The organism is Streptomyces sp. NPDC006368, from assembly GCF_040612535.1.
Taxonomy (GTDB): domain Bacteria; phylum Actinomycetota; class Actinomycetes; order Streptomycetales; family Streptomycetaceae; genus Streptomyces.
The window spans coordinates 54697-111332 of the sequence record NZ_JBEXQK010000016.1; the positions used below are offsets into that span (position 1 = coordinate 54697).

General features: G+C 73.2%; 47 protein-coding genes and 4 pseudogenes (2 of these 51 only partly in view). 17 read left to right on the plus strand and 34 right to left on the minus strand.

Going from position 1 to position 56636, the window contains the following annotated elements; translation table 11 throughout:
- The 3 genes from ABZZ38_RS14965 to ABZZ38_RS14975 all read right to left on the minus strand — a co-directional run.
- On the minus strand, positions 1–424 hold the start of the coding sequence (locus tag ABZZ38_RS14965) for an ABC transporter substrate-binding protein (RefSeq protein ID WP_356739529.1). 899 nt of this gene lie to the left of the window's left edge; only the first 424 of its 1323 coding nucleotides appear in the window; it begins with the start codon at positions 422–424; its stop codon lies off the left edge, out of view.
- Positions 421–2082 carry a glycoside hydrolase family 13 protein gene (locus ABZZ38_RS14970; protein WP_356739531.1) on the minus strand — a complete coding sequence of 554 codons (1662 nt, stop codon included), beginning with the start codon at positions 2080–2082 and terminating at the stop codon, positions 421–423. The genes ABZZ38_RS14965 and ABZZ38_RS14970 overlap by 4 nt, the downstream gene beginning before the upstream one ends.
- 219 nt (positions 2083–2301) lie before the next feature.
- Positions 2302–3573, minus strand: a complete 1272-nt coding sequence (locus ABZZ38_RS14975; RefSeq protein WP_356739533.1) for an ABC transporter substrate-binding protein — start codon at positions 3571–3573, stop codon at positions 2302–2304.
- Between the two features lie 122 nt (positions 3574–3695).
- On the opposite strand from ABZZ38_RS14975, the gene ABZZ38_RS14980 reads away from it, so the two are divergent.
- Genes ABZZ38_RS14980 through ABZZ38_RS14995 form a run of 4 tightly spaced genes read left to right on the plus strand, consistent with a single transcriptional unit; the run spans position 3696 to position 7842 of the window.
- Positions 3696–4211 carry a PadR family transcriptional regulator gene (locus tag ABZZ38_RS14980; protein ID WP_355365215.1) on the plus strand — a complete coding sequence of 172 codons (516 nt, stop codon included), beginning with the start codon at positions 3696–3698 and terminating at the stop codon, positions 4209–4211.
- A complete protein-coding gene (locus ABZZ38_RS14985) occupies positions 4208–4972 on the plus strand; it encodes an ABC transporter ATP-binding protein (RefSeq protein ID WP_356739535.1) in 765 nt (254 codons plus the stop codon). The genes ABZZ38_RS14980 and ABZZ38_RS14985 overlap by 4 nt, the downstream gene beginning before the upstream one ends.
- A 6-nt stretch (positions 4973–4978) precedes the next feature.
- Positions 4979–7264: an FtsX-like permease family protein gene (locus ABZZ38_RS14990; protein ID WP_356739537.1), complete on the plus strand. Its 2286-nt coding sequence runs from the start codon at positions 4979–4981 to the stop codon at positions 7262–7264.
- 59 nt (positions 7265–7323) lie between these two features.
- Positions 7324–7842 carry a thermonuclease family protein gene (locus ABZZ38_RS14995; RefSeq protein ID WP_356739539.1) on the plus strand — a complete coding sequence of 173 codons (519 nt, stop codon included), beginning with the start codon at positions 7324–7326 and terminating at the stop codon, positions 7840–7842.
- Positions 7843–7848: 6 nt separating this feature from the next.
- Here the strand turns inward: ABZZ38_RS14995 and ABZZ38_RS15000 are convergent, their stop codons facing one another.
- From ABZZ38_RS15000 to ABZZ38_RS15015, 4 genes are all read right to left on the minus strand, one after another.
- The gene (locus ABZZ38_RS15000) at positions 7849–8337 is read right to left on the minus strand and encodes a glutathione peroxidase (protein WP_356739651.1); all 489 of its coding nucleotides are present in this window, start codon (positions 8335–8337) and stop codon (positions 7849–7851) included.
- Between the two features lie 134 nt (positions 8338–8471).
- Positions 8472–8996 carry a DUF6328 family protein gene (locus ABZZ38_RS15005; RefSeq protein WP_356739541.1) on the minus strand — a complete coding sequence of 175 codons (525 nt, stop codon included), beginning with the start codon at positions 8994–8996 and terminating at the stop codon, positions 8472–8474.
- Positions 8997–9120: 124 nt separating this feature from the next.
- The gene (locus ABZZ38_RS15010; RefSeq protein WP_356739543.1) at positions 9121–9987 is read right to left on the minus strand and encodes an acyl-CoA thioesterase II; all 867 of its coding nucleotides are present in this window, start codon (positions 9985–9987) and stop codon (positions 9121–9123) included.
- Between the two features lie 12 nt (positions 9988–9999).
- Positions 10000–12573: a DUF3516 domain-containing protein gene (locus ABZZ38_RS15015; RefSeq protein WP_356739545.1), complete on the minus strand. Its 2574-nt coding sequence runs from the start codon at positions 12571–12573 to the stop codon at positions 10000–10002.
- Positions 12574–12634: 61 nt separating this feature from the next.
- On the opposite strand from ABZZ38_RS15015, the gene ABZZ38_RS15020 reads away from it, so the two are divergent.
- Together ABZZ38_RS15020 and ABZZ38_RS15025 are read left to right on the plus strand one after the other, a co-directional pair.
- A complete protein-coding gene (locus tag ABZZ38_RS15020; protein ID WP_356739547.1) occupies positions 12635–13426 on the plus strand; it encodes a metal-dependent hydrolase in 792 nt (263 codons plus the stop codon).
- Positions 13427–13940: 514 nt separating this feature from the next.
- Positions 13941–14341, plus strand: a pseudogene (locus tag ABZZ38_RS15025) (cytidine deaminase).
- Positions 14342–14359: 18 nt separating this feature from the next.
- Here the strand turns inward: ABZZ38_RS15025 and ABZZ38_RS15030 are convergent.
- The 5 genes and pseudogenes from ABZZ38_RS15030 to ABZZ38_RS15050 form a co-directional block, all read right to left on the minus strand.
- On the minus strand, positions 14360–16141 hold the full coding sequence (locus tag ABZZ38_RS15030) for an ABC transporter ATP-binding protein (RefSeq protein WP_356739549.1): 1782 nt from the start codon (positions 16139–16141) through the stop codon (positions 14360–14362).
- Complete coding sequence (locus tag ABZZ38_RS15035; RefSeq protein ID WP_356739551.1) at positions 16138–17940, minus strand: ABC transporter ATP-binding protein; 1803 nt, start codon at positions 17938–17940, stop codon at positions 16138–16140. Before ABZZ38_RS15035 ends, ABZZ38_RS15030 begins: the two co-directional genes overlap by 4 nt.
- 273 nt (positions 17941–18213) lie before the next feature.
- A complete protein-coding gene (locus tag ABZZ38_RS15040; protein ID WP_356739553.1) occupies positions 18214–19638 on the minus strand; it encodes a Gfo/Idh/MocA family oxidoreductase in 1425 nt (474 codons plus the stop codon).
- A 668-nt stretch (positions 19639–20306) separates the two neighbouring features.
- Positions 20307–20638, minus strand: a pseudogene (locus ABZZ38_RS15045) (FAD-binding protein); the annotation flags it as partial.
- Between the two features lie 59 nt (positions 20639–20697).
- Positions 20698–21135, minus strand: a complete 438-nt coding sequence (locus tag ABZZ38_RS15050) for a MarR family transcriptional regulator (RefSeq protein WP_356739555.1) — start codon at positions 21133–21135, stop codon at positions 20698–20700.
- Between the two features lie 144 nt (positions 21136–21279).
- Here ABZZ38_RS15050 and ABZZ38_RS15055 point away from each other — a divergent pair, with 144 nt between their 5' ends.
- The gene (locus ABZZ38_RS15055; protein WP_356739557.1) at positions 21280–23088 is read left to right on the plus strand and encodes an ABC transporter ATP-binding protein; all 1809 of its coding nucleotides are present in this window, start codon (positions 21280–21282) and stop codon (positions 23086–23088) included.
- 370 nt (positions 23089–23458) lie between these two features.
- Complete coding sequence (gene mltG / locus ABZZ38_RS15060) at positions 23459–24313, plus strand: endolytic transglycosylase MltG (RefSeq protein WP_356739559.1); 855 nt, start codon at positions 23459–23461, stop codon at positions 24311–24313.
- Positions 24314–24355: 42 nt separating this feature from the next.
- Here mltG and ABZZ38_RS15065 read toward each other — a convergent pair whose 3' ends face one another.
- From ABZZ38_RS15065 to ABZZ38_RS15075, 3 genes are read right to left on the minus strand one after another with little or no spacing between them, the layout of a single operon-like run.
- Entirely contained in the window at positions 24356–25468 is a 1113-nt protein-coding gene (locus ABZZ38_RS15065; protein WP_356739561.1) for an NAD(P)-binding domain-containing protein, read from the minus strand.
- 42 nt (positions 25469–25510) lie between these two features.
- The gene (locus ABZZ38_RS15070) at positions 25511–27061 is read right to left on the minus strand and encodes an aldehyde dehydrogenase family protein (RefSeq protein WP_356739563.1); all 1551 of its coding nucleotides are present in this window, start codon (positions 27059–27061) and stop codon (positions 25511–25513) included.
- A gap of 9 nt (positions 27062–27070) precedes the next feature.
- On the minus strand, positions 27071–28258 hold the full coding sequence (locus ABZZ38_RS15075) for an FAD-binding oxidoreductase (RefSeq protein WP_356739565.1): 1188 nt from the start codon (positions 28256–28258) through the stop codon (positions 27071–27073).
- Positions 28259–28356: 98 nt separating this feature from the next.
- On the opposite strand from ABZZ38_RS15075, the gene ABZZ38_RS15080 reads away from it, so the two are divergent.
- Entirely contained in the window at positions 28357–28779 is a 423-nt protein-coding gene (locus ABZZ38_RS15080; protein WP_356739567.1) for a YjbQ family protein, read from the plus strand.
- Positions 28780–28898: 119 nt separating this feature from the next.
- Here the strand turns inward: ABZZ38_RS15080 and ABZZ38_RS15085 are convergent.
- Positions 28899–29717 (minus strand): annotated as a pseudogene (locus tag ABZZ38_RS15085) (isocitrate lyase/PEP mutase family protein); the annotation flags it as partial.
- Between the two features lie 209 nt (positions 29718–29926).
- Between ABZZ38_RS15085 and ABZZ38_RS15090 the strand changes: the two are divergent.
- Entirely contained in the window at positions 29927–30793 is an 867-nt protein-coding gene (locus ABZZ38_RS15090; protein WP_356739569.1) for a PhzF family phenazine biosynthesis isomerase, read from the plus strand.
- A 56-nt stretch (positions 30794–30849) separates the two neighbouring features.
- Here ABZZ38_RS15090 and ABZZ38_RS15095 read toward each other — a convergent pair.
- Positions 30850–31169 (minus strand): annotated as a pseudogene (locus ABZZ38_RS15095) (NAD(P)-dependent oxidoreductase); the annotation flags it as partial.
- Positions 31170–31342: 173 nt separating this feature from the next.
- On the opposite strand from ABZZ38_RS15095, the gene ABZZ38_RS15100 reads away from it, so the two are divergent.
- Entirely contained in the window at positions 31343–32629 is a 1287-nt protein-coding gene (locus ABZZ38_RS15100) for a bifunctional GNAT family N-acetyltransferase/ATP-binding protein (RefSeq protein ID WP_356739571.1), read from the plus strand.
- A 61-nt stretch (positions 32630–32690) separates the two neighbouring features.
- Here the strand turns inward: ABZZ38_RS15100 and ABZZ38_RS15105 are convergent, their stop codons facing one another.
- The 3 genes from ABZZ38_RS15105 to ABZZ38_RS15115 all read right to left on the minus strand — a co-directional run bounded on the left by ABZZ38_RS15105 (position 32691) and on the right by ABZZ38_RS15115 (position 34627).
- Complete coding sequence (locus ABZZ38_RS15105; RefSeq protein WP_356739573.1) at positions 32691–33383, minus strand: HAD family phosphatase; 693 nt, start codon at positions 33381–33383, stop codon at positions 32691–32693.
- A gap of 37 nt (positions 33384–33420) precedes the next feature.
- A complete protein-coding gene (locus ABZZ38_RS15110) occupies positions 33421–33903 on the minus strand; it encodes an Lrp/AsnC family transcriptional regulator (protein ID WP_356739575.1) in 483 nt (160 codons plus the stop codon).
- A gap of 313 nt (positions 33904–34216) precedes the next feature.
- The gene (locus ABZZ38_RS15115; protein ID WP_356739577.1) at positions 34217–34627 is read right to left on the minus strand and encodes a four-helix bundle copper-binding protein; all 411 of its coding nucleotides are present in this window, start codon (positions 34625–34627) and stop codon (positions 34217–34219) included.
- 248 nt (positions 34628–34875) lie between these two features.
- Here ABZZ38_RS15115 and ABZZ38_RS15120 point away from each other — a divergent pair, with 248 nt between their 5' ends.
- Entirely contained in the window at positions 34876–36288 is a 1413-nt protein-coding gene (locus ABZZ38_RS15120) for an RtcB family protein (RefSeq protein ID WP_356739579.1), read from the plus strand.
- Positions 36289–36707: 419 nt separating this feature from the next.
- On the opposite strand, the gene ABZZ38_RS15125 is transcribed toward ABZZ38_RS15120, so the two are convergent.
- Complete coding sequence (locus tag ABZZ38_RS15125; protein WP_356739581.1) at positions 36708–37163, minus strand: archease; 456 nt, start codon at positions 37161–37163, stop codon at positions 36708–36710.
- 375 nt (positions 37164–37538) lie between these two features.
- Between ABZZ38_RS15125 and ABZZ38_RS15130 the strand changes: the two genes are divergently transcribed.
- Together ABZZ38_RS15130 and ABZZ38_RS15135 are read left to right on the plus strand one after the other, a co-directional pair.
- Positions 37539–39059, plus strand: coding sequence for an FUSC family protein (locus ABZZ38_RS15130; protein ID WP_356739583.1), 1521 nt, complete (start codon positions 37539–37541; stop codon positions 39057–39059).
- 110 nt (positions 39060–39169) lie between these two features.
- Positions 39170–40225, plus strand: coding sequence for a lactonase family protein (locus ABZZ38_RS15135; RefSeq protein WP_356739585.1), 1056 nt, complete (start codon positions 39170–39172; stop codon positions 40223–40225).
- A 533-nt stretch (positions 40226–40758) separates the two neighbouring features.
- On the opposite strand, the gene ABZZ38_RS15140 is transcribed toward ABZZ38_RS15135, so the two are convergent.
- The 5 genes from ABZZ38_RS15140 to ABZZ38_RS15160 all read right to left on the minus strand — a co-directional run bounded on the left by ABZZ38_RS15140 (position 40759) and on the right by ABZZ38_RS15160 (position 45852).
- Positions 40759–41679 carry a hypothetical protein gene (locus ABZZ38_RS15140; protein ID WP_356739587.1) on the minus strand — a complete coding sequence of 307 codons (921 nt, stop codon included), beginning with the start codon at positions 41677–41679 and terminating at the stop codon, positions 40759–40761.
- 88 nt (positions 41680–41767) lie between these two features.
- The gene (locus tag ABZZ38_RS15145) at positions 41768–42835 is read right to left on the minus strand and encodes a BadF/BadG/BcrA/BcrD ATPase family protein (RefSeq protein WP_356739589.1); all 1068 of its coding nucleotides are present in this window, start codon (positions 42833–42835) and stop codon (positions 41768–41770) included.
- The gene (locus ABZZ38_RS15150; RefSeq protein ID WP_356739591.1) at positions 42832–43509 is read right to left on the minus strand and encodes a uracil-DNA glycosylase; all 678 of its coding nucleotides are present in this window, start codon (positions 43507–43509) and stop codon (positions 42832–42834) included. Before ABZZ38_RS15150 ends, ABZZ38_RS15145 begins: the two co-directional genes overlap by 4 nt.
- A 73-nt stretch (positions 43510–43582) precedes the next feature.
- Positions 43583–44668 (minus strand): exo-alpha-sialidase, encoded by a 1086-nt coding sequence (locus ABZZ38_RS15155; protein WP_356739593.1) that lies wholly within the window; start codon positions 44666–44668, stop codon positions 43583–43585.
- A gap of 101 nt (positions 44669–44769) precedes the next feature.
- Positions 44770–45852: an NADH:flavin oxidoreductase/NADH oxidase gene (locus ABZZ38_RS15160; RefSeq protein WP_356739595.1), complete on the minus strand. Its 1083-nt coding sequence runs from the start codon at positions 45850–45852 to the stop codon at positions 44770–44772.
- A 136-nt stretch (positions 45853–45988) separates the two neighbouring features.
- On the opposite strand from ABZZ38_RS15160, the gene ABZZ38_RS15165 reads away from it, so the two are divergent.
- Positions 45989–46336 (plus strand): helix-turn-helix transcriptional regulator, encoded by a 348-nt coding sequence (locus tag ABZZ38_RS15165; protein ID WP_356739597.1) that lies wholly within the window; start codon positions 45989–45991, stop codon positions 46334–46336.
- Between the two features lie 214 nt (positions 46337–46550).
- Here the strand turns inward: ABZZ38_RS15165 and ABZZ38_RS15170 are convergent, their stop codons facing one another.
- Positions 46551–47939, minus strand: coding sequence for an FAD-dependent oxidoreductase (locus ABZZ38_RS15170; RefSeq protein WP_356739599.1), 1389 nt, complete (start codon positions 47937–47939; stop codon positions 46551–46553).
- A gap of 70 nt (positions 47940–48009) precedes the next feature.
- Positions 48010–48675 carry a DUF305 domain-containing protein gene (locus tag ABZZ38_RS15175; protein ID WP_356739601.1) on the minus strand — a complete coding sequence of 222 codons (666 nt, stop codon included), beginning with the start codon at positions 48673–48675 and terminating at the stop codon, positions 48010–48012.
- Positions 48676–48862: 187 nt separating this feature from the next.
- Here ABZZ38_RS15175 and ABZZ38_RS15180 point away from each other — a divergent pair, with 187 nt between their 5' ends.
- Positions 48863–50377, plus strand: coding sequence for a hypothetical protein (locus tag ABZZ38_RS15180; protein ID WP_356739603.1), 1515 nt, complete (start codon positions 48863–48865; stop codon positions 50375–50377).
- Here the strand turns inward: ABZZ38_RS15180 and ABZZ38_RS15185 are convergent.
- The 5 genes from ABZZ38_RS15185 to ABZZ38_RS15205 form a co-directional block, all read right to left on the minus strand.
- Entirely contained in the window at positions 50353–51006 is a 654-nt protein-coding gene (locus tag ABZZ38_RS15185; protein WP_356739605.1) for a helix-turn-helix domain-containing protein, read from the minus strand. The genes ABZZ38_RS15180 and ABZZ38_RS15185 overlap by 25 nt on opposite strands.
- A 198-nt stretch (positions 51007–51204) precedes the next feature.
- A complete protein-coding gene (locus tag ABZZ38_RS15190; protein ID WP_356739607.1) occupies positions 51205–51396 on the minus strand; it encodes a hypothetical protein in 192 nt (63 codons plus the stop codon).
- Positions 51397–51414: 18 nt separating this feature from the next.
- Complete coding sequence (locus ABZZ38_RS15195) at positions 51415–52098, minus strand: phosphatase PAP2 family protein (RefSeq protein WP_356739609.1); 684 nt, start codon at positions 52096–52098, stop codon at positions 51415–51417.
- A 205-nt stretch (positions 52099–52303) separates the two neighbouring features.
- Positions 52304–53239: a M56 family metallopeptidase gene (locus tag ABZZ38_RS15200; RefSeq protein WP_356739611.1), complete on the minus strand. Its 936-nt coding sequence runs from the start codon at positions 53237–53239 to the stop codon at positions 52304–52306.
- 70 nt (positions 53240–53309) lie between these two features.
- Complete coding sequence (locus ABZZ38_RS15205; protein ID WP_356739613.1) at positions 53310–53915, minus strand: DUF5134 domain-containing protein; 606 nt, start codon at positions 53913–53915, stop codon at positions 53310–53312.
- A 151-nt stretch (positions 53916–54066) separates the two neighbouring features.
- On the opposite strand from ABZZ38_RS15205, the gene ABZZ38_RS15210 reads away from it, so the two are divergent.
- The gene (locus ABZZ38_RS15210; protein WP_356739615.1) at positions 54067–54636 is read left to right on the plus strand and encodes a GNAT family N-acetyltransferase; all 570 of its coding nucleotides are present in this window, start codon (positions 54067–54069) and stop codon (positions 54634–54636) included.
- Positions 54637–54698: 62 nt separating this feature from the next.
- Here ABZZ38_RS15210 and ABZZ38_RS15215 read toward each other — a convergent pair whose 3' ends face one another.
- Positions 54699–56636 carry the 3' portion of an ATP-dependent Clp protease ATP-binding subunit gene (locus ABZZ38_RS15215; RefSeq protein ID WP_356739617.1) on the minus strand. 657 nt of this gene lie beyond the right edge of the window, so 1938 of the gene's 2595 nt are visible here — the last part of the coding sequence; the start codon falls outside the window, past its right edge; the stop codon is at positions 54699–54701.

Genomic DNA, 56636 nt, shown 5'->3' on the forward strand with positions numbered 1-56636 from the left:
TGCCGTCGACGGAGCCGTAGTCCTTCCATACCGGCGCGTAGTTGGTGTCGACGGACTTCTCCGCCGACTTGGACAAGGGCTTGAGCCAGTTCTGCTTGGCGAACTGCTGCAGGACGCCGACCTGGGGGACCATCACCACGTCCGGGGCGTTGCCGCCCTCGATCTTGCTTCCGACGACGGTGGAGACGTTGTCGCCGGTCGACACGAACTCGGTTCTGGCGCCGGTCTTCTCGGTGAAGGCGTCCAGCACCTTCTGGAAGTTCTTCTGCTCGGCGCCCGACCAGACCCCGGCCACGCTGAGGGTCTGCCCGCTGAGCTCCTTGCTCCCGCCGCCCGCGCTCACCGGGTCACCGCCGCAGGCGGTGGCGGTGAGCGCGAGGGTGAGCACCGAGCAGCAGGCCAGAGCAGTGCGTCGTCGCATCATCTTTCCGATCCCTTCGGGGTGGTGTGGTCGTCACTGATCCACCAGGCGGCGGTGGACCCGGGCAGGACGCCCGTCGGGCAGGGCCCGCTGGACAGGAGGGGGGCGCCGGAGACGGGGGCGGCCACCGGAGCGGTGCCGAAGTTGACGGCGCAGACGAGTCCGTCGCCGCGTGTGAACGCCAGGACGCCCGGGGACGCCTCCAGCCAGCGCAGGGTGCCCTCGCCCAGCTGCGGCAGCTCGCGCCGCAGCTGCAGACCGTCGCGGTACAGGTGCCAGAACGAGCGCGTGTCGGCGAGCGCCCGTTCGGTGGCGTGCTCGGCGAACCAGCCCGGCTGCGGCAGCCACGGCTTGGCGCTCTCCGCGCCGGTGGAGAACCCGAACGGCGAGGCGTGGCCCGACCAGGGCAGCGGCACCCGGCAGCCGTCGCGGATCCGGGCACGGCTGCCGGTGCGCCGGAAGATCGGGTCGGTGAGCACCTCGTCCGGCAGGTCGACGACCTCCGGCAGGCCGAGCTCCTCGCCCTGGTAGATGTACGCGGCGCCCGGCAGCGCCAGCATCAGCAGCGCGGCGGCCCGCGCCCGGGCGGCGCCCAGGCCGCTGCCCTCGGTGCCGGAGTCCCCGTACCGGGTGACGCTGCGCACCTGGTCGTGGTTGTTGAGCACCCAGGTGACGGTGGAGCCGGTGCCGGCGATGTCGCGTATCGCCTCGTCGATGACCTTGCGGAACGCGTCGGCGTCCCACGGCGCGCTCAGCAGGTCGAAGAAGAACGCCTGGTGCAGTTCGTCGGCGCGCACGTACTTGGCGTGCTCGCGGGCGGAGGGGACGGACACCTCGCCGACCAGCAGCCGTTCGCGGCCGTCACGGGCGGTGTACTCCTCGCACACCGCGCGCCAGTGGCGCCACACGTCGTGCACCTCGGGCTGGTTCCAGGCGAGCGGGTTGACCGAGTCGCGGGTGCGGGCGTCCGCCTCGGGGTCGGGGGAGTCCGGCAGCCGGGGGTGTTTGAAGAGCCCGGCGGCCACGTCGATGCGGAAGCCGTCGACGCCCCGGTCCAGCCAGAACCGCAGGACGTGCTCGAAGTGGGCGCCGACTTCGGGGTTGCGCCAGTTCAGGTCCGGCTGCTCGGGCGTGAACATGTGCAGGTACCACTGGCCGGGTGTGCCGTCCGCCTCCACGACCCGGCTCCAGGCCGGCCCGCCGAACATGGCGTGCCAGTTGTTGGGCGGCACGTCGCCGTCCGGGCCGCGGCCCTCGGCGAAGTGGAAGCGGGCGCGGGCCTCGCTGCCGGGGCCGGAGGCGAGCGCCTGGCGGAACCAGTCGTGCTCGCTGGAGCAGTGGTTGGGGACGATGTCGAGGAGCACCTTGATGCCGAGCCGGTGCGCGGCGGTGACCAGCCGTTCGAACTCGTCGAGGTCGCCGAAGACCGGGTCGACGTCGCAATAGTCGGCGACGTCGTATCCGTGGTCGTGCTGCGGTGACGGGTAGAAGGGGCTCAGCCAGATGCCGTCGACGCCGAGTTTCCTGAGGTACGGCAGGCCGGCGCGGACCCCGGCGAGGTCGCCGATCCCGTCACCGGTGCTGTCCAGGAAGCTGCGGACGTACACCTGGTAGATCACCGCGTCGCGCCACCAGTGGCGGCTGCTGAGGGCTGTGAGCATCACCCGTTGACCTGTTTCTGCGTGAAGGGTGCGCGCCACCCAGAGCGGGTAGCCGTTATGCATGCATGTTAGGTAGGTGTTCCAAGAGGGTGTCAATGAAGATGCGGAAAACAGAGGGAAGTTGGGGGTTATGTCCCCTTTTGCTCGACCTGATGGATCAGCTCGGTCCGGATGCTGATACCTAACGGGTAGGTTCGCCCTGGAGGCGGGCGTGGGCGATCAGCGCCGGCGGGTGATCTCCGCCAGCTCACCGGCCAGCCGCCGCACCGCGGCCTCGGGCGTCTGGTGCCCCGCCATCGCGTCGTGCGCCACGGCCTGCACGGCCAGGCTGACCTGCTCGTAGTGCCGGCTCTTGGGGCGCGGAGCCGCCGCCAGCACGCTCGCGCGCAGCGCCGGGAGGTACGGGAACGCCCGCACCAGGGCCGGATCCCCGTACAGCGCGGCCCGTACGGGCGGCAGCGCGCCCTCCGTCAGGACCCGGCGCTGCACCGCGTCACTCGTGAGGTACGCGATCAGGTCCCGCGCCGACTCCGGGTGCCGCGCATGGGCGCTCACCGCCAGATTGGAGCCGCCCAGCACGCTCGTACCCGGCCCGTCCGGACCCGGCAGCGGCACCGCTGCGAACTTCCCCGCGACCTTGGAGTCCGCGCCGGAGGCGCCGGCGTACGCGTACGGCCAGTTGCGCAGGAAGAGCAGCCCGCCCTCCTGGAACGCCTGCCGGGACTCCTCCTCCTTGTACGACAGGGCCTCCCGGGGGATCCACCCGTCACGCACGCCCCGGGCCAGGAACCCGAGCCCGGAGCGGGCCGCCTCCGAGTCGACCGTGACCCGCTCGCCCTCGTCCCCCAGGATCGTGCCGCCCGCCGAGTACACGGCCTCGGCGGCGTTGACGGTGAGCCCTTCGTACGGCAGGAACTGGCCCGCGTACCCGCCGAGCCCGTACTGCGGCGCGATCGTGCGCGCCTGCCGCTCCAGCTCCGCCCAGGTCCGCGGCGGGCGTTCGCCCTCCCGGTCGAGGACGTCCTTGCGGTAGAAGAGCATCCCGGCGTTCGTGACATACGGGACGGCGTACAGCTTTCCGTCGTACGTCGCCGTGTCCACCACGGGCGGCAGGAAGCTGCGCAGCGGGAAAGCGCCGCGCTCCAGCGGAGCGATCCAGCGGGCCGCCGCGAACTCCGAGGTCCAGGCGACGTCGATGTTCAGGACGTCGAACCGGCCCGCACCCGACCGGAGATCGGTGATCATCTGCGCCCGGGTCTCGTCGGCGGAGTCCGGCAGCTCGACGAGCGTGACCCTCTCCGCCGGACGCGCCCGGTTCCAGCCCTCCAGTACGGGGCCGAGATAGCCGGTCAGATCACCGGCCGTGGCCAGCGTCATCGGACCGCGCCCGCCGCCACGGTCCCCGTCCCCGGGGGCGCCGGAAGCCACGTACCCGGTCAGCACGACCGCGAGCGCCAGGAGACCCCTACCGGCGGCGCGCATCCACCGCATAGGTTCCTCCCTGAGCACGGCGCCGTACACCTTCGTCCGGCGTCAGGGCATGTATACCCGTTAGGCATGGGCGATACTAGAGCCCACATCACATTGGGAGCACGCGGAGGAGGACAGCACGGGTGCGCCTTCCCCTCCTCGCGCTGCTGGCCAGGGGCCCCGCCCACGGCTACGAGCTCAAGCAGGACCTTGAGCAACTGCTGGGCGCCGCGTACCCTCCCACCAACGTCGGCCAGATCTACGTGACGCTCGGCCGGCTGGAGAAGTCCGGCCTCATCGAGGGCGAGGAGATCGCCCAGGAGAGCCGCCCCAACAAAAAGATCTACCGCCTCACCGACGCCGGGCAGGAGGCGCTGCGCGCCTGGTTCGAGGAGACGGCGGACGAGCCCAGGGTGCGGGACGAGTTCTTCATGAAGCTCGCCCTCGCGCCGCGCACCGGCCTCGCCGACCAGATCGCCCTCATCAACAAGCAGCGACGTGAGTACCTCAACACCATGCGCAACCTGTCCAAGCTGGCCGCGACCGAAGACCGGGACAACCGCATAGCCCACCTGCTGATCGAGGGCGCCATGCTGCACCTGCAGGCCGACCTCGACTGGCTGGAGCGCTGCCAGGAGGAGCTGGAGGAGCTGCGATGACGGACGCCTCCATACCCGTGCCGCTGCTGCGCGCCGAAGGCCTGGTCAAGACCCACCACGGCGAGGGCGCGCCCGCCCACGCCGTACGCGGCGTCGACCTGACCGTACGGCGAGGCGAGTTCGTCGCCGTCACCGGACCGTCCGGCGCGGGCAAGTCCACGCTGCTGCACCTGCTCGGCGGGCTCCAGCGCCCCGACAGCGGCTCGCTGTGGCTCGACGGCGAGTGCACCGACGGCTACAGCGAGGCCCGCTGGGCCGTGGAACGGCGGCGCCGCATCGGCATCGTCTTCCAGTTCTTCAACCTCGTCTCCAACCTGACCGTCGCCGACAACGTCGAACTCCCCGCCCTGCTCGCCGGCCGAACCGCCCGCCAGGCCCGCGCCGAACGCGAGGAACTCCTCGCCGAACTCGGCCTGGAAGGCAAGGCGCGCTCCATGCCCGGCGAGCTGTCCGGCGGGGAACAGCAGCGCGTCGCCCTCGCCCGGGCCCTGGTCAACCAGCCCCGCCTGCTGCTGGCGGACGAACCGGCCGGCAGCCTCGACAGCAAGGGCACCCGCGAGGTGACGCGGCTGCTGACCCGCTTCCACCGGCGCGGGCAGAGCATCGTGCTCGTCACCCACGACGCGCGGCTCGCCAGCGCCGCGGACCGGGTGATCAGCTTCTTCGACGGCCGCGTCGCCGACGACGCCGAGCTCGGCGGTACACCGCCGCGCTCCACCGGCATCGCCGGCGTCCTCGAACTGAACGAACTGAAGGACTGACCGGCGGTGCGGGCCATGCTGCGCTGGGCACACGCCGACCTGCGCACCCACCGGGGCGAGGCGCTGTTCATGGTCGCCGCGACCGCGGGCATCGTCGCCTCCCTGCTCCTCGCGACGGCGCTCTTCGGCTACGCCACCAACCCCTGGCAGCGGGTCTTCGCCCAGTCCCGCGGCGCGCACGTCTGGATCCACACCGGCCCCGCCGCCGACACCGCCCGGCTCGCCGCGCTCGACGGCGTCCAGGAGGTCGCCGGCCCCTACCGCACCGCGTCCTCCACCCTCGCCTCGCACGGCGCCCGGGCCGGCGTCGAACTGCGCGCCGCCGGAGCCCGGCCCCCCACGACCGGCCGCCCCCTGCTGGCATCCGGCCGCTGGCTCGACCCCGACGTCCCCGACGGCGTCGTCCTGGAATCCGGCCTCGCCCGCGCCCTGTGGGCCGAACCCGGCGACCGGCTCACCCTGACCGACGGGGCCACCCTCACCGTCCTCGGCGTGGCCGACACCGCCGAACCCCGCTACCAACCCGGCGAACACCCCGGAACCGTCTGGGCCCTCCCGCACGCCGTCCCCGCCGACCGCCCCGGCCAGGTCGTCGGGCTCCGCCTCGCCGACGCCGACGACACCGACTACACGGTCCAGCGCGCCGTCACGGCGCTCGGCGCCGGCGCCGTCACGGACGTCTCCACCTGGCAGCAGGCCCGCACCGAGGCGCAGGGCGACACCCGGCTCCTCGGCCAGGTCCTCGGACTGTTCGGCCTCGCCGCCCTGATCGCCGCCGCCCTCGCGGTGTTCGGCGCCATCAGCACCCGCGTACGCGGCCACCTGCGGGACATCTCCGTCCTCAAGGCCATCGGCTTCACCCCCGCGCAGGTCGTACGCGTCTTCCTCGTCCAGCACCTCGCCTTCGCGGCGCTCGGCGCGACCCTCGCCACCCTGCTCATCCGCACCCTCGGCGACCGCCTGCCGGGCCGGCTCGGTGACGCCCTCACGGTCTCGCGGGGGCTGCCCGGCCACGCGGCGGCGCTGCTCGCCGTGCCCGTGGCGGCGGTGCTGTTCATCGGCGCGGCGACGTGCCTGGCCGCGTGGCGGGCCGGGCGCGTGGAACCCGTACCGGTCCTGCCCCCGGCCGCGGCCCCCGGCGGCGGACTGTCCCGCGCCGCCCGCACCGCACTCGGACTGCGCGTCCCACCCGCCCTGGTCCTCGGCTGGCACAGCGCCTTCGGGCGCGGCCGGCGCGCCCCGGCCACCATCGTCCGCCTCGCCCTGCCCCTCCTGCTGATCACCGTGGCGCTCGGCGCCTGGACGACCATCGAACGCTTCGACAGCCGCCCCGAGCAGCTCGGCCTCGCCGCCGCGCTCACCGCCCGCCCCGACGGCACCCTGACCGACCGCGAAACCCGCGCCCTCCTCGCGGCCCAACGCCACATCACGGCCGCCCACCCCGGCCTGGAGGTCGCGGCGCTCGTCCCCGGGCAGACCGGCACGATCGCCCTGCGCGGCCTCGGTACCCGCGCCCAGCCCTACCCGTACTCCATCGCCGAGGGCCGCCCGGCCCGCGGCCCCGACGAGGCCGTCGCCGGCCAGGGCCTGCTCGACCTCCTCGGCGCACGCGTCGGCGACTGGGTCCGCGTCACGGTCGGCGGCCACCCGCAGGTCCTGCACCTCGTGGGGCGGAGCATCGAACCGGAGAACGGCGGCCGGGCCATCTCCACCTCGCTCGACACGCTCCGCGAGAACGACCCCACCCTGCGCCCCACGCTCTACCGGCTCCAGCTCGCGCACGGCGCCGACCCGCGCACGGTCCGCGCCGAGCTCGCCGACGCCTCCGGGGGGAGACTCGACGTCCATGAGGTCACCACGCCCGCCGACCGGCTCTCCGCCCTGCGCGGCGTCGTCGCCGGCCTGATCGCCGTCCTCGCCCTCATCGGCCTGACCGAACTGTCCACCGCCATCGGCGGCAGCCTCCGCGCCGGCGAACGCGATCAGCTCGCCCTGAAGGCCATCGGCCTGTCCCCGCGCGAGATCACCTCGGTCACCGTGACGGCCATCGGCTGCACCGCCCTGGCCGCCGCCCTCGTCGGCACGGGCCTCGGCGTTCCGCTCGCCCACTGGCTGATCGACCACGAGGCCCACGCGACCGGCATCGGCGCGGGCATCGCGCACACCCCGCCCCTGCCCCACCTCGCCGCCCTGGTCGCGGTCGCCGTGCTCGGCGCGCTCGCCCTCACGGCCCTCCCGGCCGCCCGCGCGGCCCGCCACCGCCTCGCGGACACCCTGAGCGCGGTCGCCTGACCATTACCCGCGGTGCTGTACTGGAAGCGACGGAAAACCCCGCCGAGAGGGGGCGCGACATGCACCCTTCCCCCCGCGGCCGGAGCACCGCCGTCCTGGCCTCGGCCGCCGTCGTCCTGAGCCTCACCACCATGGCCCCCACCCCCGAGCCGCCGGACAGGGGACCGCGCGGTCCGGTCGTCCTGCGCGTCATCGACGGTGACACCGTCGAGGTACGGGGCGACGGCAGGGTCATCCCCGACGGCACCGTCGCCCGCGTACGCCTGCTGGAGATCGACACACCCGAGAGGGGCGAGTGCTTCAGCCGTGAGGCCACCGCCCGGACGGCCGAACTGCTGCCCACCGGCAGCAGACTGCGCACCGAGCGCGACGTCGAGCTCAAGGACCGCTTCGACCGGTACCTGCTCTACGTGTGGAACGAGCGGGACGTCTTCGTCAACGAGTCCCTGGTCCGCAGCGGACACGCCACCAAGGTGCTCTTCGAACCCAACGACAAGTACTGGCCCACGATGAACAGGGCCGAGGCAGCCGCCCGGCGGACCGGCGCCGGCCTGTGGTCGGCGTGCCCCGCCCCGTGACGCGCGTCAGGCCGTCGGAAGCGCCGCCTCGATGGCCGCGACGAGCTCCGGCGCCTCCGGCTCCGTACGCGGACGGAAGCGGGTGACCTCACCACCGGGCGCGATCAGGAACTTCTCGAAGTTCCACTGCACGTCCCCGGCCTCGCCGTCCGCGTCCGCCACCCGCGTCAGCTCCGCGTAGAGCGGGTGCCGGCCGGCGCCGTTCACGTCCGCCTTCTCCAGCAGCGGGAACGTCACGCCGTACGTCGCCGAGCAGAACGTCGCGATCTCCTCCGCGCTGCCCGGCTCCTGTCCCGCGAACTGGTTGCACGGCACGCCGAGGACCGTGAAGCCACGGTCGGCGAACTGCTTGTGCAGCCGCTCCAGCCCCTCGTACTGCGGGGTCAGACCGCACTTGGAGGCGACGTTGACGACCAGCACCGCCTTGTCCCGGTGGCCGGCCAGGCTCGTCGGCTCACCGGACAGGGTGCGCAGCGGGATGTCGTACAGGGACATGCGGAACTCCTCATCGAAGGGGGACAACGCCACCAGGCTAGGGGGTGCCTCCTCGGACCGGGCGCGGGTCCCGATGAGGATCACGGCGAGATGGGGTCCGCCCGGGTACGGATCGCCGCGCCGTGCCGCTGCTCTCAGCCGCCGGGGGAGTAGTGGCGCCTGGCCCAGGCGGGCAGGAGGAACCACAGCGTGACGAGCCAGGTGGCGATGGCCGCGGTGAGACACAGCGCGAAGGTGTCGTCGAGGGCTATCCGCAACAGGAGCAACAGGGTCAGGGTCACGGTGGCGGCCAGCATGATGATGCCGGCCTTGGCCATGCGGGAGGCCAGGGCCACGGTCTGGGGTTTGATGTGCCGGCCGGTGACCATGCGGTGCAGGGAAACCGGGCCGATCAGCGCTCCGACCGTGGCGGCGCCGAGGGTGACCGCGGCGATGTAGAGGGCCCGGTCGGCGTCGCCGAGCGAGGTGAAGACGGGCTGGAAGACGGCGATGAGGAGCACGCCGAAGAGGATCTGCACGCCGGTCTGGGCCACCCGCAGCTCCTGGAGCAGGTCCGCCCACATCCTGTCCGCGCGTTCGTCGAGGCTCTCCTCGCGCCCGCGCCGCTGCGAGGGCAGTGCGCCGGGGACGCGGTCACGGTTCTCAGCTTGTTCTGCCATGGCCCTGGACTCCCTCGATCCGCCGGAGCCCCTCTCCCAGCATCACACGTCCGCTGGGCGGGCACGGGCCGGCGGGCCGCGCCCGCCGGGAGCCCGGCCGACCGCACCCGCCCGTTCCGTACGTCTAGTGGCGGCGGAACAGCCCTTCCTGCACCACCGACACCAGAAGCCGGCCCTCACGGTCGTAGATCCGGCCGCGTGCCAGGCCACGGCCGCCCGTGGCGATCGGGGACTCCTGGTCGTACAGGAACCACTCGTCCGTGCGGAAGGGGCGGTGGAACCACATCGCGTGGTCCAGCGACGCCATGTCGAAGCCGCGCGGCCCCCAGAGCGGTTCGACCGGAATACGGACCGCGTCCAGCAAGGTCATGTCGGACGCGTACGTCAGCGCGCACGTGTGGACCAGCGGGTCGTCGCCCAGCGGGCCCACCGCGCGCATCCACACCGCGCTGCGCGGGTCCGCATCCCTGACCTCCTCCCGGGTCCAGCGCAGCCGGTCGACGTACCGGATGTCGAACGGCTGGCGCCGCGCCATCCTCTCCAGCGCCTCCGGCAGCGCCCCCAGGTGCTCGCGGATCTCGTCCGTGACGGAGGGCAGGTCCTCCGGCGGCGGGAAGTCCAGGCGCGGCGGCAGCTGGTGCTCGAAGCCCGCCTCCTCCGGCTGGTGGAACGACGCCGTCAGATTGAAGATCGTCTTGCCCCGCTGAACCGCGGTGACCCGGCGCGTGGTGAACGACCGGCCGTCCCGCACCCGTTCGACCTGGTAGACGATCGGCAGCCCCGGGATGCCCGGCCGCAGGAAGTACGCGTGCAGCGAGTGCACCGGGCGGTCACCCTCCGTGGTGCGGCCGGCCGCGACCAGCGCCTGGCCGGCGACCTGGCCGCCGAAGACCCGCTGCAGGGACTCCTGCGGGCTCGCGCCACGGAAGATGTTGACCTCGATCCGCTCCAGGTCGAGGAGGTCGACGAGTCTCTCGGCGGGGTTGGTCATCCATCAGTCCTTTCAGAGCTGGCCGACGTCGGTGACGCGGACGATCGCGCGGCCCTCCTCGTCCGAGGCCGCCAGATCCACCTCCGCGCTGATGCCCCAGTCATGGTCGCCGTTCGGGTCGGCGAAGGTCTGCCGGACCCGCCACAGCCCGTGCCGCTCGTCCTCCTCGATGGAGAGCAGCTTCGGGCCCCGCGCGTCCGGCCCGGTACCGAGGTCCTCGTACTCCTCCCAGTACGCGTCCATCGCCTCCGCCCACGCGTCCGCGTCCCACCCGGACTCGCCGTCCAGCTCGCCCAGCTCGTGGAAGCGGTCGAGCGCGGCGAGCTCCACGCGGCGGAACATCGCGTTGCGCACGAGCACCCGGAAGGCGCGGGCGTTGGCCGTGACCGGCTTGACCTGGTCGGCCTTCTCCTGGGCCTCCTCGGCCGTCTCGACCTCCGGATTGGCCAGTTGCTCCCACTCGTCGAGCAGCGAGGAGTCCACCTGCCGCACCATCTCGCCGAGCCAGGCGATCAGGTCTTCCAGATCCTCGGTCTTCAGGTCGTCCGGGATGGTGTGGTCCAGCGCCTTGTACGCGCCCGCCAGGTAGCGCAGCACGATGCCCTCGGTGCGCGCCAGCTCGTAGAAGGACGTGAACTCCGTGAAGGACAGCGCCCGCTCGTACATGTCACGGATGACGGACTTCGGCGAGACGGGGTGGTCACCGACCCACGGGTGCGACTTCTTGTAGACGTTGTACGCGTGCCAGAGCAGCTCCTCCAGCGGCTTGGGGTACGAGATGTCCTGGAGCCGCTCCATCCGCTCCTCGTACTCGACGCCGTCGGCCTTCATCGCGCCGACCGCCTCGCCGCGCGCCTTGTTCTGCTGGGCGGCGAGGATCTGACGCGGGTCGTCCAGCGTCGACTCGACGACCGACACCATGTCGAGCGCGTACGGCGGGGACTCCGGATCCAGCAGCTCGAACGCGGCCAGAGCGAACGTCGACAGCGGCTGGTTGAGCGCGAAGTCCTGCTGGAGGTCGACGGTGAGCCGGATCGTGCGGCCCTCGGCGTCGGGCTCGTCCAGCCGCTCGACGACCCCGCCGTCCAGCAGCGAACGGTGGATCGCGATGGCGCGGCGGATGTGCCGCAGCTGGTTCCTGCGCGGCTCGTGGTTGTCCTCCAGCAGCCGGCGCATCGCCCGGAAGGCGTCGCCGGGCCGGGCGATCACCGACAGCAGCATGGTGTGCGTGACGCGGAAGCGGGAGGTCAGCGGCTCCGGCTCGGAGGCGATCAGCTTCTCGAAGGTGTTCTCGGTCCAGCCGACGAAGCCTTCCGGCGCCTTCTTGCGGACGACCTTGCGCCGCTTCTTCGGGTCGTCGCCGGCCTTCGCGAGGGCCTTCTCGTTCTCGATGACGTGCTCGGGCGCCTGTGCGACCACGAGCCCGGCGGTGTCGAAGCCCGCCCGGCCCGCCCGCCCCGCGATCTGGTGGAACTCGCGGGCCCGCAGCGTGCGCACCCGGGTGCCGTCGTACTTGGTGAGCGCCGTGAACAGCACCGTGCGGATGGGGACGTTGACCCCGACACCGAGGGTGTCCGTACCGCAGATGACCTTCAGCAGCCCCGCCTGCGCAAGCTTCTCCACCAGCCGCCGGTACTTGGGCAGCATGCCGGCGTGATGCACACCGATGCCGTGGCGCACGTACCTTGAGAGGTTCTTGCCGAACGTGGTGGTGAAGCGGAAGTTTCCGATCAGCTCGGCGATCCGGTCCTTCTCCTCACGCGAACACATGTTGATGCTCATCAGCGACTGCGCCCGCTCGACCGCCTGCGCCTGAGTGAAGTGCACGATGTAGACCGGCGCCTGCTTGGTCTCCAGCAGCTCGGTCAGCGTCTCGGTGATCGGCGTCAGCCGGTACTCGTACGACAGCGGCACCGGCCGCGTCGCCGACCGGACCACGGAGGTGGGACGGCCGGTGCGGCGCGTCAGGTCCTTCTCGAACATCGACACGTCGCCGAGCGTCGCCGACATCAGGACGAACTGCGCCTGGGGGAGCTCCAGCAGCGGGATCTGCCAGGCCCAGCCGCGGTCCGGCTCGGCGTAGAAGTGGAACTCGTCCATCACGACCTGGCCGATGTCGGCGTCCTTGCCGTCCCGCAGCGCGATCGACGCCAGTACCTCCGCCGTACAGCAGATGACGGGCGCGTCGGCGTTCACGGAGGCGTCACCGGTGAGCATGCCGACGTTCTCGGTGCCGAAGAGCTTGCACAGGTCGAAGAACTTCTCCGACACCAGCGCCTTGATCGGCGCGGTGTAGAAGGTCACCTGGTCGTTCGCGAGCGCCGTGAAGTGGGCGGCCGCCGCGACCAGCGACTTCCCGGAACCGGTGGGGGTGGAGAGGATCACGTTCGCCCCCGACACCACCTCGATCAGCGCCTCCTCCTGGGCCGGGTACAGGGTGATGCCCCGGCTCTCGGCCCATGACGAGAAGGCCTCGAAGAGGGCATCGGGGTCGGCATCCGGCGGCAGCTGATCGATAAGGGTCACGCCCCCATCTTGCCTGGCTTCCGGCCCCGAGCGGGAACCGGCCACCGGTTCGAAGATCACGGGGCGATACGCTGTCCCGTCAACTCGACGGCGACACAGCACAATGGGGCGGGGCACGTACATGATGGGACCGGCGCACTCTCTCTCCGGGGCGGCCGCCTGGCTGGGGGTGGGAGCGGCGACCGCCGCGGCGGGCCGTCCCATGCCGTGGCCGGTGCTCGTCGTCGGCGCGCTGATCTGCGCGGGCGCGGCGCTCGCCCCCGACCTCGACCACAAGTCGGCGACCATCTCCCGCGCCTTCGGCCCCATGTCGAAGGGCGTGTGCGAGGTCGTCGACAAGCTGTCGTACGCCGTATACCAGGCCACCAAGAAGCCGGCCGACCCCCGCAGGAGCGGCGGCCACCGCACCCTCACGCACACCTGGCTGTGGGCCGTCCTCACCGGCGCGGGCGCGTCGGTGCTGGCCATCACCGGCGGCCGGTGGGCGGTCCTCGCCCTGCTCTTCGTCCACCTGGTGCTCGCCGTCGAGGGGTTGCTGTGGCGGGCCGCCCGCGTGTCCAGCGACGTCCTGGTGTGGTTGCTGGGCGCCACCAGCGCGTGGATCCTCGCGGGCGTCCTGGACCAGCCCGGCAACGGCGCGAACTGGCTGTTCGAAGCCCCCGGCCAGGAGTACCTGTGGCTCGGTCTGCCGATCGTGCTCGGCGCGCTCGTCCACGACATCGGCGACGCCCTGACCGTGTCGGGCTGCCCGATCCTGTGGCCGATACCGGTCGGTCGCAAGCGGTGGTACCCGGTGGGACCGCCGGCCTTCATGCGGTTCCGGGCGGGCAGCTGGGTGGAGCTCAAGGTCCTGATGCCGATGTTCATGCTGCTGGGCGGGGTGGGCGGCGCGGCGGCGCTGAACGTGATCTAGGCCGGGTCCGCAAAGCCCCGTCTGCCCGTCGCCGCCAGGCCCGCCCTTCGGGCGGACGACGCCACTTCGAGGGCACTCTCCAGCCGAACGCCGGCCGGCCCGGGGCAGGCCGAACACGTCGGTGACGGTACCCCTACGCGGCGTAACGTGTGATCATGGTCATGTCGACGCCGTCCCAACAGGCCCGGCCCGTACGGGCCCGCGTCTCAGCCGAACCCGTACGGTCAGCAGTTCAGCAGTACCCGCACCTCCCGCCGCAGCCGTATCCGCCCCAGCAGCCCTATCCGCCGCCAGCAGCCCTACCCGCCACAGGCCCATCCCGGCGGGCCCCACCCGGGCCGGGCCCCATGAGGACAACCGCCGATGGGGCCGCCGCCTATGGGACCGCCCCCGCGCAAGAGCCGGACCGGGGTGACCCTCGCCCTCGTGGCGGGCTCCAGCACGCTCGTCGGCTGAGCCCCCGGAGCCCTGGAGGTCAACAGAGCCCCGCCCGGTACGCGAAGGAGTACGGAAGGTGACCGCACCACCCCCGGACGTCGATCACGACCTCGTGGCCGCCGCGGCCCGGCTCGCCCGGACCCGCTGCCACGGTGACAACCACACGATGGCCGCCGCGGCCCGCGCCCGGGACGGCCGCGTCTTCACCGCGCTGAACGTTTACCACTTCACGGCGGCCCCTGCGCCGAGCTGGTCGTCATCGGCGCGGCAGCCGCCCAGGGCGCGTACGACCTGGCGACCGTCGTCGCCGTGGGCGACGGCGAGCGCGGTGTCGTCCCCCCGTGCGGTCGCTGCCGTCAGGTCCTGTACGACTACTTCCCGGCGCTCGACGTGATCGTCGGTGACGGGGACCGCCTGCGCACGGTCCCCCTCACCGACCTGCTGCCCGAGAGCTACGTCTGGGCCGACCACCGGTGACCTCGCCGGGGACAGGCCCTATCCGTGCCACGAGCGCCACAGCGCCGCGTACGCGCCGTCCGCCGCCACCAGTGCGTCGTGGCTGCCCAGCTCGCTGATCCGGCCGTCCTCCACGACCGCGATCACATCGGCGTCGTGCGCGGTGTGCAGGCGGTGCGCGATGGCGACCACCGTGCGCCCGTCCAGCACCCGCGCCAGTGACCGCTCCAGATGGCGGGCCGCCCGCGGGTCCAGCAGCGACGTGGCCTCGTCCAGGACCAGGGTGTGCGGGTCGGCCAGCACCAGCCGGGCCAGCGCGACCTGCTGGGCCTGCGCCGGGGTGAGCGCCGCCCCGCCGGAGCCGACCTCCGTGTCCAGGCCGTCGTCCAGGGCCCGCGCCCACGTGTCCGCGTCGACCGCGCCCAGCGCCGCCCACAGCTCCCCGTCCCCGGCACCCGGCCGCGCGAGGAGCAGGTTGTCGCGCAGCGTGCCGACGAAGACGTGGTGCTCCTGGTTGACCAGCGCCACGTGCTCACGCACCCGTTCGGCGGGCATGTCGGACAGCTCGGCCCCGCCCAGCGTGATCCGCCCCACGCGCGGGGCGTAGATCCCCGCGAGCAGCCGTCCCAGCGTCGACTTGCCCGCGCCCGACGGGCCGACCAGCGCGAGCCGTGTGCCCGGCGCGATGTCCAGCGACACCCGGTGCAGTACGTCGACGCCCTCGCGGTATCCGAAACGCACCTCCTCCGCCCGCACCTCGCGCCCACCGGGCCGCACCGTCGGGTCACCGGCGTCCGGCTCGATCTCACGCACCCCGACGAGCCGCGCCAGCGACACCTGCGCGATCTGGAGCTCGTCGTACCAGCGCAGGATGATCCCGACCGGCTCCACCAGCATCTGCGCCAGCAGCGCGCCCGTCGTCAGCTGACCCACGTCCAGCCAGCCGCGCAGCACGAAGAAGCCACCGATCAGCAGCACCGCGGTGAGGACCGTGACGTGGGTGAGGCTGATGACCGGGAAGAGCACCGAGCGCAGGAAGAGCGTGTACCGCTCCCACGCCGTCCACTCCTTGATCCGCCGGTCGGACAGCGCGATCCGCCGCGCGCCCAGCCGGTGCGCCTCGATCGTGCGGCCCGCGTCGACCGTCTCGGCGAGCACCCCGGCGACCGCCCCGTACCCGGCCGACTCCGAGCGGTACGCCGACGGGGCCCGCCTGAAGTACCAGCGGCAGCCGACGATCAGCAGCGGCGCCGCGACCAGGATCGCGAGCGCCAGCGGCGGCGCGGTCACCGTCAGCCCGCCGATCAGCAGGGCCGCCCACACCACGCCGACGGCGAGCTGCGGCACCGCCTCGCGCATGGCGTTCGCCAGCCGGTCGACGTCGGTGGTGATACGGGACAGCAGGTCGCCGGTCCCCGCGCGCTCCAGCACGCCGGGCGGCAGCCGCACGGACCGTACGAGGAAGTCCTCGCGCAGGTCGGCCAGCATCTCCTCGCCGAGCATCGCGCCGCGCAGCCGCACCAGCCGTACGAACGCCGTCTGCACGGCCAGCGCGACCACGAACACACCGACGGTGAACGGCAGATGGAGGTCTCGCCCCCCGCCCGCCAGCCGGTCGACCAGCGAACCGAGCAGATACGGGCCGGCCATCGACGCGATCACCGCGACCGAGTTGACGGTGACGAGCACCGCGAGCGCCGTGCGGTGGCGGCGCAGCAGCTCGGCCACGTACGCGCGTACCGTCGCGGCGCTGCCCACGGGCAGCGTCGTCGCCGTCCGCGGGGCCGCCGGGTCGTACTCCGGTGGCGCCATGCCGATCATGCCGACTCCTCGATGTCCACGAGTTCCTCCAGCTCGTCCGCCCGTGCCGGTACGGCGAGTTCGTCCTCCGTCTCGCGGGTGACCACCGCCCGGTACCGCGGCTCGGTGCGCAGCAGCTCGCGGTGCGTGCCCACGGCGACCGCCGCGCCCCCGTGCACCAGCACCACCCGGTCCGCCCGGTCCAGCAGCAGCGGCGACGAGGCGAACACGACGGTCGTCCGCCCCGCGCGCAGCCGCGCGACGCCCGCCGCGACCCGCGCCTCGGTGTGCGAGTCCACCGCCGACGTCGGCTCGTCCAGCACCAGCACGTCCGGGTCGGCGACCAGGGAACGGGCCAGGGCGAGCCGCTGGCGCTGCCCGCCCGAGAGCGACCGGCCGCGCTCGGTGATCCGGGTGCGCATCGGGTCGCGGTCGGCGTCCACCGACGCCTGGGCGAGCGCGTCCAGCACGTCGCCGCACCGCGCCGCCTCCAGGGCGTCCCCGGCCCGCACGGCACCGGACGACGGAACGTCCAGCAGCTCCCGCAGGGTGCCGGACAGCAGCACCGGGTCCTTGTCCTGTACGAGGACGGCACGCCGCGCCTCGTCGAGCGGCAGCTCGTCCAGGGGCACGCCGCCGAGCAGCACGGACGCGTGCCCGTCACCCTCGTCGGCCGGGTGCCCGCCGAGGCGTTCGGCCAGCCGCCCGGCGGCGTCCGGGTCGCCGCACACTACGGCGGTGAACTGCCCGGCCGGGGCGCGCAGCCCGGTCACCGGGTCGTACAGATCGCCGTCGGGCCGCTCGTGCGCCACGGTGGTCGTCGTCGTACGGGTCAGCGACAGCACGCGCGCCGCGCGCTTGGCGGAGGGCCGCGAGAAGGAGAAGGCCATGGCCACCTCCTCGAACGTGCGCAGAGGGTAGTGCGTGAGGGTCACCGCGCTGTAGACGGTGACCAGTTCGCCGACCGTGATCCGCCCGTCGAGGGCCAGTTTCGCCCCGTACAGCACCACACCGATCAGCAGCAGCCCCGGCAGCAGCACCTGGATCGCCGCGATCAGCGCCCACATGCGGGCGCTGCGCACGGCGGCCTCGCGCACCCGCTGGGAGGCCTCGCGGTAACGGCCGAGGAACAGCTCCTCGCCGCCGATACCGCGCAGCACCCGCAGCCCGGCGACCGTGTCGGAGGCCAACTCGGTGGCGCGGCCCGCCCTCTCGCGCTGGATGTCGGCGCGCCGGGTGGCGCGGGGCAGCAGCGGCAGGACGGCCAGCGCCAGCACCGGGACGCCGACGGCGACGACCACACCGAGCGCCGGCTGGTAGAGCACCAGGCCGACGCAGACCGCGACCAGCGTGAGGGCCGAGGCGCCGAACCGCGACAGCACCTCGACGAACCAGCCGATCCGCTCCACGTCACCGGTGGAGACGGCGACGACCTCGCCCGCGGCGACCCGCCGGGTCAGCAGCGAGCCGAGCTCGGCGGTCCTGCGGGCAAGCAACTGCTGCACGCGCGCCGCTGCGGTGATCCAGTTGGTGACGGCGGTGCGGTGCAGCATGGTGTCGCCCACCGTGATCGCCGCCCCGAGCAGCGCCATCAGCGCGCCGGCCCACGCCAGGCGCGAGGCGGAGCCGTCCACGACGGCCTGCACCGCGAAGCCCACGCCCAGGGGGAGTCCGGCGATGCCGAGCTGGTGCACCAGCCCCCAGCCGAGGGACTTGAACTGGCCGCCCAGCTGGTTGCGGCCCAGCCAGATCAGGAAACGCGTGCCCGACCTCACGTCGGGATCACCTGGATCGGCGTACGGAAGATGGTGAATCTGCATGACGTCCCAGGGATTTCATCGACGGGAGGAAAGGAAAACCGTGCAAGGTTCACCTTCCGGGCCTGCCGTCGGCAATCGATTTTTCGGCAGGGCGGACAGAACAGGCCAAGGTTCACGGGCCGCTCTGGCGCCGGGCGGGGCCGCGGGTTTCACTCACGTCGCATGAGACAACGGAAAGTCATGAGCATGCTCAGCGGTGCGGTGCTGAGGCCCTGACTCCCGGCCGCCGGGGTGCGGGGCCCGGTGCGTCATCGGCACCGGGCCCCGCCTCGCTCACCGCGGCCTGACGGAATCCACCCCCGACCGGGGCTTCCTCCACTCGCCGCGCGTGAAGTCCGGGATCGGCTGCGGCGCGCCCTTCGCCTTGATCGACGCGTGGCTCAGCGGCACCGGCGCCGTCCACGTCGCCGCGTCGTACACATCGAAGTCCGGGACCAGACCGAGCCTCATGCACTGCGTCAGCCGGAACACCATGAGGTAGTCCATGCCGCCGTGCCCACCGGGCGGATTGGCGTGCTCCTTCCACAGCCAGTGGTCGAACTCCGCCGCGTACGCGGAGAAGTCGCCCCACTGGTGACCCTTGTGGTCCGGCTCGACGTAGATCCGGGCCGGGTAGTCCTCGAAGACCCCTTTCGTACCGCCCAGGCTGTTGATCCGGCTGTACGGATGCGGCGTCGACACGTCGTGCTCCAGCCGGATCACCCGGCCCTTCGCCGTCCGGATCATGCTGATCGCGCGGTCGCTCCCGATGTACGTCTCCTTCCAGCTCGGGTCGCCGGGCGGCACGTGCGCCTCCCGGTACTCGGCCAGACCGAGCGCCGGCGTACCGAAGCTGCTGATGGAGACGGCCCGGTCACCCCGGTTCACGTCCATGTAGTTGGCCACCGGGCCGAACCCGTGGTTCGGGTACAGATCGCCGCGCAACCGGGTGTGCCACAGCCGCCGCCAGGGCCCCTCGTAATACGTCGGCGAGAACATCAGCTCCCGCAGGTCATGGTTGTAGGCGCCCGCGCCGTGCAGCAACTCACCGAACTTCCCGGCGTGCGCCATACGCAGCACCCGCATCTCGTTCCTGCCGTAACAGCAGTTCTCCAGCTGCATGCAGTGGCGGCGGGTCCGCTCCGAGAGGTCGACCAGCGCCCACAGCTCGTCCAGGCGCATCGCGATCGGGCACTCCACGCCGACGTGCTTGCCGTTCAGCATCGCCGTCCTCGCCATCTCGAAGTGGGAGTCCCACGGAGTCGCCACATAGACGAAGTCGACGTCACCGCGCTCACAGAGCTTGGCGTAATCCTCCTCGCCGTTGGTGTAGACGGCCGGGGACGGCTGCCCCGCCCTCACCACCTTGGCGGCGGCCGACTCCGCCTTCGCCCGGACCGGATCGCAGACGGCCATCACGCGGACGCCCGGCAGGGCGAGGAACAGGTCGATCATGCTGCCGCCGCGGTTGCCGAGACCGACGATCCCGACGCGTACGGTGGAGCGCCGCTCGAAGGGCACCCCCGCCATGGTGGCGCCCTGTCGCACGGGCGCCGCCGTTTGTGCCGGCTCCGCCTGGACGCCCGCGCCGTCGGTCGCGGCGACGGCGGCGGCCGGCGCGCCGAGCCCCAGACCGGCGGCGCCCGCCACACCGGCCGTCGTCCGCAGGACCGAGCGGCGGCTCGGTGCGTCCTGGTTCCCGGGTACTGCGTCGTTCATCGAACCTCCCGTGCGTCACGTGCGTGGCTGGTTCATGAATCCCGGGAAGGACCCTGGCCGTTGGGGTGACGGCACGCAAGAGCGCCGTTTGGACTCTTGTGGCGAACACATGGACAAAGTTCCGCACCCCCGGCGGGCGCCACGGCCCGGACGACGCCCGCCGCGGACCGGTCGCCCTGCACACCCCGCCTCCGGACCGGTCGACCGGGATGCCCTCACGTACTGGCGGGACTGACGGCCCGACACGATGGGCGCGGCGAACGGCCTGACCGCGGCGGACCCGCGGCGCCACGTCTCCACGCGGGGCCACGTCCTGACCGCCGGTGACCTGATGACGACCCTCGCCGTCGAGGCCACCATCCACCACCTCGACCTCATCGCGGGGCCGCCGGACGCGCGCCCGGCCCGTCGGCGGCCGGGCTCTCCTCCGTGCGTGCCACGCTCGACCGTCTGCCGGGCCGGAGCGTGCCGGTGGCGTGGGGCCACGAGCACTACGCCCGGGCCGCCACCGGCCGCGTACCCCGACGGAGTCCGAACAGCGCCTGCTGGGGGGCGACGCCGCCCGCTTCCCCCTGTTCGGCCAGCCGGCCCGGCGCCCTCTCACGGCCGGGTGGCGCGCTCCGGTTCCAGCAGCGCCGAGTGGTAGCGGCGCCCCGTCGCACGGTCACGCCCTGCGCCTGCCCGTTGAGGCTCGTCCCGGCCGCCCGGAAGACGACCTCGCGGCCCTTCCCGCGCGCGTACGACAGGATGGCCGAGACGTCGTCGATGTCCTCGGGGACCACGACCACCTGCGGGACGAAGCGGTACGGGCTCGCGTCCGACGCGTACCTGATCAGGTCGGACACCCGCCACAGCACCTTGCGGGGCCCAGGAGCGCGCCCAGCTCGTCGCGCAGCCGCCCCGGGGATCCCTCCGCCAGCAGGTCGGGCGCCCGGTCGAGGGACGGCCGGCGCCGCGCGCCGGGGCGCAGTCCGTCCGGGGTCGGCTCCAGCAGCGGCATGGTGGTCCCTTGGGCGTCGGGCCCTCGCCCGGCGGCCGCGCTCCGGTACGGGACTCGGTTCAGCTCACGTCGTCGACCAGCGCGGACAGCAGGCCGCCGAGCACCTCGCGCTGTTCGGCGGTCAATGGGGCCAGGATGTCCTCCGCGGCGGCCCGGCGCGCGTCGCGCAGCCGCCGCAGCGTGTCGCGGCCGGTGTCGGTCAGCTCGATCCGTATCACCCGGCGGTTGTCCGGGTCGGGGACGCGGCGGACCCGGTGGCTCGCCTCCAGGCCGTCGACGAGGCTCGTCACGGCCCGGGGGACGACTTCCAGCCGCGCGGCGAGATCGGCCATCCGGGGCGGCCGGTCGTAATGCGCGACGATCCGCAGCAGCCGGGACTGGGCGGGCGTGATGGCGACGCCGGCCGACGCGAGCTGCCGCTGCTGACTGCGGTGGAGCCGGCGGGTCAGGCGCAGCAGCTGCTCGGCGAGCAGACCGTCGGCGTCGGGGGAGTTCATGGCGGAGAGGATATCAGGACCACGCTCACTGTGAGCACAGGTAACAATGAGCTATCCTCTCAAAGGCCTTATCGTTGACTTCCGAGCCCCACCGTCCGAGCCTTCACGACTCCCCGCGCCCACCGCGCGCGCCTGAAGGAGCCCATGCGCATCCACGCCGAGTCCTCATGGACGCCACCGCCACCCGATCCGGAGCAGCCGCCGGCCGAGATCCGGCGCATCCTCCGGCTCTTCCGCCCCTACCGCGGCCGGCTCGCCGTCGTCGGGCTGCTCGTCGCCGCCTCGTCGCTGGTCTCGGTCGCCTCGCCGTTCCTGCTGCGTGAGGTCCTCGACACCGCGATCCCGCAGGGCCGCACGGGGCTGCTCACACTGCTCGCCCTCGGCATGATCCTCACCGCCGTGGTGAACAGCGTCTTCAACGTGCTCCAGACCCTGATCTCCACGACGGTCGGCCAGCGCGTCATGCACGACCTGCGGACCGCCGTCTACGCCCAGCTGCAGCGCATGCCGCTCGCCTTCTTCACGCGCACGCGCACCGGCGAGGTGCAGTCCCGGATCGCCAACGACATCGGCGGCATGCAGGCCACCGTGACGTCCACCGCCACCTCCCTCGTCTCCAACCTCACCGCCGTGATCGCCACGGTCGTCGCGATGCTCGCGCTGGACTGGCGGCTGACCTGCGTCTCCCTGCTCCTGCTTCCGCTGTTCGTGTGGATCAGCCGCCGCGTCGGCCGCGAGCGCAAGACGATCACCACCCAGCGTCAGAAGCAGATGGCCGCGATGGCCGCCACCGTGACCGAGTCGCTCTCGGTCAGCGGCATCCTGCTCGGCCGCACCATGGGCCGGGCGGACTCGCTCACCAAGGCCTTCGCCGCCGAGTCCGAGCGGCTCGTCGACCTCGAAGTGCGCTCCTCGATGGCCGGACGGTGGCGGATGTCCACCATCGGCATCGTCATGGCCGCCATGCCCGCGCTGATCTACTGGGCCGCCGGGCTCGCCCTCCAGGCCGGCGGGGCGACCATCTCGATCGGCACGCTCGTCGCCTTCGTCTCGCTCCAGCAGGGCCTGTTCCGGCCGACCGTCAGCCTGCTGTCCACCGGGGTGGAGATCCAGACCTCACTCGCGCTCTTCCAGCGGATCTTCGAGTACCTGGACCTGCCCGTGGACATCACCGAGCCCGAGAAGCCGGTGCGCCTGGACGGGATCCGCGGCGAGGTGCGCTTCGAGGACGTCCGCTTCCAGTACGACGAGAAGAGCGGCGAGACCCTCAGCGGGATCGACATCACCGTCCCGGCGGGCGGCAAGCTGGCCGTCGTGGGCTCCACCGGCTCCGGCAAGTCCACCCTCAGCTACCTGGTGCCCAGGCTGTACGACGTCACGGGCGGCCGGGTGACCCTCGACGGCGTCGACGTGCGCGACCTGGACTTCGACAGCCTCACCCGGGCCGTCGGAGTGGTCTCCCAGGAGACGTACCTCTTCCACGCCTCCGTCGCCGACAACCTGCGGTTCGCCCGCCCCGAGGCCACGGATGAGGAGATCGAGGGAGCCGCGCGAGCGGCCCAGATCCACGACCACATCGCCTCCCTGCCCGACGGGTACGACACCCTCGTCGGCGAGCGCGGGTACCGCTTCTCCGGTGGGGAGAAGCAACGCCTGGCCCTCGCCCGCACCATCCTGCGCGACCCGCCCGTCCTCATCCTCGACGAGGCGACCAGCGCCCTCGACACGCGCACGGAACACGCGGTGCAGCAGGCCATCGACGCGCTCTCCGCCGGCCGCACCACGATCACGATCGCGCACCGGCTCTCCACGATCCGGGACGCCGACGAGATCGTCGTCCTGGACGCGGGTCGCATCGCGGAGCGCGGCACCCACGAGCAGCTGCTGGAACGGGACGGCCGCTACGCCGCCCTCGTCCACGGCGACGCGGAACTCACCCCCTCCGCGTCCTGAGCCACCAAAGGCGAGCGCCGCCGCTTCCGTGGGACGGGGAAGCGACGGCGCCCGAGTGGAACCGGTGTCAGACGAGCCAGCCGACGAAGTGGAAGAAGCCGGCGAGCAGGTCGGTGATCAGGTTCATGGGGATGGTTCTCCTTGTGCTTCGTGCATGTGTGGGACGACGCAACCGAGGTCTGCAGCCCGTCGCTTGCGCACCGTAAGCATCATGCGACGCACGGGAGTTGGGCGGGGAAACCCGATGCGATCACACGTTCCGGCGAACATCCGATCCCCTGTTCGTGTGTTCTGGGCCGATGTGGTGGTCGACGTGTCGACGGGCCGTCAGGTACCCGATGCGGCAGGCCGCGCGGGTTAGCGTGCGCCCATGGTGAACGAGTCCCCGCAGGGCACCCCCCGGCGCCGGCCCCGGATGACCCGCCGCGGCAAGCTGTCCCTGGCCGCAGGCCTGGTCGTCGTCGTGGCCGCCGCCGTACTCGTGCCGCTCCTGCTGCTCAGGGAGACGCCCGCCCCGCCGCCCCCGGAGAAGCCGACGATGCTGCTCATCCCGGAAGGCTGGCGGGCCACCCAGGTCTACGAGGCGGCCGACAAGGCGCTCAAGGTGCCGTCGGGCACCACCCGGCAGATCGCCGAGGGCGGAAAGCTGAAGCTGCCGCCCGACGCCCAGGGCAACCCCGAAGGGTTCCTGTTCCCCGCCACCTACCCGGTCTACAAGAAGACCACCCCCCGCGGCCTGCTCGACTACATGGTGAGGACCGCCCACGAGCGGTTCGGCGCGGACCGGATCAGCGCGGGCGCGCAGCGCAACGGCGTGAACCTCTACCAGACCGTGACCATCGCCAGTATCGTGCAGGCCGAGGCCGACACCGTGGCGGACATGGGCAAGGTGGCCCGCGTGATCTACAACCGGCTGGCTCAGGGCATGGCACTCCAGATGGACTCGACCCTCAACTACGCCCTCGGCCGCTCCACGCTCGACACCTCGCACGCCGACACCAGGACGGAGAGCCCGTACAACACCTACAACCGCCAGGGCCTGCCGCCCAGCCCGATCGACAACCCCGGCGAGCAGGCCATGGCCGCCGCCGTCGAGCCGCCGCCGGGGGACTGGCTGTACTTCGTCACCGTCCGCCCCGGTGACACCCGCTTCACCGCCAGCTACGCGGAGCACCAGCAGAACGTGCGGGAGTTCAACGAGACCCGCAGCAGCGCGGTGAGCTGACGGCCCGGCGCGGGAGCGCGGCGAGCCGCCCACCCGCGCCCCTCACCCGGCGGACGCGTCCACGGGGACGCGCTCCAGCAGCCGCCGGATGTCCCGCACCGCGGCCCGGCCGGCCCGGTTGGCGCCGATGGTCGAGGCGGACGGCCCGTACCCGACCAGATGGACCCGCTCGTCCCGGACCGCTCGGGTGCCCTCCACCCGGATCCCGCCGCCCGGCTCGCGCAGCCGCAGCGGCGCGAGGTGGTCGATGGCGGCCCGGAAGCCGGTCGCCCACAGGATCACGTCCGCCTCGACCGTCCGCCCGGTGTCCCAGGCCACCCCGGTCGGGGTGATCCGGTCGAACATCGGCAACCGGTCCAGGACGCCGAGCTCCCGGGCCCGCCGGATCGTGTCGTTCAGCGGAAGCCCGGTCACGCTGACCACGCTCTGCGGCGGCAGCCCCCGCCGTACGCGGTCCTCCACCAGGGCGACCGCCGCCCGGCCCTCCGCCTCACCGAACGGCCCCTCGCGCCAGACGGGCTCCCTGCGCGTCACCCACGTGGTCTCCGCCGCCACCTCCGCGATCTCCATCAGGTGCTGGGTGCCGGATGCCCCACCACCGACCACGATCACCCGCTGCCCGGCGAACTCCTCCGGACCCGGATAGTCCACGGTGTGCAGCTGCCGGCCCCGGAAGGTCTCCTGGCCCGGGTATCGCGGCCAGAACGGCCGGTCCCAGGTGCCGGTCGCGTTGATCAGGGCACGCGTCGCGTACGCCGTCCCCTGCCCGGTCTCCACCAGCAGCCGGCCCTCCTCGCCGTCCCGTACGGCCGTCACATCGACCGGCCGGCGCACCCGCAGGCCGAACGTCTCCTCGTACCGCGCGAAGTAGCCGGCGATCACCTCCGACGACGGACGGCTCTCGTCGGCCCCGGTCAGCTCCATGCCGGGCAGCGCGTGCATCCCGTGGACCTTGCCGTACGTGAGCGAGGGCCACCGGAACTGCCACGCGCCGCCCGGCCGCGGCGCGTGGTCGAGGACGACGAAATCCCGGTCCGGCTCCAGTCCGCCGCGCCGCAGGTGGTACGCGGCCGACAGCCCCGCCTGCCCGGCCCCGACGACCACCACGTCCACATCCCGTACCAGGACGTCGTCTCGTACCCGGAAATCGTTCACGTTTCTACCAACCGGGGCGGGTGCGCGGATCTTCCCGGCCGCCTACAGGAAGTGCACACCCTGGGCGAGCGGCAGGTCGTCCCCGTGGTTCACCGTGTTCGTCGCCCGCCGCATGTACGCGCGCCACGCGTCCGAGCCCGACTCCCGGCCGCCCCCGGTCTCCTTCTCACCGCCGAACGCCCCGCCGATCTCGGCGCCCGACGTGCCGATGTTGACGTTCGCGATCCCGCAGTCGGAGCCGTCGACGGCCAGGAACCGCTCCGCCTCCCGCTGGTCCCGCGTGAAAATGCTGGACGACAGTCCCTGGGGGACCCCGTTGTGCAGCGCGATGGCCTCGTCCAGGGTGCGGTAGGTGAGCACGTACAGGATCGGCGCGAAGGTCTCCCGCCGTACGACACCGGTCTGCGCGGGCATCCGCACGACCGCCGGCCGCACATAGGCCGCGTCCGCCGCCACGTCGGCCGCCACCCGCTCCCCGCCCGTCAGCACCTTGCCGCCGTCCGCCCGCGCCTCCTCCAGCGCCTCGCCCATCGCCCGCAGCGCCCGCCCGTCGATCAGCGGCCCGACCAGCGTGGCCGCGTCGAACGGATCACCCACCGGCAGCTGCCCGTACGCGTGGACGACCTTCTCCACGAGCCGGTCCGCGACATCCTGGTGCGCGATCAGCCGGCGCAGCGTCGTACACCGCTGCCCCGCCGTGCCCGCCGCCGAGAAGACGATGCCCCGCACCGCCAGGTCGAGGTCGGCGGACGGGGTGACCACGGCCGCGTTGTTGCCACCCAGCTCCAGCAGACAGCGCCCGAACCGGGCGGCCACCCGGGGCGCGACCTCCCGTCCCATCCGCACCGACCCGGTCGCGCTGACCAGCGCCACCCGCGGATCGTCCACGAGCCGCTCCCCGGTCTCACGCCCGCCGACGACCAGCCGGTGCACGCCGGCCGGAGCACCCGCCCCGGCGGCGGCCCGCGCCAGCAGCGCGTCGCACGCCAGCGCGGTGAGCGGGGTCAGCTCGGACGGCTTCCACACCACCGTGTCCCCGCACACCAGCGCGACGGCGGTGTTCCACGCCCAGACCGCCACGGGGAAGTTGAACGCCGAGATCACCCCGACCACGCCCAGCGGGTGCCACGTCTCGGCAAGCCGGTGACCGGGCCGTTCGGACGCCATCGTGCGTCCGTACAACTGACGCGAGAGGCCGACCGCGAAGTCGCAGATGTCGATCATCTCCTGTACCTCACCGAGGGCCTCCGAGCGGATCTTGCCCACCTCGATGGTGACCAGCTCCGCGAGGTCCTCCTTGTGCACCGTCAGCAGCTCGCCCAGCCGCTTGACCAGCGCGCCCCGCACGGGCGCCGGGACCGCACGCCACGTCCGGAACGCCTCGGCGGCGGCCCCGACCGCCGCGTCGACGCCCTCCACCGACGCGGCGGGCAGCGAGCACAGCACACCGCCGGTCACCGGCGTGCGCGCGACGACGCCACCCCCGTCACCGGGCGGCTCGGCGCCGCAGCGCCGCAGCGCGGCCTCGGCGCGGGCACGCAGCTCGTCGGTGGTGGGGGGCGCGGAGAAGGCGGGGAGCGCGGAGAAGGTCATACGGTCTCCTCAGATGATGTGCGCCTCCGGGCGGACGCCGGAAGCGGTGCCGTCGAACCGGTCGGCGGCGAGCGGGCCGACGTCGATGGACGGCGCCCTGCCCAGGTACAGGTCCCGCACCACCTCGCCGACGGCCGGAGCCTGCAGGAAGCCGTGCCCGGAGAAGCCCGTCGCGTACAGGAACCGGCTCACGGCGGGCGCCTCACCGATCAGCGCGTTGCCGTCGGGGGTCATCTCGTACAGGCCCGCCCAGCCGCCGCGCACCGGAAGCCCCGCCAGGGCGGGGGCGCGCCGGCCCGCCGCCTCGCGGAACAGGTCGAGCCACTCCTCGCTGAACTCCCGCCCGAAGCCCGGCTCCTGGCGGGGATCGGACAGACCGAGGACGAGCCCGTCGGCGCCGTCGTTGTGGAAGTACAGGGTGGAGCCGTAGTCGAGGGTGAACGGCACGCGCGCCGGAGGCGGGTCCAGCGGGCCGGTCAGGGCGATCTGCCGGCGCAGCGGGGTGACGGGCAGAGCGACCCCCGCCATCGCCCCCACCGCCGCCGACCACGCGCCGGCCGCGCAGATCACCGCCCCCGTGCGTACCGTCCCCGCCGCCGTGCGCACCGCGCGGACCTCCCCGCCCGACGTCTCGATCGCCGAGACGGCACACCGGCTCCGTACGGTCACGCCGAGCGCGGTGGCGGCCCGCAGGTAACCGCTCACGGCGGCGCCGGGCAACGCGTGCCCGTCGGCGGGGGAGTGGGCGGCGGCCACGAACGACGACGGATCGACGTACGGGCAGAGCGCCTGCGCCTCGCGCGGGGTCAGCAGTCGGCTCGGCACCCCGAACGCGTGCTGCACCGCCATCCCCTGACGGAACGTCTCCACCTCCTCGTCATCGCCGAGGAGGAACAGGTACCCGACGCGCTCCAGCCCCACATCCGCGCCCGGCCGCTCCCCGAACGCCCGCCACGCCTCCAGACTGCGCTGCCCCAGCCGTACGTTCACCGGATCCGAGAACTGCGCGCGCACCCCGCCGATCGGTTTCCCGGACGACCCGGACGCGGGCGTGTCCCGCTCCAGCAGCACGACCCGCCCGGCATCCGCCTCCGCGAGATGGAACGCGATGCTCGCCCCGATGACCCCGCCGCCGATGACCACGACATCGGCCGACCCGGGCAGGGGTTCCCCGCCTGACGCAGTGTCGATCGCCATTCCCCCATCGTGCGTCCGACGACTCGCCACGTCCACGGCGCCGCCCCTGACACGCCGACTCCCGCGGCGGAACCCGACACGGTGCCACCATGGGGGGCATGAGCGACGCATTCACCACCCGTACGCTGCGGATCACCACCGGGAACAGGGAGGTGGTCCACGATCTGACCGGCGCGTGCGCCTCGTTCCTGCGCGAGGCGGCGGCGGGACGGGACGGCCTGCTGAACGTCTTCACGCCCCACGCGACGACCGGCGTGGCCATCCTGGAGACCGGCTCCGGCAGCGACGACGACCTGCTGGCCGCCCTGCACACCCTGCTCCCGGCCGACGACCGCTGGCAGCACCGCCACGGCAGCCCCGGCCACGGCCGTGACCACGTCCTGCCCGCACTGGTGCCACCGCACGCGACGATCCCCGTCGTGGGCGGTGAGATGGCGCTGGGCACCTGGCAGTCGGTGTGCGTGGTCGACACGAACAAGGACAACCCCGAGCGCCAGGTCCGGCTGAGCTTCCTGGGCTGACCCGGGCCGCTCCCCGGAGCGCCGTACCGCCCGTGCGTGGTGGCCGACGCGGTCGGCTCACCCGTCCGCGACCGGGCTGGCCCCGGTGGGGGCGGCCGGCGTGGCGGGCCGCCCCGTGGGGCCAGGTTGAGCTCCAGCAGGTGCGTGGACTCCCGTACGCCCGCCGTCCCCGACGCGGGCAGCCGGCCGTCCGCCGCCCGCAGGTCGGTGAGCGCCTTGTCGATCGCCTCGTGCGCCGCGAACAGGCACGGTGTGCTGTAGATCGCCACATCGACGCCGAGCTCGGTGAGTTCGGCCAGGGAGAGCGCGGGGGACTTGCCCCCCGCGATCTGGTTGAACAGCAGGGGGGTCGTCCCGACCGCGTCGCGGATCCGCCGGATCGCCGCCGTGTCCCGCACACCGTCCACCAGCACGACGTCCGCGCCGCTCGCCGCGAGCGCGCTCGCCCGCCGCAACATCCCGGCGTCCTCCACGGCGTCCGTGCGCGCCACCACGACCATGTCACGCCTGCTGTCCAGCACCCGGTGCAGCTTGTCCAGGTACGTGTCCAGCGGCAGGATCTCCTTGCCGTCCGCGTGCCCGCAGCGACGCGGCCGTTTCTGGTCCTCCAGGACGACCCCGGACGCCCCCGCGGCCTCCAGGCGCCGCACCACATGGCAGGCCACCTCCGGATCGGCGTAGCCGTCGTCGATGTCCACCAGCAGATGGTGACCGGGAAACGCGGGCCGCAGCCGTTCGACGAACGCGACCATGTCCGGCCAGGCGATGAACCCGATGTCCGGCAGGCCGTAGTAGGAGGCGGCGAAGCCGAATCCGGAGACGAACATCCCGTCGTAGTGGCGCGCCGTGAGCGACGCCGAGTACATGTCGTAGATCCCGATCAACGGTGTCGTCCCCGGCTTCGCGACGGCCTCGCGCAGCCTCCGCCCGTACTCCATCGCCCCTCCGTGGGAACGCGACGGCAGCGGATGGTCCGCTGCTCCCTGTGGTCCGGCGGCAAGGGTCGCAGCAGGCCCGGCACGCGACAAAACACCGCTCACCCATTGGGGTCAGCGCCTGGCGGCCGTCCCCCGCCCCCCGGGTCCGAACAGACCGCGCGGCCCGGAACGACCGGGAACAAGGACGGGCCCGCGCGAGTTCCGAGACCATGACGACGAAGCCCGACATCCTGCGCTACACCGCCTTCTCCGACGACCCGGCGGGCGGTAACCCCGCCGGGGTGGTCCTCGACGCCTCCGGGGTCGGCGACGCCGACATGCTCGCCATCGCCGCCGGCCTCGGATACAGCGAGACGGCGTTTCTGACCCCGCCGCCCGCCGGGCTGGGCGGGGAGCCGGGAAGGGCGTTCACCATCCGCTACTTCAGCCCCAAGGCCGAGGTGCCCTTCTGCGGGCACGCCACCGTGGCCACGGCCGTCGCGCTGGGCGAACGCCTGGGCCCCGGGGACCTGGTCTTCGCCACGCCCGTCGGGGCGGTGCCGGTGACCGTGACCGAGGAGGGCGGATCGTCGCGGGCCACGCTCACCACCGTCGAGCCGCACACCGAGGACATCGCCGACGCGGACCTCACCGAGGCGCTGGCCGCACTGAACTGGCCCGCCACGGACCTGGACCCGGCCCTGCCGCCCCGGATCGCCTACGCGGGCGCCCGCCACCTGGTGCTCGGCGCCGCGACCCGTGAACGGCTGGCGGACCTGGCGTACGACTTCCCCCGACTCGAAGCCCTCATGCGCCGGCTGGACCTGACCACCGTGCAACTGGTGTGGCGAGCCTCGGAGTTCGTCTTCCACGTGCGTGACCCGTTCCCGGTGGGCGGCGTGGTCGAGGACCCGGCGACCGGCGCGGCGGCGGGTGCCTTCGGCGCGTACGCCCGTGAACAGGGCCTGGTCGGTGAGGACGCGACCCTCACCCTCCACCAGGGCGAGGACATGGGCCGGCCGGGGGTGCTGACCGTCGGACTCCGCGCGGGCGACCGCCGGATCCGGGTGACGGGCACGGCGACCCGGATCGTCTGACATCCGCGCGGGGGCCAGGGCCCGGCCCCGGCGTCGTCGCCCCTGACCCCGTCCGGTCACGACACGACGTCGTGCGACGGCTTTCCGGCCAGGTGGTCGGCGAAGTCCCGGACGGCAGCGAGGGCGATGCGCGCCGGCGTCTCGCGGGTACGCCCGCGACGCGCGGGGACAGGACGACGTTCGGTGCCCTCAGCAGCCACAGGGCGGCCGTCGGCGGTTCGGGGTCGAACACGTCGCCCCCGGCTCCCGCGAGGGCACCCGACGTGAGGGCGTCCACGAGCGTCCGCGAGGGCGGTCCCGGTCGATGAGCGCCCCCGCGTGCCGCGAGCGCCCCGCGCGCCGCGTTGACGACGAAGTCCGTTGGGATCCTGGCGACCGTGACCGGTCCCGTCCACTGTGCCGCGCACCTCGCCCGCGGGGGCGGACCGGTCACTTCGCCAACCGACGGAACGTCGTAGTCGGCGTCCCGGCCTTGTGCACTGCGGCACAGGCCCGGCCACGCGGCCGCCCCTAGCCTCACCGCAACATCACCAACGAGGGGCGGAACCGGTGAACTGGCTCATCCACGACTACCGTGAGAGCGATCTCGCGGCGGTCGTCCACCTGATCGACACCACGGCCGAGCTCGGACAGGAGTCCGTCTTCTCGCTCGCCGAGTGCATCGGCGCGCTGACCTCCCGCCAGCCGGCCGTCGTCGCCGTTCACCAGGGCGTACCCATCGGCGCAGCCCTCGCGTGCGTGGCCGGGGAACGCGCCTGGGTGATGCGCATCGCCATCGCGTCGGCCTGGCGCGGACGAGGTCTGGCCAGCGCCCTGCTCGTCGAGCTGGAGCGGCGACTCCTCGCCGCCAGGGTCGGCCGGATCGCGTACGTCCTGCCGGAGGAGGACCTGTTCGGCGAGGGCCTGATCAACGCCGGATACACCCGACGGCCCGCCGTGGCGTACTTCGAGAAGGTGGAGCCGCTGCACGGCCCGGCGGCCAACCTGCTGGAGGACCTGGGCGGGCGGTTCCTGCCGGCCGACCTGTGGGCCAAGGTCGCGGGCATGGAGGCGGAGAAGGACCTGATCGAGCGGCGTGTCGTGCTGCCGCTCGCCGAGCCGGAGCGGGCCGCGCGCCACGGCGTGCGACCGCCGCGGGCCATCACCCTGTTCGGGCCGCCGGGAACCGGGAAGACGACGTTCGCGCGGGGCATCGCCTCCCGGCTGGGCTGGCCGTTCGTGGAGCTGCTGCCGTCCCGGCTGGCCGACGAGGGCAATCTGGCGGCGGCGCTGCGCAGCGCGTTCGCGAGGATCTCCGAGCTGGAGCGGGTGCTGGTCTTCATCGACGAGGTGGAGGAGATCGCTCCCGTACGCACCGAACCGGCGCAGCCCGGCGGGATGCACGGCGTGACCAACGAACTGCTCAAGCTGATACCCCGCTTCCGGGAGGGCGACGAACGGCTGCTCGTGTGCGCGACCAACTCCATCCGGTCGCTGGACCCGGCGTTCCTGCGGCCGGGCCGGTTCGACTACCTGATCCCCATCGGTACGCCGGACAAGGAGGCGCGGGCGGCGATCTGGTCCCGGTACACGCAGGGCCGGTCGGACGTCGACGTGTCCATCCTGGTGGCGGCCAGCGAGCTGTTCACCCCCGCGGACATCGAGCACGCGGCGCGCATCGCCGCCCAGGCCGCCTTCGAGCGGGACCTGGCCGCCGTGGGCGGCGGAGCCGAGCCACGGGCGCCGGGCGCGAGCACCGACGACTACCTCGACGCCATCGCCCAGTGCCGTCCGACCGTGACACCACCGATGATCGACCAGTTCAGCGCGGACATCACGGCCCACGCCCGGCTCTGACCGGCTGCCCGGGGTACGCGGGGGACGCGGAGTGCGCGGCCGGGCGCGGACGTCCGTGCGGCTAGTGCGACGGCGACGTCACGAAGTCGTACGCGGCGCGCGCCGTGAACTCCACCTGTCCGCCGCGCAGCAGCAGGCCCGCCGTCAGGAACGCCGGGTCGTCGGCCGTCGACGGCACGTACGGTACGGCGACGCACCGCATCCCCGCCGCGTACGCCGCCGCCGCGCCGGGCGGCGCGTCCTCCAGGACCACGCAGTGCGCCGGCTCCACCCCGAGCCGGCGCGCCGCCTCCAGGAAGACGTCCGGCGCGGGCTTGCCCCGCTCCACCTCCTCGGCGGAGACGAGCGTCGTGAGGTAGGCGTCCAGGCCCGTCCCGTGGAGGACCGCCTCGATGGCGGCCCGGGACGAGCCCGACGCCACGGCCATCGGCACGCCCTCCCGGTGCAGCAGCTCGACGAACATCCGCATCTGCGGGAAAACCTCGGTCGCGGCCCGCGCCAGCTGCAGATAGTGCCGGTTCTTGGCGGCCAGCAGGTCGTCGACCGGCGCGGCCAGCGCGTACTCCTCCTTGAGGATCTCCAGCGTCTCGCGCGTCCCGATGCCGATGAAGTCGGTGTGGTGCTCCCAGCTGAAGTCCGTGACGCCGTGGCTCTCCAGCAGCCGGCGCCCGGCCTCGTAGTAGTTCGGCTCGCTGTCCACCAGCGTGCCGTCGAGATCGAATATGACGGCGGTGAGTGTCGTACTGCTGCTCATGAGCCCCAGCATGCCAAGCCGTCGCCCGTCCGGCCCGTCACCGCTGGGTGCGCGAGGCACGGCCCACCGACTCCACCAGCGGCAGGAGCCGGTGCGGTACCCGTTCGCGCAGCGCCATCTCCGTCCGCGTACGGACCACACCCGGGATCTGGATCAGCCGCTGGATGACGTCCTCCAGATGCCCGTTGTCCCGCGCCACGACCCGGGTCAGCAGGTCGCCCCCGCCGGTGATGGAGAACGCCTCGACGATCTCCGGCACGGCGGCGAGCGCGTCGCCCACCTCGTCCAGGTGCCCCTGCGTCACCTCGATGTGCACGAAGGCGAGCACGGGGTGTCCCAGCGCGGCGGGGGAGAGGAACGGGCCGGTGCCGGTGATCACCCCGTCCCGCTCCATCCGGTCCAGACGCGCCTGCAACGTGCCGCGCGCGATCCCGAGCATGCGCGCGTACTCGCGCACGCTGGTGCGCGGCTGCTCGATCAGCAGCCGCAGGATGCGGGTGTCGAGCTCATCCACTGCCATGTCGATCCCATTCCGGCCCGGTGATGCGGTCCGTGACAGTACCAATGGCCCGAGGGGGGTGGGGCGCGGCGGACCCGCCGGCGGCGGTGGCCGCTGACGCCCCCGGCGTGGGCATCACTCGTTCGAGGGACGGCCCATGGGCGTCCGACGGGACGGGACCTGATCCCTCTCCCGGGGGCCCGACCCCGTTCCGGATCCCGGACGCCGCCGTTCCCGGTCCGGACGCCGCCGTTCCGGGATCGGGATCCTGATCCGGCGCACCGGCGCACCGGCGCACCTGTGCACCGGCCCGTGGCTTCGGCGCGACGCGGGATCAGCCGAGCCCGGCGAGCAGGTCGTCGCACGCCTGCTCACAGCGGCGGCACGCCTCCGCGCACAGCCGGCAGTGCTCGTGCATGTCCGCATGGGACGAGCACTCGTCCGCGCAGGCCTTGCACACGGTGGCGCACGCCCGCACGATCGCTCGTGTGATGTTGGCGTCGTAGCCGGTGTGGCGTGAGAGGACCGACGCCGTGGCGGTGCAGATGTCGGCGCAGTCCATGTCGGTGCGGATGCACTTCGTGAGATCGCCGACCATGCCCTCGGACAGGCAGGCGTCCGCACAGGCGGTACACGCCTGGGCGCAGGCGATGCACTCCTCGATGCACCGGGTGATGGCCTCCCGGTCCACGCCGCCCAGGTCGGCCGGGTAGGTGTCGAGCATCTCCTTGACGGATGCGTTCACCGTTCCTCGCCTCCTCATGGTCCGCCCGTGGCCCGGCGGCCCTCGGCGGCCGCCCGGAGAGCCACTGGCGGCACGTTGACGGGTAGCACCGGCGGGGCGCGGCAAACGGCCGGAGCGGCGCATTCCGACATGGCGTCCCCCGGCCACGGGTACGCGAGGGGCGCACGGCGCTGCGGGAAGAAACGGCAGGAAGACGGGGAGAGCGGGGAGACCGGGGGGAGCGAGGAGAGATCGCGAAGGAGATCGCGATGGACATCACCGAGGAGCGCCCCTACCGCTTCCGCATCGAGCCACGGCGCGACATGCGGGTCCCGGGAGTGGTGTTCGCGACCCGGCGACTGCTGCGGGACGCCGAACAGTCGCTGGAACAGGTCGTCAATGTGGCGACCCTGCCCGGCATCGTCACCGCCTCGTACGCGATGCCGGACATTCACTGGGGTTACGGCTTCCCCATCGGCGGCGTGGCCGCGACCGACATCGACGACGGTGGCGTGGTCTCACCCGGCGGGGTCGGCTTCGACATCTCGTGCGGGGTACGGCTCCTGGCCGCCGACTGCGACCGCCGGGCGCTCCGGCCGGTGCTGCCCGCGCTGATGGACGGGCTGGGCCGGGTGGTGCCGCACGGCCCCGGCCGTGGAGCGGTCTGGCGGCTGAGCGGCACCGCGCAGCTGAAGCGGGTGCTGGAGGGCGGATCCCGGTACGCCGTCGAGGAGGGGCACGGCGAACCGCGCGACCTGCTGTGCTGCGAGGACCGCGGGGCGGTGCCCGACGCCGATGTGACACAGGTGAGCGAGCGCGCCCTGCAGCGCGGGCTCGAACAGGTCGGCAGCCTGGGCGGCGGCAATCACTTCCTGGAGGTGCAGGAGGTCGACGAGGTGTACGACGAGCCCGTCGCCACCGCATTCGGGCTGGCCCGCGGCCAGGTCTGCGTGATGATCCACTGCGGCTCCAGAGGGCTGGGGCACCAGGTGTGCAGCGACCATGTGCGGGCGATGGACAAGGCCATGCCGCGGTACGGCATCACCGTTCCCGACCGGCAGCTGGCCTGCGTCCCGGTCGAATCGCCGGAGGGCGCGGCGTACCTCGGGGCGATGGCGGCGGCGGCCAACTACGGGCGGGCCAACCGTCAGCTGCTGGGGGAGGCGGCCCGCCGGATCTTCCGCCGCGCGGCCGGCGCCCGGCTGACCCTGGTGTACGACGTGTCCCACAACCTGGCGAAGGTCGAGAGGCACCGCGTGGACGGCGCGACCCGCACGCTGTGCGTGCACCGCAAGGGCGCCACACTCGCACTGCCGCCCGGCCACCCCGGCCTGCCGCAGGACCTGCGGGAGGCGGGTCAGCCGGTGCTCATCCCCGGCACGATGGGTACGGCGTCGTACGTCCTGACCGGCGTGCCCGGCGGCGACGCGTTCCACTCCACCTGCCATGGGGCCGGCCGGGTGCTGAGCCGGCATGCGGCCCTGCGGGTGGTACGGGGTGAGGAACTGCGCTCCCGGCTGGAGGCGCGGGGGATCGCGGTGCGCGGCGCGTCCGGGCGCGGCCTGGCCGAGGAGGCGCCGGAGGCGTACAAGGACGTGTCGGAGGTGGTCGAGGCCAGTGAGGGCGCGGGACTGTGCCGCAAGGTGGTGCGCCTGGTCCCGCTGGGCGTGGTCAAGGGGTAGCCCGTTGTGCGAGGGCGAGGGCGAGGGCGAGGGCGAGGGCGAGGGCGGGGGCGGGGGCGGGGTCGGCGGCTGCGCCGCTCCTGTGCGGGGCACCCGGCCGTCGACCGGCGCTGCCGCGGGACCCGGTGCGACGCTTGCCGTGAGGCCGGCCGGCCCGGGGGCTTGCTGCGAGGCCCGGGCTCGGGGCCGCAGTGGGGACGGTCGGGGTTGCGGGCCCAGGCGCGGCCTCGGGCTTGCCGGTGGAGCCCGGCTTGGCGCCGGCCGCGAGGCACGCCCCGTGCTTGCCGAGAGTCCCCGGCGCTGGTCATGGAACCTCGCTCGGTGCCTGACGTGAGGCCGCTCCCGCGCCTGCCGTACCGCCCGGCTCCGGCGCTTGGCCGTGGCGCCGCACCCCGCGTCCCCCGGCGGCGGCGCCCGCCTCACACGTCGACCGTCACCCCGCACGACCAGCCGTACGGGCCCGGGGCCAGATGGAGATCGCTCCACGAGACGGCCTTCGGCGCCGCGCCGATGATGGGGACCGTCGCAAGATCGACCACCGCCAGCCGCACCTCCAGCCCCTCGTCGGTCGTCTCCGCCTCGATGTCCACGGGCACTTCGCCGTGCACCTCCAGCCGGAAGATGACCTCATCCAGCAGCGCGGCCAGCAGATCGTCGTCGTCGGTCTCCGCCACCCGGACCCGGCGCATGGCGACGGGCCGTACACCGGTGACGTCCGCGAAGCACTCCACCATCCCCAGCACCGCTTCCGCCAGGCACAACTCCCGGTTCCCGCCCCACGCCTCGATCCGCACGTCCGCCGTGTGCGGGACGGTCCGGTGTCCGCTGCCGCCGGGCCCGCGCGCCTGCCCGTCACCATCCGTGTCGCCGATCATGCCGACCACCTGCCCGTGTCACCTCTCATTGAACCGGACATACGACGCTATTCCTCCGTCATGGCGTCATGGCGTCATGGCCTCATGGCTTCGTGACTTCATGGCTCCGAGGCTGCACGGCTCCACGCGCCCGTGACGGCCGAATGGACGGGCATGCCCCGTCCTCCGCCGCACACGATGGCCCGTTGGCCTCACACCGGCAACGGTTCCTCGCGACATGGTGTGCCAATGGCTCAGTGAATCAACGGCCACTTGAGCCAACGGGCACCACAGTGGTGTGATGGTCCCGTCGATGGCGCTGCGGATTCCGCGGCGCCTTTTTCATGTCAAGAGCGACGCGCATACGACACGCATACAAGGAAGGGGCGGGAAGCGGTGCTGAAGAGGATGTTCGTGGTTCCGGATCCGGGGCGGCTGCGACTGCGCAGCGCCGTCCGGGCCGTCCTCGGCATCAGTCTGGCGGTGACCGTGTGCGGTCTCGCGGGGCACACCCTCCCCGCGGTCATCACCGGCGGGCTCGCCGCGCTCCTGGCGCTCTTCACGGTCACCGACGCGACCGTGCCCCGCCAGGCGGTCACCACGGCACTGCTGCCCGCCGTCGGCTTCCCGGTGCTCGCGCTCGCGGCCGGACTGCACGGCCATCCGCTCCTGCGCGACCTGGCCTTCGTCGCCGTCGCGGGCGGCGCCGTGTACGTACGCCGCTGGGGAGCGCGGGGCCACGCGCTGGGTGTCTTCGCGTTCATGATGTTCTTCGTGTGCCAGTTCCTGCGAACGGCGCCGGAGCAGCTCCCGGAGGTCTACTCCGCCGTCGCCCTCGCCCTGCTCGCCTCCTCGGCCGTCCGGTTCGGCGCCTGGTGCTACGAGCGGCGGCTGCCACCCCCCGCCGTACCGGCCCTCCCGGGCGGGACCGGCCTCGCGCGAACCACCACACGCCAGGCGGTCCAGGCCGTCTTCGCCGCGGCCTTCGCCCTCGTGGCCGGCCAGTTCCTGTCCGGGGAGCGCTGGTACTGGGCCGTCGGTGCCACGTGGTGGATCTTCGTGAACACCTCCTCGCGCGGCGAGACCCTGGTGCGCGGCTTCCGGCGGATCCTCGGCACCCTCATCGGGATCGCCGTCAGCCTCTTCGTCGCCGTACCACTGCACGGCGCGACAGCGCCCACCGCCGCCCTCGTCGCGCTCTGCGTCTTCGGCATCTTCTACACCGCCCCGGTCTCGTACACCTGGATGATGCTGGCCGTCACGGTGATGGTCGGGCTGCTGTACGGGCTCCTCGGGGTACTGGAGCCCGGCCTGCTCGCCCTGCGCCTCGCAGAGACCGGCGTGGGAGCGCTCGGGGCGACGCTGGCCGTCCTGTTCGTGCTGCCCGTCACCACCCACGCCACGACGGACGCCTGGATCGAACGCGCCCTGCACTGCGTGCACGGCTGCACCACCTCCGCCGCGCGCCGCCTCGCGGGTGACCCGGACGCCGACCCCGCACCGCTCGCCGCCGAACTGGAGGTCCTGCTCGGCCGCGCCCGGCTGTCCCTGGCGCCCCTGGTGCACCCGCTCAGCCCGCTGCGCGCCCGCAAGGCCCGCGCCCGGCGGGTGCTGGCCCTGCTGGACGACTGCGCCCGCGAGGTGCGCGGGCTCGCCTCCGTCGCCGCCGACCCGGACGCCTCGCACGACGCCCGGCTGGCCGCCGCCTGCTGGCGCGTGGAGATCGCCCTCCACGCGCTCGTGGCGCCCGGCACCGCCCCGGCGACCGCCCCGGAACCCGCCGCGGCGGCGGACGCCCCGCACCACCACCCCCTCACCGAGGCCGCGCTGCACCACCTCCACGGGCTGGAGAAGGTCCTCGTCGCCCTCGCGGTACCGCTGCGGAGCTCTCCCCGGGCCCCACTCGTCCGCTCCTGATCACCCCTCACCTCCCCTGGTCCGTACCTGCTAGCGTCGGACCGGCACGGGCCCGGACCGGCACGGGCCCGGGCGGGCACGGGCCGGGCGGGACGGAGAGGGGCGGCGCGATGACGTACGCAGCGGGGGCACGGGGCCGCAGGGCATTCATCGGGTCGTTCACCTCGGCCGGAGGCCACGGGGTCGTCGCGGCCGACGTCGACCCGGGTACGGGCGCGCTGACCGTCACCGGGGCCGCCGGCGACGTCGCGGACCCGTCCTTCCTGGCGCCCGCGCCCGGGGGCGCCGTGCTCCTCGCGGTCTCCGAGACGGAGGAGGGCGCCGTCGCCGCCTTCGACATCCGGGGCGCCGCCCCGCGCCTCCTGGGGGACCCCGTCGCGGTACGCGGCGCCGGCCCCACGCACCTGGCGCTCGCCGGCGGTCACGTGGTCACCGCCAACTACGGCTCCGGCAGCGTCAGCGCCCTGCCCCTCCGCGCGGACGGCAGGCCGGACGCCGCGCCGGTCGTGCTCCGGCACGAGGGCTCAGGGCCCGACCCGGAGCGGCAGAGCGGCCCCCACGCCCACCAGGTGGTGCCCGACCCCACCGGTCGCCGCCTGCTCGCCGTGGACCTCGGCACCGACTCCGTGTACGTGTACGCGCTCGACGCCCCGGGCGGTGACGCACCGGTACCGCACGGCCGGACCGCGCTGCCACCGGGTACCGGGCCGCGCCATCTGGCCTTCCACCCGGCCGGGAGCCACGCGTACGTGCTGGGCGAGCTGGAGCCGACGATCACCGTCTGCCGCTGGGACGCGGACACGGGCGTCCTCGCACCGGTCGGGGGCACCCGGGCCGTGCCCGCCGGCGCGGTGACCCCCAGCTACCCGTCCGGGATCGCCGTGTCGCCCGACGGGCGCTTCCTGTGGGCCGCGGTGCGCGGGGACGACAGCATCGCCGTCCTGGCCCTCGACGACACCCGCGAGAAGCCCGCGCTGGTCACCACGGTGCCCTGCGGCGGCCACTGGCCCCGGGACCTGACGCTGGACCCCGAGGGACGGCGCCTGTACGTGGCGAACGAGCGCTCCGGCGACGTCACCTGGTTCGACCTCGACCCGACGACGGGCATCCCGAGGCGCGCCGGCATGCTTCCGTGCCCCGCGGCGTCCTGCGTGGTCTTCGCCTGACGGACCGCGCCACCGGCCACGGGCGTCGGGCGTCGGGCGTACGGCGCACGGGCCGCAGACCTGCGGGAACGGTCGGCGGCGGTACGGGCACGGCACGTCGGCCGTTTCGGAACGGCGCGGCGGATGGTGCGGACAGCGGTCGGGCCCGGACAGCGATGAGCCGGACGCGGCGCGCGGACCGCAGGCCGGGCACGGACGAGGGCGGCCCGCGACGGACGTCCGCCCGGCGCGCGGGCGGCCGTCGCGGAGCGCAGACACCCCGAGCGAGGCCCCCGCCCGGCGCGCGGGCGGCCCAGGCGGCGAGCGACACCCGGTTACGGCCAACGGCCGGGCCGGGGCCGGACGAGAGGTCGGATGCGGGCCCGATCGGAGCCCGACGGGAGGTCGGGTGCGGGTCCGGTGGGAGCCGGACGAGAGGTCGGGTGCGGGTCCGGTGGGAGCCCGTGCGAGCCCGGCGCACGCCGATCCCCCGATACCACCAAGGGCCCGCACCGGTCACGAACCGGTGCGGGCCCTTCGTACGGCGGGAGAGGTCAGTGGACCGGCGCCCCCTGCGGCTGCGGGGCGAGGCCCAGCGCCGTCGAGTACTGCGAGAGCACCAGCTTGCCGACCGCCGGGTAGGCGCCCAGCGGCTCGGCCACGGGGCACTCCGCCGACCGCGCGGCCTCCTCCAGCAGCCCCTCGGCCAGCTCGGGGCCGATCAGATACGGCGCGAGGGCCAGCTGCTGCGAGCCGGAGCCGCGCAGCTGCTCGGCGACCGCGGCCACCGAACCCTCCTGGTCCAGGGCGGCGGCGATCACCGGCACGGCGAGCCGCGCGGCCAGCAGCATGCCGGTGATACCGGCGGCCTGCACGGCCTCCTCACCGCCGACCGTCGCCAGGACGATGCCGTCGGCCGCCGTGGCGACCGTGAACAGCCGCGCCCGGTCGGCGCGGGCCAGCCCGGCCTCGGAGAGCCGGACGTGCACGGCCTCGGCGAGCAGCGGGTGCGGGCCGAGCACATCGGTCAGCTCGGCGGGCGCGCCGCTGTTCGCGACGGCCTCACGTATGCGGCTCATCAGGGCGTGGTCGGGGCCGGCCATCAGCGGCACCACCACGGCGGCCGGGCCCTCGGGCTCGGCGACCTCACGGCCGGCGGCCCGGGCCAGCTCGTACCGCTCGACGCGCAGCGTGGCGGCCTGCTTCACCACACCGGGGAGCGTGGGGTACTCGGCGTCATCACCCTCGACGAAGCCGATCGCGGCCTCCAGGCCGGGCAGCTCGGAACGGGCGATGCTCACGACCTCTTCGGCCAGACCGCGCACAGCGGCGGAAGGGGTGCCGGGAACGGCGAGAACGAGCGCGGGCGCGCCCTCGGGCGCCGCCACGGGTTCAGGGCGACGGTGCCGCCCTGACTGGCGGGGTCGCGGCATTCGTACAGGCAGGCCGGAAGCGGGCCCAGTGGGGGAGCTCATGCCGCCGCATGCTACTGGCTTTACCTGCTCCAATGCTTGGGGAGGGGGTAGTCGGAGACCCTCTGTCCGACTATGTCCGATCCGTGGTCTACAGGTGAGTTGTATCGAGCATGCCCGGCTCGCGCGGCAGCCGGAGTCTGTCCGTGGCGAGTGCCGCGGCGACGCTCAGCGCGCCGGCGAGCGGATCCCCGGCGGCGGGCACCCGCCGTGCGCGCGGAAGTTGCTCCGCCAGCTCTGCCCGCAGGGGTACGAGGAGGGGGTCGCCCAGCTTGAACAGCCCGCCCGTCATGGCGACTTCGACGGCGTCGCCGGGCGGGCAGACGGCTGCCGCCGCCTCGGCGATGTGCAGTGCGGCCCGCGCGAGGACATCGGCCGCCACGGGGTCGCCGTCCGCCGCGCACCGGGCCACCTCGGGCGCGAACGAGGCGAGGACGGCGGCCCGGTCGGCGCGCGGGTAGAGCCGCCCCGGCAGCGCCGGCGGGGGCCCGAACACGGCCTCCACGCGCGCCAGGAGCGCGGCCGAGCCGCCCGGCCGCCCGTCGTGCGCGCGCAGCGCCGCCTCCAGCCCGGCGCGGCCGATCCAGGCGCCGCTGCCGCAGTCGCCCAGCAGATGCCCCCAGCCGTCCGCGCGCCGCCAGGACGCCAGGTCCGTGCCGAGCGCGATCATGCCGGTGCCCGCGGCGACCACCGCACCCGGCCGCTGCCCGAGCGCCCCGGCGTACGCGGTGACCGCGTCGGCCGCCAGCGCGAGCCGGTCGGCGCCCAGCGAACGCCGCAGCGCCGCGGGCAGGTTGGCCCGCAGCTCGTCCCCGAGCGTCGCCATCCCCGCGGCTCCCACCGCCACGGCTCCGATCGTGACGGCGCCCGACCGGCCTGCCCCGGCCCGTGCCAGCAGTTCCTCGGCGGCGGGCACGATCCGCTCCAGCAGATGCCCGGCATCGAGGCCCCGGGGTCCGGTCCGCACCGGCTCCTCGAACGCCACGCTGTCGACGAGGCGCACGCCGCCCGTGCCGGCGCCGCCCGTGTCGACCCTGCCGGTCCCGGCGTGCCCGGCCGGGGCCCCGAGCGCCACCCGCAGCCCCGACCCTCCGGAGTCGACGCCCAGCACCCACACGTCACCGGCGACCGGGGACGGGAACGCCGGGCCGGGCGTCACGGCAGGCGCCAGTCGACGGGCTGGGCGCCCTGCTGGAGCAGCAGTTCATTCGTGCGGCTGAACGGGCGCGAGCCGAAGAAGCCACGGTCGGCGGACATCGGCGACGGGTGGGCCGACTCGATCGCGGGGAGCGTGCCGAGCAGCGGACGCAGATTGCGTGCGTCGCGCCCCCACAGGACGGAGACGAGCGGCTTGCCGCGTGCCGTGAGCGCCTTGATGGCCTGCTCGGTCACCTCCTCCCATCCCTTGCCGCGGTGCCCGCCCGGTTTGCGGGGCGCCGTGGTCAGCGCCCTGTTGAGCAGCAGGACGCCCTGCCGGGTCCAGGGCGTGAGGTCCCCGTTCGACGGCCGGGGGAGCCCGAGGTCGGTGTGCAGTTCGCGGAAGATGTTCTCCAGGCTGCCGGGCAGGGGCCGCACCTCGGGCGCGACCGAGAAGCTCAGCCCCACCGCGTGTCCCGGGGTGGGGTACGGATCCTGTCCGACGATCAGGACACGCACCTCGTCGAACGGCTGCTGGAAGGCGCGCAGGACGTTCGCCCCGGCTGGTAGGTACGTACGCCCCGCGGCGATCTCCCCTCGGAGGAAGTCGCCCATCGCGGCGATGCGTTCGGCCACCGGTGCGAGGGCTTCCGCCCACCCCGGCTCGACGATTTCTTTCAACGGTCGTGCTGCCACGGGCGTCACTCTACTGGCGCAAGGAGCCCGCATCTCGCGCCCAGCCGGTCACGTCCGTCCCTCGCGCCGTCCCTCACCCGATGGCGGCCGCCCGCACGCACAACACGTCCGGCAGATGGGAGGCGAGCAACTGCCAGGTGTCGCCCTCGTCGGCGCTCGCGTACAGCTCGCCGTTCCGGTTGCCGAAGTAGACGCCCGCCGGGTCCGCGTCGTCCGCGCACATCGCGTCCCGCAGCACGGTGCCGTAGTGGTCGCCGTCCGGCAGGCCCGCCGACAGGGGCTCCCACGTCCCGCCGGCGTCACTCGTACGGTAGACGCGGCACCGGTGGTCGGCCGGCACCCGGTCCGCGTCGGCGGTGATCGGGAAGACGTACGCCACATCCGCCCGGTGCGGGTGGGCCACGGCCGCGAATCCGAAGTCGGAGGGGAGACCCCCGCCGATGTCGGTCCACTTGGCGCCGCCGTCGTCGCTGCGGTACACACCCCAGTGGTTCTGCAGGTAGAGCCGGTCCGGATCACCGGCGTCCTGCGCGATCTTGTGGACGCACTGCCCGAACTTCGGGTGGGGGTCGGGCAGGAAGACGGCCGACACCCCGTCGTTCGAAGGGGACCAGGTCGCGCCGCCGTCCCGGGTCCGGAAGACCCCGGCCGCCGACACCGCGACCGTCACGACGTCCGGATCCCGTGGGTCCGTGACGACCGTGTGCACCGCCTCGCCGCCCCCGCCCGGCATCCACTGCGACCGGGTCGGGTGCTCCCACAGCGGTCGCACCAGCTCGAAGCTCTCACCGTCGTCCGTGGAACGGAAGAGCGCGGCGGGCTCCGTGCCCGCGTACACCACGCCGGGCGCGGCCGGGCCGGCCGGGTGCAGCTGCCACACGCGCTCCAGCGAAGCCCCGGTGTCCTGCGGGAACCTGACGGCGGGTTTCACCGGCTCGTTCCACGTCGCGCCGAGGTCGTCGGAGTGGAAGACCGACGGCCCCCAGTGCGAGCTGTCCCCGCCCACCAGCAGGCGGGGCGTGGTCCGGCGCGTGTCGATCGCGGTGGAGTACACGGCCTGCGCGTTGAAATGCGGGCCGTCGAACTCCCATCGGCCGCCGCGCCTGCGGCCGATGAAGAGCCCTTTGCGTGTACCTACGGTCAGCAGTACGTCGGTCATGGCCGACACCTCCAGGACGCCGTTGTCGCGGATACGGGCCAGTGTGCACCCACCCGCTGACAGTGGCCCTCGGCGCCGCGTTCCCGCAGGTCACAGCCGTGTCAGACCGAAAGGAAGTACTGGTCCGGCACCGGGACGTCGACGCCGAGCTCGCGCGCCGCCCGGCGCGCCCACGACGGGTCGCGCAGCAGCTCGCGGCCGAGCAGGACCGCGTCCGCCTCGCCGTTGCCGACGATCTTCTCCGCCTGCCGCGGCTCGGTGATCAGACCCACCGCGGCCACCGGCAGCCCCGTCTCCGCCCTCACCCGCGCCGCGAACGGCACCTGGTAGCCGGGGCCGACGGGGATGCGGACGCGGGGGACGTTGCCGCCGGTGGAGACGTCCAGCAGGTCCACGCCGTGTTCCGCCAGGAGCGCGGCGAAGCGAACCGTCTCGTCGGCCGTCCAGCCCGCCTCCCCCTCCAGCCAGTCGGTGGCCGAGATCCGGAAGAACAGCGGCAGCTCGTCGGGCCACACCTCCCGTACCGCGTCGACGACCTCCAGGGCGAAGCGCGTACGGTTCTCGAAGGAGCCGCCGTACTCGTCGGCGCGGTGGTTGCTGTGCGGGGAGAGGAACTCGCCGATCAGGTAACCGTGCGCGCCGTGCACCTCCACGACCTGGAACCCCGCGTCGAGCGCGCGGCGGGCGGCATCGGCGAACTCCCCGACGATCTCGCGGATCCGGTCGTGCGTCAGCTCGTCCGGCACGGGGTGCCCCTCGTCGAACGGCACCGGGCTCGGGGCGACGGGCTGCCAGCCGTGCCCGTCGGCTCCGACCGGACGACCGCCCTTCCACGGCCGGTCGGTCGAGGCCTTCCGGCCGGCGTGGGCGATCTGGATGCCCGGGACGGTGCCCCGCTCCTTGAGGAAGGCCGCGATCCGGCGCAGCGCCTCGACCTGGGTGTCGTTCCAGATGCCGAGGTCGTACGGGCTGATCCGGCCCTCGGGGGAGACCGCGGTCGCCTCCACCAGGATCAGGCCGGTGCCGCCGGTGGCACGGGCGGCGTAGTGGGCGAAGTGCCAGTCGTTCGCGACGCCCGCGTTCGGGCCGAACGCCTCGGCGCTGTACTGGCACATCGGCGCCATCCAGACGCGGTTGGGGATGGTCAGCGATCGCAGGGTTCGGGGCTCGAACAGCGCACTCACGGCGGACTCCATTCGGTGCGGGGCACGGTGGGTCTCGTACGGTTGGGACAGCTCGTACGATAGCCCTCTTAGTACGGTGGATGTCAAACTAAGATGACTCTCGTACAATGAGGGTCCCCGATCATCTGGAGCCGCCGTGACCTCCGCGACCAGCCCGCGCGAGCTCGCCCACCCCACGCGCGACGAGATCCGTCTGGAGGAGGTGCTCCACGCGCTCTCGGACCCGATGCGGCTGCGCGTCGTACGCAAGCTGGCGGACGCGGGGGAGGAAGTGGCCTGCGCGCACGTGGAGTTGCCGGTCACCAAGTCGACCCAGACCCACCACTTCCGCGTGCTGCGCGAAAGCGGTGTGATCCGTCAGGCCTACCGCGGCACGGCCAAGATGAACGACCTTCGCCGCGATGACCTGGAGGCCCTCTTCCCCGGCCTGCTGGACGCGATCCTGTCCGCCGCGCGGCGGTCCGCCGGGGCGACGACCGCGTAGCCCGCGCGACGACCGTCCAGCCCGCGCGGCCGGCCGCGCCGTCGCCCCGGGCCGCCCGGGGTGAGGCCCGTCCGGAGCGCGTCGCCAGGCGACGCGCTCCCCGGGGCCGGGACGTGCGGCCGCTTCGGGCGTTCGAGCCTTGGGTGACCGGCTTCCCGCACGGCCGGGCGCCCCTCGGGCCGGCGGCCTCGCCGTGCGAACGGGCGGGTGCGGGTCAGGCGGACTCCGCGGCCCTCAGGAGGCCCGGCCAGTCGGCGATCTTGACCGGGCCGCGGCCAAGAGTGCGGCCGAGGGTGGCTTCGGCCTGTTCGATCGAGAGCCAGCCCGGCCACTCGACCGGGCGGTGACCCCAGGCGCGCAGCGTCACGAGCGGGTCGTCGGCCACCGGGCGGCGCGCCAGCAGCGGGGCGTCGTCCAGCAGGGAAGTGGCCGTTTCCTTGGCGCAGGGGCGGTTGGTGCCGATCACGCCGGTCGGGCCCCGCTTGATCCAGCCCGCGACGTACTCACCCGGCGACGGAGCCCCGTCCCGCAGTACCCGGCCGGCCGCGTGCGGCACCGTGCCGCGAGCGGGGTCGAACGGCAGGCCCGCCAGGGGCACCCCGCGGTACCCCACCGCCCGCAGCACCAGCTGGGCCTCGATGTCCTCGTACGCGCCGGTGCCCCGGACGCCGCCCGAGCCGTCCGGGACGGTGCGTTCGAAACGTACCCCTGCCACCCTGCCGTCGCGCTCCAGGACCTCCGCCGGGCGCAGGAAGAAACGGACCCGGATGATCCGGCTCCGCCCGTCCCCGGCCGCGGCGTCCGCATCCGGCGCCGCCTCCCGCAGCGCCCCCTCGGCCCACGCGCGCACCACCTCCACGTTGCGCCGGTTGACCGCCGGCAACCCCGCCGGGTCCGCGTACGCCGGGTCCAGGGCCAGGTCCGCGGGCTCCACCTCCACCCGCGCCCGGGGCATCGCCCCCAGCTCACGCAGCTCCTTCGTGGTGAACTTGGCCTGCGACGGGCCGCGCCTGCCCACCATGTGCACCGTGCGCACCCGGCTCGCCGCCAGCGCGCCCAGCGCCGCCTGCGGCACATCGGTGGGGTGCAGCTCCTCCGGGCCCCGGGCCAGGATCCGCGCCACGTCGACGGCCACGTTGCCCACGCCGATCACCACCGCCGACCGGGCGGCCCCCAGGGTGACGCCGAAGCCGTTCTCCACGGCGTCCGGGTGGGCGCTGTACCAGGAGACGAAGTCCGTGGCCGACCAGCTGCCCGGCAGGTCCTCGCCCGGTACCCCGAGCCTGCGGTCCCGCGCGGCGCCCACGCAGTACACGACCGCGTGGTACAGCTCCAGGAGCCGCTCCGGCGTCAGGCCGTTCGCGCCGATCTCGACGTTGCCGACGAAGCCGATCCGCTCGTGCTCCAGGACGGTCCGGAGATTGTTCTGCAGGGACTTGATCTTCTCGTGGTCCGGCGCCACGCCGTACCGTACGAGCCCGTACGGGCAGGGCAGCCGGTCCAGGACATGGACCCGGACGTCCGGCACCCGGGTCTGCTCCACCAGCGACTGGGCGGTGTAGACCCCGCTGGGCCCGGAACCGACGACGGCGACACGAAGCACGGCTGCGCTCCTTCCCGCAGGGAATTCCAGGATCGCACCGTCGCTCGCCGCAGGGGAGACGGCGCACGCGTCACATCGAGCGCATTCGGTTGATCTCCGCCGTCTGCTGGGCGATCACATCGTTCGCCATCTCCTCCATCAGGACGTTGTTGCCCTCCGACAACACCTCCGTGGCCATGGTGACCGCCCCTTGGTGGTGGGTGACCATCAGCTTCAGGAACAGTTCGTCGAACGCCTTGCCCCGGGCCGCGCGCAACCGGTCCAGTTGCGCCTCGCTCGCCATGCCGGGCATGGAACCGTGGTCGTGCCCGCTCTGCGGCCTGGGGCCGCCGTTGTTCTTCAGCCACCCCTTCATCGCGTCGATCTCCGGCTGCTGCGCGGCGGCGATGCGCGCCGCCACCCTCTTCACCTGCTCCGACTCCGCCTGCGCCGGCGCGAGCGCGGTCATCGTCAGCGCCTGCCCGTGATGGACGATCATCATCTGCGCATACGTGAAGTCCGCCGTGTTGGGCGTATCGGCGGGGATCTCCTTCGCGGCCTCCTCCGGGGACAGCGTCCGCGCCGGTTCGCCCGGCTTGCCGGGCGCCACCACCACGCCACCGCCGGCCTTGGCCTGTGATCCGTCCGAGGGCCGCGGCGGCCCCGACTCGCAGGCGCCCAGGGCCAGTACGGCGGAGAGCACCGCCGCCGCGACGGCGGATCGGCGGACACGGGCGGCACTGACGCGGTTCACCACGGAGACCTCCGGTGACGGTTGGGGCGGTGGAGGCCATCCTTGCCCGCCCGTACGGCCTTTGGCGCGCCCCCGGCGGCAAAAAATTCCATGACGTCTCTGTTGCCATCTGTTGAGATGTGCATGCAAAGCAAGATACTGCCGGGGTCCGTATCCCGTTCACCCACGAACGGACACAAGGGAGGACGCAGTGACCTCGTTGCGCACCACTCGCGTGCGGCGCAGACGTCTGGGCGTGGCAACCGCCGCGGCCGGACTCCTCGCCACCCTGCTGACGGCCGGACCCGCGGCCGCCGTCCCCGACCCGGGAGACGCGCCCGCCACCCCGGCCTCCGTCTCCTCGCAGCAGGAAGCGGAAGCCCGGACGGCCATCCGGAGCGGTGAGATACCCGGCGTGGACGAAGTCGTCCACAGCGACAACATCACCCATGTCGCGAACGTCCCGCTCGACGCCCTCACCGGCACCAACTCCGACCTCGCCTTCCAGGGGAAGTACGCCTTCTCCGGCAACTACGACGGCTTCCGGATCTTCGACATCAGCAACCCGAAGGCGCCGGTCTCCGTCGCCCAGGTGCTGTGCCCCGGCTCGCAGAACGACGTCTCCGTCTCCGGCGACCTGCTCTTCCTCTCCACCGACTCCTCGCGCAGCGACAACTCCTGCCGGAGCACCACCCAGCCCGCGACGGAGAAATCCTCGTGGGAGGGCATGAAGATCTTCGACATCAGCGACATCCGCAACCCCAAGTACGTCGCCGCCGTCGAGACCGCCTGCGGCTCCCACACCCACACCCTGGTGCCGGAGCGCAGGAACGTCTACATCTACGTCTCCTCGTACTCGCCCAGCGCGGCCTTCCCGGACTGCCGGCCGCCGCACGACGGCATCTCGGTCATCAAGGTGCCGCGCAAGGCACCCGAGCAGGCCGCGATCGTGAACTTCCCGGTGCTCTTCCCCGGCGAGGGCCCCGACGGCGGCGGCAACCCGGGCGCGCCCACCAACCCGGGCGTCTCCAAGACCACCGGCTGCCACGACATCACCGTGCTGCCCTCCAAGGACCTGGCGGCCGGTGCCTGCATGGGCGACGGCATCCTGTTCTCCATCGAGGACCCGGAGCACCCCAGGGTCATCGACCAGGTCCAGGACAACGTCAATTTCGCCTTCTGGCACTCGGCGACCTTCAACCAGAAGGCCAACAAGGTCATCTTCACCGACGAGCTCGGTGGTGGTGGCGCGGCGACCTGCAACGAGAAGATCGGCCCCCACCGCGGCGCCGACGGCATCTACGACATCGTCGGCAAGGGCGACAGGCGCAAGCTGGTCTTCCGTAGCTACTACAAGATCGACCGCCACCAGGCCGACACCGAGAACTGCGTCGCCCACAACGGCTCGCTGATCCCCGTCAAGGGCAAGGACATCATGGTCCAGTCCTGGTACCAGGGCGGCGTCTCCGTATGGGACTTCACCGACTCCGACAACCCCAAGGAGATCGCCTACTTCGAGCGCGGCCCCCTCGCCACGGACAAGCTCACCGGCGGCGGCACCTGGTCCGCGTACTACTACAACGGCTACATCTACTCGAACGACATGAGGAAGGGCTTCGACGTACTGAAGCTGGACGACCGTCGGACCGACCCCGCGAAGCGGGTGCGGATGCACGAGCTGAACGTGCAGACGCAGCCCGACTACTTCGACGACTTCGACGACTGATCCGCCTCGCGCCCAGGCGTTCCGCCGGACGGCCCGTCGTCCGGCGGAACGCCGAGCTCCCAGTCCAGCCCGTACCGCTGGAACAGCTCCGCGCGCAGCCGCGCCCGCTCCATCGGCGCGCCCGGCAGCAGTACCGCGAACACCGCGCCCATCAACAGCGCCCGCAGCAGCGGGTAGTCGAGGTCCACGTCCCGCGCCCCGTACCGGGCCACCGTGTCCCGCAGCAGGGACGCCAGCCGCTGCTGCTCGGGACACTGCACGAAGCCCTCGGCCTGGAGGATGCCCGCCATGTGTGTACGCATCAGCCTCGGCCGTTCCACCGCGAGCCCGAGGATCGCGTCGATCGCCCGTGCCAGCCGCTCCCGCCCGTCCTCGCTGCGCGGCTCGCGCTCCAGCGCCGCCTCCAGCGTCAGGTGCATCAGCCGGTGCACCGCCGACTGCAGCAGCTGCCGTTTACCGGGGAAGTAGTACGAGACCAGACCGCGCGCCGATCCCGCCCGGTCGGCGATGTCCGCGAGCGTCGTCGCCTCGTAACCCCGCTCGGCGACCAACTCCACCGTCGCCTGGAGGAGCCGCTCCCGGGAACGCCGCCGCAGTTCTTCATTGACCGATGCGCTCCGCGGGGACATGCTTGACTCCTGCGTTGACTGGCTCACAGCCAATATACTCGGGGCGTCTGTGCTGCGGCGCCCTGCGTGGCTGGTCAGCCGGGGTGGTGTCAGGGGACCGGGCGACGCGGGGGATCGTCCGGTCCCCTGACGCGGACGTACGCGGGTTCTGCCGTGTGGGGGCTTGCGTGGTGTGGCCGTGCGCCGTGGCCAGCCGGCCTACCCGGAGCGGGCCCGCCGGACGTCCGTCCGCCGGCGCACGGTCCGGGAGCGCGGCCGGCAGCGCAGCTTGGCGGCACCACCGTCCCCATACCGGTTGTCGCCCACCGTCAGGACATGGCGCGGAACCTGGCGGGCAGCCTCCCAGGCCACGTGGACCAGCAGCTCGTCCGGTTTCCGGATGATCGTCATGCCGGGATCCTTCCCCGCTCAGCCCCGGCGGGACACGACCCTCCGCTCGTACGTCACGGCGGCGACGGACACCAGACACGCCCCGAGCAGCCAGCCGCCCAGTACATCCGACGCCCAGTGCACCCCCAGGTACATCCGCGTCAGCCCGACACCCAGCACCGACACGGCGCCGAGCGCCACCACCAGGAGCCACGCGCGCGTGCCGGGGCCCTTGTCGCGCCGGGCCAGCAGCCACAGGATCAGACCGAAAGTGACCGTCGCCGTCATCGCGTGCCCGGAGGGGAAGGACGCGAAGTGCGCCGAGTCCACCGGGTCCGGCCACTGCGGCCGGTCGCGCCCGACCACGGCCTTGAGGGCCTGCTGGAGGCCCGCGCCCAGTGCGCTCACCGCGGCCGTCCACAGGGCGACCGCCCGCTCCCGACTACGCCACAGCCGGACAACGATCACGGCGATCAGGAGACGCATCGCCCACGGGTCCCACACCCAGTCGCTGAAGACCCGGTTGGCGTGGGTCAGCCCGGGTTGGCGCACCGCCGATTCGTGCAGCCCGTGTGCCACGGCCCGGTCGAACGAGATCAGGGGCCCCCACTCGACCACGACGAGGACCAGCAGCACGCCCGCGAGGACTCCGGACCACAGCGCGGCGGGGAAGGCGGACGGGGCGCCGGTACGGGCGGGGCGAGGGAGGGTGGGGGAGTGCATGGCACGATCCTTCCCGGCGACGGCCCCGACAAGCCGGATCCGACACGGGTGCGACCGTCGCTCTCCACCCGAGCGGTGCTCTCCGGGGCCCCGCTCCGCTCCGGGAGCGGTGCTCTCCCGAGCGTCGCTCTCCACATGGAGCGCTGCTCTTCACCGGAGCGCCGCGCTGCGGGGCGTCGCTCCCCACGTGGAGCACCGCTCCCCGCTATCCCAGCGCGCGCAGGCTTGGTGCGAAGGCCACCAGGACCGGGACCACCGGGACCAGCGCGGCCGCCGCCGTCAGACGCAGCCGGCGTGCCGCCGTGAGGCGCGGCGCGGCCGTCAGCAGCCGGTTCACCCGCTGTGGCAGTTGGGCGTCCGGCGCCGGACCCGGGCCGAACACGCCCCGGTGTTCGTTGAGTTCCACCAAAGCCAGCGCGATCGTCAGTCGCCCGAACCGCCTCGACGCCACATCGTCGGCGGCCAGTTCGACCAGCCGGTGCATCTCGTCGCGGAACGCCGCGAACACGGGGACCTGCGGGAACCCGGTGGCCAGCGCCGCGGAGCAGTGCAGCAGCCAGTCGTGCCGTGCTCGCGCGTGTCCCTGTTCGTGGGCGAGTACCGCATCGAGCTGACGACCCTTCAGGCGGTGCAACGCTGCTGTGGTGATGACGAGTTGGGGCGCCGTGCCCGGCAGCCACCAGGCGTCCGGGCGATCACCCTCCAGCAGCGTCAGTGGTTCCTTGCCGGGCTCCTCACCGGGCAACAGCGGTGCCCGCACGAGCAGTTCGGCCCTCTTGCGGCGGCGCCGCGCCCGGGCCCGGCGTACCTCCCGGGTGAGCATCGCGCCGCTCCACAGCCCGCCGCAGGCCAGCAGTACCGCCAGCACGGCGGACCACGGGCCGTGTGCCGCCAGGGCGTACGCCTCCACGACCCCGCGTGGCGCGGGCGCGAACACATGCCCCCGCACCGCCTGCCAGGCCGCCGCCGCGCTGAACGTCATCGAGAGGCCGAAGCTCAGCAACACCGCGGCCACCACGCACTGCCACACCCACAGCGCCACCACCGGCTCGCGCTCCACCCAGTCGGCCCGCGCCAGCAGACGCGGGGCCACCAGAGCGGCCAGTACGCCGAGCGCGAGCAGCGCGAGGGAGACGACCATGTCCCCAGCTTATGAGCGTGGTGCTACCCATCGGTATGGCCTCGCGGCCCAAGTGACGCACGACACGGTTTCACAGGGTGAGCAACATCGCCAGCATGGCGGTCCCCATGGACACCCGGCACGCGCGCGCCGGCCCCGGCTCGCCCCGCACCGTCACACCACCCGCCCCCGCGGCCACCGGCACCAGCCGCGCCCCCGTCCGCAGGACGTAGACGCAGTAGTACGCCACCAGTGCCCCCGTCACCAGCGGCACCCCGCCCGACACCGCCCCCCACACCCCGCCCGGCATGGCCCAGCCGGGCCCGCCATGGCCGGCATGGGCGCCTGGAACCGTCCCCGCGCCCGCTCCTCCCCCCATGCCGCCGACCGCACCGGCCATCGCCACCGCCATGTACACCATGGCCAGCGACCCGACCAGATGGTGCAAGTGCCGCGCGCCCCGGCGGGCCTGCCACACGGCGTGCAGCGACGCGGCGCCGAACACCGCCGCGTACACCGGCCACCACCCCGGCGAGGCCGGCAGGGCCATCGCCGCCATGCCGAGCCCCATCAGGGCCTCACCGCCGGCGGTGATCCGCTGCCCGGCCCGGCAGCACCTCATGCGCGCCAGACAGTACGCGCCGGTCACACCGCACAGCACCACCAACAGCCAGCCGGACATCGCCGGTACGTGCACGGCGTACCTCCCCCGTTGGACCGCTGGACGAGACGGCTCCGGGGAGGATTCCCACGTCGACGAGGGTGCACGCGAGCGCAGGGGTGTACAGGGGGAGCGCGCGGCGGGCGCGTTAGGCTCGGTCGCCGGGACACGAGCAGCGAGGAGAACCATGGACACCGCACCGCCCCAGGCCGCACACGAGCTGCACTACCGCGACGCCGTCGAGGCCGACGTCCCCGCGCTCGTCGACCTGATCGAGTCGGCCTACCGGGGCGACGCCAGCCGGGCCGGCTGGACCACGGAGGCGGACATCCTCCAGGGGCAGCGCACCGACCCCGAGGGCGTGCGCCAAGTGATCACGTCGCCCGGGTCCCGGCTCCTGGTGGTCGAGCGCGGCGGCGAACTCGTAGCCTGCTGCCAGCTCGAACACCGCGGTGACGCCGCCTACTTCGGCATGTTCGCGGTCCGCCCGGGCCTCCAGGGCGGCGGCCTCGGCCGGCGGATCATCGCGGAGGCGGAGCGCCTCGTCGCCACCGAGTGGGGTGCCCGCGAGATGCACATGACGGTGATCTCGGTTCGCGACGAGCTGATCGCCTGGTACGAGCGGCGCGGCTACCGCCGTACGGGAAGGATGACCCCCTTCCCCTACGGCGACGAGCGCTTCGGCGTGCCGCAGCGCGACGACCTCCGTTTCGAGCTCCTCGTCAAGGGGCTCGGCCCCTTCGCCGAGCTCGGCTGAGCCACCCGAGCGGCGTCCGCCCGAGCGGCTGATCCGCCCGAGCGACTGATCCGTCCGGGCGGCTAATCCGTTGCCCGGGCGGTGGGCGGCTCCGGCGTCGGGTCGTCCGTGTGGAACGCCAACTGCCCGTTCTCCACGCTCACCCGTACCCCCGTGCCCGCCGTGAGGCGGCCGTCGAGCAGCAGCCGGGAGAGCCGGTTGTCCACCTCGCGCTGGATCGTGCGGCGCAGCGGACGCGCCCCGTACTCGGGCTGGTGGCCGCGCTGCGCGATCCAGTCGACCGCCTCCGGGGCGAAGTCCACGGTGATGCCCTGGGCGCGCGTCCGGCGCCGTGTCTCCTCCAGCAGCAGGTCGGTGATCCGGCGCAGCTGGTCCTCGTCGAGCCGGCGGAAGAGGACGATCTCGTCGATGCGGTTGAGGAACTCGGGGCGGAAGTGCTCGCGCAGCGGCCGCAGGGCCCGCTCGCGCATCGCCTCCTCCTCCCTCGCGGCCTCGGGGGAACCGAAACCGAGCACGCCGCGCCCGGTGCCGATCGCCTCGGAACCGAGGTTGCTGGTCATGACGATGACCGTGTTCTTGAAGTCGACGGTGCGGCCCTGGGCGTCGGTCAGCCGGCCGTCGTCCAGCACCTGGAGCAGCATGTTGAAGACGTCCGGGTGGGCCTTCTCCACCTCGTCCAGCAGGAGCAGCGAGTACGGGTGACGGCGCACCGCCTCCGTCAGCTGCCCGGCCTCCTCGTGCCCGACGTACCCGGGCGGCGCGCCGACCAGCCTGCTGACCGTGTGCCGCTCCTGGAACTCGCTCATGTCCAGCCGCACCATGCGCTCGTCGCTGCCGAACAGCGCGTCCGCCAGCGCCCGCGCGAGCTCCGTCTTGCCGACGCCCGTGGGGCCGAGGAACAGGAAGCTGCCGATCGGGCGGCTCGGGTCGGAGAGACCGGCCCGGGAGCGCAGCACCGCCTCGGAGACGGCCGTCACCGCCTCGTCCTGCCCGACGACCCGCTTGCGCAGGTGGTCCTCCAGCCCGAGGAGACGTTCCTTCTCCTCCTGGGTCAGGCTGCTCACCGGGATGCCGGTCTGCCGGCTCACCACCTCGGCGACGTCCTCGGCGGTGACCTCCACGATCTGCCCGTCGCCCGGCTGCGGCTCGCCGCGCCCCGCCTTGATGCGCTCCGCGACCTCCTGGATCCGGTCGCGCAGCTCGGTGGCCTTCTCGTACTGCTCCGCCGCGACCGCCTGGTCCTTGTCCCGGACCAGCTGCTCGCGTTGCCGCTCCAGTACCCGTACGTCGGTGTCGCCGGAGTGGGCGCGCAGCCGGACCCGCGCGCCGGCCTGGTCGATCAGGTCGATGGCCTTGTCCGGCAGGAACCGCTCGGCGATGTAGCGGTCGGACAGTTCGACGGCGGCCAGCAGCGCCTCGCTCGTGTACCGGACCTGGTGATGGGCCTCGTACCGGTCCTGCAGGCCGCGCAGGATCTCCAGCGCGTCCTCCGGGCTCGGCTCGGGCACCAGGATGGGCTGGAAGCGCCGGGCGAGCGCCGCGTCCTTCTCTATGTGGCGGCGGTACTCCTCCAGGGTCGTGGCGCCGATGACGTGCAGTTCGCCGCGGGCCAGCGCGGGCTTGAGCATGTTGCCCGCGTCCATGGACCCACCGTCCGAGCCGCCGCTGCCGGCGCCCGCGCCGACCATGGTGTGCAACTCGTCGATGAAGACGATCAGTTCGTCGGAGTGGGTGCGGATCTCGTCGATGAGGGCGTTCATCCGCTCCTCGAAGTCGCCCCGGTAGCGGGTGCCGGCCACGACTCCCGACAGGTCCAGAGCGATGACCCGGCGGTCCCGCAGGGTGTGCGGCACATCGCCCTCGGCGACGCGCTGCGCGAGCCCTTCGACGATGGCCGTCTTGCCGACGCCGGCGTCACCGATCAGCACCGGGTTGTTCTTGCCGCGGCGGGACAGTACCTCCACGGTCTGCTCGATCTCCTGCTCACGGCCGATCACCGG

Bases quoted from the DNA above. Each gene is read 5' to 3' on its own strand.
- ABZZ38_RS14970 (WP_356739531.1), bottom strand. From the start codon at position 2,082: ATGCTCACAGCCCTCAGCAGCCGCCACTGGTGGCGCGACGCGGTGATC.
- ABZZ38_RS14975 (WP_356739533.1), bottom strand. From the start codon at position 3,573: ATGCGGTGGATGCGCGCCGCCGGTAGGGGTCTCCTGGCGCTCGCGGTC.
- ABZZ38_RS14985 (WP_356739535.1), top strand. From the start codon at position 4,208: ATGACGGACGCCTCCATACCCGTGCCGCTGCTGCGCGCCGAAGGCCTG.
- ABZZ38_RS14995 (WP_356739539.1), top strand. From the start codon at position 7,324: ATGCACCCTTCCCCCCGCGGCCGGAGCACCGCCGTCCTGGCCTCGGCC.
- ABZZ38_RS15000 (WP_356739651.1), bottom strand. From the start codon at position 8,337: ATGTCCCTGTACGACATCCCGCTGCGCACCCTGTCCGGTGAGCCGACG.
- ABZZ38_RS15005 (WP_356739541.1), bottom strand. From the start codon at position 8,996: ATGGCAGAACAAGCTGAGAACCGTGACCGCGTCCCCGGCGCACTGCCC.
- ABZZ38_RS15010 (WP_356739543.1), bottom strand. From the start codon at position 9,987: ATGACCAACCCCGCCGAGAGACTCGTCGACCTCCTCGACCTGGAGCGG.
- ABZZ38_RS15020 (WP_356739547.1), top strand. From the start codon at position 12,635: ATGATGGGACCGGCGCACTCTCTCTCCGGGGCGGCCGCCTGGCTGGGG.
- ABZZ38_RS15030 (WP_356739549.1), bottom strand. From the start codon at position 16,141: ATGATCGGCATGGCGCCACCGGAGTACGACCCGGCGGCCCCGCGGACG.
- ABZZ38_RS15035 (WP_356739551.1), bottom strand. From the start codon at position 17,940: ATGCAGATTCACCATCTTCCGTACGCCGATCCAGGTGATCCCGACGTG.
- ABZZ38_RS15040 (WP_356739553.1), bottom strand. From the start codon at position 19,638: ATGAACGACGCAGTACCCGGGAACCAGGACGCACCGAGCCGCCGCTCG.
- ABZZ38_RS15050 (WP_356739555.1), bottom strand. From the start codon at position 21,135: ATGAACTCCCCCGACGCCGACGGTCTGCTCGCCGAGCAGCTGCTGCGC.
- ABZZ38_RS15055 (WP_356739557.1), top strand. From the start codon at position 21,280: ATGCGCATCCACGCCGAGTCCTCATGGACGCCACCGCCACCCGATCCG.
- mltG (WP_356739559.1), top strand. From the start codon at position 23,459: ATGGTGAACGAGTCCCCGCAGGGCACCCCCCGGCGCCGGCCCCGGATG.
- ABZZ38_RS15070 (WP_356739563.1), bottom strand. From the start codon at position 27,061: ATGACCTTCTCCGCGCTCCCCGCCTTCTCCGCGCCCCCCACCACCGAC.
- ABZZ38_RS15075 (WP_356739565.1), bottom strand. From the start codon at position 28,258: ATGGCGATCGACACTGCGTCAGGCGGGGAACCCCTGCCCGGGTCGGCC.
- ABZZ38_RS15080 (WP_356739567.1), top strand. From the start codon at position 28,357: ATGAGCGACGCATTCACCACCCGTACGCTGCGGATCACCACCGGGAAC.
- ABZZ38_RS15090 (WP_356739569.1), top strand. From the start codon at position 29,927: ATGACGACGAAGCCCGACATCCTGCGCTACACCGCCTTCTCCGACGAC.
- ABZZ38_RS15105 (WP_356739573.1), bottom strand. From the start codon at position 33,383: ATGAGCAGCAGTACGACACTCACCGCCGTCATATTCGATCTCGACGGC.
- ABZZ38_RS15110 (WP_356739575.1), bottom strand. From the start codon at position 33,903: ATGGCAGTGGATGAGCTCGACACCCGCATCCTGCGGCTGCTGATCGAG.
- ABZZ38_RS15120 (WP_356739579.1), top strand. From the start codon at position 34,876: ATGGACATCACCGAGGAGCGCCCCTACCGCTTCCGCATCGAGCCACGG.
- ABZZ38_RS15125 (WP_356739581.1), bottom strand. From the start codon at position 37,163: ATGATCGGCGACACGGATGGTGACGGGCAGGCGCGCGGGCCCGGCGGC.
- ABZZ38_RS15135 (WP_356739585.1), top strand. From the start codon at position 39,170: ATGACGTACGCAGCGGGGGCACGGGGCCGCAGGGCATTCATCGGGTCG.
- ABZZ38_RS15140 (WP_356739587.1), bottom strand. From the start codon at position 41,679: ATGAGCTCCCCCACTGGGCCCGCTTCCGGCCTGCCTGTACGAATGCCG.
- ABZZ38_RS15155 (WP_356739593.1), bottom strand. From the start codon at position 44,668: ATGACCGACGTACTGCTGACCGTAGGTACACGCAAAGGGCTCTTCATC.
- ABZZ38_RS15185 (WP_356739605.1), bottom strand. From the start codon at position 51,006: ATGTCCCCGCGGAGCGCATCGGTCAATGAAGAACTGCGGCGGCGTTCC.
- ABZZ38_RS15190 (WP_356739607.1), bottom strand. From the start codon at position 51,396: ATGACGATCATCCGGAAACCGGACGAGCTGCTGGTCCACGTGGCCTGG.
- ABZZ38_RS15195 (WP_356739609.1), bottom strand. From the start codon at position 52,098: ATGCACTCCCCCACCCTCCCTCGCCCCGCCCGTACCGGCGCCCCGTCC.
- ABZZ38_RS15200 (WP_356739611.1), bottom strand. From the start codon at position 53,239: ATGGTCGTCTCCCTCGCGCTGCTCGCGCTCGGCGTACTGGCCGCTCTG.
- ABZZ38_RS15210 (WP_356739615.1), top strand. From the start codon at position 54,067: ATGGACACCGCACCGCCCCAGGCCGCACACGAGCTGCACTACCGCGAC.